The following is a 57,671-nucleotide window of genomic DNA, read 5'->3' as shown; positions in this document are numbered from 1 at the left end:
AACCTGCAGTTGCTCTTTCTCAACCAACCACCGATCCTGGGTGCCACCCATGACCCAGTTTCACCGCGCCATGACACGCCCATGTGTGTGAGCAACGAAAAAGGCCGGCTGGTTAGCCGGCCTTTCTGTTTTTGCTGCCGATCGCAGTTTCCCTGCGGCTTATGCTGCGGCGGAGGCGCCGTGTTCGGCGGCTATCGAGGTGACCTCGGGCTTGGCTTTCAGCAGAGGGAGTGCCACGGCCAGTACATCTTCAATGCGGCTGGCGTAGTGGATCGAAACTCCGGCAATCATCTCGGGCGTCAGGTCTTCTTCGACGTCCTGGCGGTTGTCGGCTGGCAAGATGATGGTTTCCACCCCTGCTCGGCGTGCGGCTAGAAACTTCTCCTTGATGCCGCCTACGGGGAGCACGTTTCCGCTGAGGGTGATCTCGCCGGTCATCGCGGTAAGCGGACGGACCGGAATATCAGTCAGCAGCGATGCAAGCACCGTCGCCATGGTGACGCCGGCTGAAGGACCATCCTTGGGGATCGCGCCTGCGGGCACGTGAATGTGCAGGTCGAGGTCCTTGTTAAAGTCCTCTGGCAGACCGAGCAATGCCGAGTTCGAACGCACCCAGGTTAACGCGGCCTGCATCGACTCCTGCATCACCTCGCCGATCTGGCCGGTCATGGTGAAGCCGCCTTTGCCCTTCATCTTGTTGGCCTCGATGAAGAGAATGTCACCGCCGGCCGGTGTCCACGCAAGACCCACGGCCACACCCGGACGCTTGACGCGCTCAGCGACTTCGGTTTCGACCCGGACCTGGATGCCACCAAGAAACTCCTTCAGCACATCCTTGTCGACCACAAGCTTTTCCAGCTTCCCTTCGACGACGCGGCGCGCTTCCTTACGGCACACCGTGCCGATGACTTGCTCGAGTTTGCGCACCCCAGCTTCGCGCGTGTAGTGGCGCACGATATGGCGGACAGCTGACTCGGGGAATTCGATCTGTTCCTCTGTGATTCCATTTCCCTTGATCTGACGCGGAACAAGGTAACGCGCGGCGATGTGCACTTTCTCCTCTTCGCTGTAGCCTTGGAGCGGAATGATCTCCATGCGGTCGATCAGCGGCGGAGGCACGGTGTCGAGCATGTTCGCCGTGCAGATGAACAGCACCTTCGACAAATCGAAAGGCACGTCGAGGTAGTTATCGCGGAACGTGTTGTTCTGCTCCGGATCGAGCGTCTCGAGCAGCGCCGACGCGGGGTCTCCGCGGAAATCGCGTCCGAGCTTGTCGACCTCGTCGAGCATGATCACCGGATCGTTGGTTTCGGCGCGGCGGATGCTCTGAATGATCTGCCCCGGCAAAGCTCCAATGTAAGTGCGGCGGTGCCCGCGAATTTCGGCTTCGTCATGCATGCCGCCCAGGGAAACACGCTGGAACTTGCGTCCTAGCGCACGTGCGATGGAGCGGCCGAGCGAAGTTTTGCCCACGCCCGGAGGTCCGACGAAGCAGAGGATCGGCCCCTTCATATCGGGCTTGAGTTCGAGCACCGACAGGTAATCGAGAATGCGATCCTTCACCTTTTTCAGCTCGTAGTGATCCTCATCGAGGATCTCGCGAGCCTTGTTGATGTCGATCTTGGAGCCGGAACTCTTTGCCCATGGCAAAATTGCAAGCCACTCGATGTAGTTGCGTGTGAGCGAGTAGTCGGCGGCCATGGGAGACATGCGGCCGAGGCGCGAGAGTTCCTTCATCGCCTCTTTTTTCACGTCCTCCGGCATGCCGGCTTCTTCAATCTTCTTGCGCAGGTCTTCGACTTCGCGCTGGCCCTCGTCCTGTTCGCCGAGCTCCTTCTGGATGGCCTTCATTTGCTCGCGCAGATAGTAGTCGCGCTGCGACTGCTGGACCTGGTCCTGCACTTCGCTCTGAATCTTGGTGCGTAGCTGCTGAACTTCCAGTTCCTTGGCAAGGTGCTTCGTAAGCAGATCGAGCCGAGCGGGAACGCTGGCGGTTTCAAGCAGCGCCTGTTTGTCGTCGGTTGTGAGGAACGGCAGCGAGGAGGCGACAAAGTCGACCAGGCGACTGGAGTCCTCGATATTTCCGGCAATGGTGCGAAGTTCGTCAGAGAGCGTGGCCGATTCGGAGACGATCTGCTGGAACTGGCCAACGACATTGCGGACCAGAGCCTCAACTGAAGACGTGTTTTCTGCCTCGATGTCTTCAACGGTCTCGACCTCAGCAATCATGAACGGCTCGGTCTGGACGTAGCGAATCAGGCGCACGCGCTCAACGCCTTCGGTAAAGACGAAGCGGCTCTGGTTGGGCATGCGCACAACCTTGTGCACGGTGGCTAAAGTGCCTACTTCGTGCAGGTCGGTCGGCTTGGGCGCGTCGAGGCGCGGATCGAGCTGGGCGGCGACCACAATGGAGCGCTCTTCCCCCAGGGACTCGATCAACTGGATGGAGCTCTCGCGGCCAACCGTTAGCGGCAGAACAGCATGCGGGAACAAGACGGTATCGCGAACAGGCAGAATCGGTATGCGTTTGGGCCCAGAAACTGACCTTTTCTGGGGATTTTCCGGCGGCAAAATGGAAGGCTGACTTGGCATTGAGTGTCCTCTTATCAACTTTCCTTATTAGACAACACAGAGCATTAAAAGTTTCAAGAAAGACCAACTCCTGAACTGCTTCGGATGCCCTGCCGGTTGATGAGGTTTACGTTGTTCTCCCCGCTCGAGTTCCGGAGTACCTGGAAGTGCAGTCCAACTGCTTCATCGGCGGGAATGGAGAAAGGCTGAATGCAAACGGGCGGGATATCGCGAAGAAAAAAGAGCTTGAGGAAGAGGAGGGATGAGCGGGGGTTGGCAGGAAGAGCGAGTTCGGCCATCGTGGGCTATCCCTCAGGGGCTTAATCCCAGCGTCAAGTCAGCGGCTGAGGGGACGGCAGAAGCCGTTCCCTGGAAACTCGGAATGTCCGCTCAGGCCGTGTGGCGCGGCGTGTTTTCAGAGACCAGCGCAGTATATGCGCATTCGCGTTCGGCGCGACTGGATTATTTGGCTCCGGTGATTCCATCTTCCTTTTTAATGGCGGTTTCGATGCGCTCCCACAGGTGATCTTCCGGTTCCTGATCGGGAAACAACTGCTTGGCAGCTTCCGCTATGGTCCGGAGCTGCTCGTATAACTCGCGGCAGATATCGCAATCCTTGATGTGGGGGTGGTTCTCGACGTCCGCCCCGGAACCGACGAGGTCCGATAATTGATTGCGGAATTCCTGACAGCCCATGTTCCTGGGATCGGTGGTCATCGGCGGTCTCCCTTCCGGAGCGAGAGACGCAGCGCATCACGCAACTTGAGCCGGGCCTTGTGGAGTTGCGATTTGCTGTTTCCAACGGAACAATCAAGCATGGCCGCTATCTCATTATGCTCAAAGCCCTCCACATCGTGAAGCACAAAGATGAGGCGGTAACCGGCTGGTAAAGCGGCGACCGCGCGTTCGAGGGCGAGGCGGTCGATGGAACCGGTGAGCGAAAGGTCGGGCGCGCCGAAGCTGCGACCGGGACCGTCGTCGTACGAGGGCTCCATGGCTTCATCGAGAGACATGAGGGGCAGTCCCTTTTTGCGCAGGTGCATCAGCACGACATTGATCGAGAGACGATGCAGCCAGGTGGAGAAAGCGGAGTCGCCGCGAAAGGTTCCGATCTTGCGGTGAAGCTGGAGGAAAGCTTCCTGGGTAAGGTCTTCAGCTTCGGCAACATTGCCGACCATGCGAAGGCAGAGAGAATAAATGCGTCTCTTGTGGAGCGAGTAGAGGTGGGCAAAAGCGTGGTGATCGCCGGCCTGCGCCCGGGCAAGGATTTCTGCGTCGGGAGAGAGTTGCGGAGCGGGGAGAATCGTGTCGGGTGCAGGGTCGCCAACCTGAACCGCACTTTCCTTTTCCATAGTGGAATCGGACGCGGGAGCTTCCGGCGTCTGCTTTTGAGACCTGGAACGTGGCATGCGCTTCCTTTTTTGAGGAGGGATATCGATAGCGGCAAGAATCGTCTGATGCTGCGCCAAGCTTCTTTCCTCGTTAGTATAAGGTGCAGCAGTGAAAAAGCTTGAGCTGCGGCAAGAAGGAACCCGAAAGGCTCTCAAGTTATTGGGTTAGATGCAACCAAACGACCCAGTGTGGGTCTATAAGGCTAAATTCTGGGAGATATAGTGCGTAAGGCATTGCCGGCATGGCAGCTCGGCTCGGAACTCAAGCGGAAAATGCTGCCGGCTTGTCTTTTTCTTTTCATGGCGGTGACAAGTAATTGCTGGCCACAAGCGGTCCGTTCGGGTTCCGCGGGGATTCCAGCGGAGCGATCGAAGGACAAAACTGTTGACTCGCATGGTTCAGCCGGTTTAGTGGCCAACGACGGCGAACCGGACCCAATTGCAAAGTGGCAGGGATTGCGCGTCCGCGAGATTGCCTTTGAAGGAGTTTCCGCAGATCGATTGCAGCCGCTGGCCGGACATTTGCCGCAGGCAGTAGGAGCTCCGCTCAACCGCGAAAACGTCGCCGGCAGCCTGCGTGCGCTGTTTCAGACGGGCCTGTTCAGCACGATTGAGGCGGACGCGACGAGGCTGGACGATGGCGTGAGGATTGTCTTCCGGGGCGCCGCGCGGGAGTTCATTGGAACAGTCAACGTGGATGGCGCCAAGGGCGCAACGATCAATGCGCAATTGCAGGCGGCCAGCCGGCTCAACGCCGGAACGCGGTTTACGCAGGCGCGCCTGGACGCGGCTATGGGCCGGATGCGCCAGGCGCTGTCGGACAACGGCTTCAACGAGCCGATGATCACGTATACGCTGACCCGGCATGGGAGCGAACAGCTGGTCGATATCGCGTTCGCGGTGACCTCGGGAGTACAGGCGCGTGTGGGAGGGGTTAAAGTTTCAGGCGACTCCGGTCTCTCCGAGACGCAGTTCCGTCATGACGCACGTCTCGATCAGGGGAGAAAGATCGACCACGATACGAGCAGCCGCGCACTGAACGGCATACTGAAGCACTACCAGAAGGAAAACCGGCTCGAGGCGGACGTCAAGCTGGAGGCGGAAGTGTACATCCCGGCAACGACGCGATCGGATTTCACGTTTTCATCCAACCGCGGTCCGGTGGTCAAGGTGAGCGTGGAAGGAGCCAAAATCGGCGGCGACCGGCTGAAGCGGCTGGTTCCGGTTTTCGAGGAGGGTACGGTCGATGAGGACCTTTTGAACGAAGGCAACCGGCGGCTGCGCGACTACTTCCAGCGGCTGGGCTATTTTGACGTGAAAGTGGATCATACCGAGCAGAATCCGGCAGGCGGGACCGTAACCATCACGTATAAGGTGTCGCTGAGCGCGCGCAGACGCGTGAGCAAAGTTTCGGTGGAGGGCAATCACTATTTCGACGCTTCAACGCTGGAAGCGTTGTTGACTGTGCATGCAGCCGATCATCTGGATCGGCACGGCGCCTACAGCCAGGCGTTGGTTACGGCCGACGTGAGCGCGGTGCAGGCGGTTTACCAGAGCAACGGTTTCTCCAAGGTGAAGGTCACGCCGGAAATCGTGAGCGGTGGCGCGGAGATCACCGCTGTCGCGCAGGGATCGGTGCGCAACCCTACTGAGCCGCTTTCGGTCATCTACCACATCGATGAAGGGCAGCAGCAGCGTGTAGGTGAGCTGAATCTGGATGGGGTGGAGAAATCGGATCAGAACAAGCTGCGCGCGCTGATGAATACCGCACCGGGCCAGTTGTTTTCGCCGCAGAATCTTGCCGGTGACCGGGATGCGCTCTTGACCGACTACCTGAGCCGCGGATTCGACCAGGCGCAGGTCGAGGTCGAACAGCAGACCGAGGTCAAGGATCCGACCAAGGTGGACGTAACCTTCCAGATCCACGAGGGTCAGCAGATTTTCGTGCGCAAAGTTCTGATAGCGGGCCTGCACTATACGCGTCCCGACACCGTGGCCAAGGCGATTACGCTGCATCCGGGCGATCCGCTGAATCAGACAGCGCTGGCACAGACGCAGCGGAATCTTTACGAGTTCGCGTTGTTCAATGAAGTGAATACGGCAATCGAGAATCCGGCGGGCTCAGAGCCGTATAAGACGGTGCTGATTCAGACAACCGAGGCGCGGCGCTGGACCCTGACCTACGGTCTTGGATTCGAGGCGCAGACCGGGACGCCGCAAAATAATTGCCGCGGCATCGCAACGACTGGACAACCCTGCAGCCCGAACGGAAAGACGGGGATCAGCCCGCGCGTGCTGGGTGCTGTCACGCGCAATAATCTCTTCGGTCGGGAACAATCCGCGTCGATTCAAGGCACGTATGGATTGCTCGAACAGAACATCAACCTGCTTTTTCAGAATCCGCATTTTTTCGGCAACCGCGATCTCGGCTTCACGTTTTCGGGCGGCTATGCGAGCAGCCAGAACGTGACGACATACGTTGCGTCGAAGCTGGAGACGGGAGTGCGCTGGACCGAGCACTTCAGCCAACCGGGATCGTGGTTTTCGAAAGCGAATACGTTTGTGTATGAATTCGACTTCAGGCGCGTGAAGGTTGCGCCAGAGAGTCTCCAGGTGGGTCCGAGCGAGATCTCGGCACTATCGACGGCGGTGCGCGTGGCCGGACCGAGCCTCACGTGGATTCGCGACACGCGCGATTCGGCCCTCGATTCTCGCCGCGGAACCTACACGAGCTTTCAGGACTTTCTTTCCAATCAAACATTCGGCGCGCAGGCAGAGTTTAACCGGCTCGATGTCTCGAATTCGAGCTACTACGGATTTGACAAGGGCCGGCTTGTGCTGGCGCGCAATACCAGGTACGGACAGGAGCGGGCGTACGGATCGCCTTCCGATGCGCTGATTCCGCTGCCGGAGCGCCTGTATGCCGGCGGTCCCACGTCGCATCGCGGATTTCCCATTAACGCTGCCGGGCCGCGCGATCCGGAAACCGGATTTCCGATTGGCGGCGCCGGCGCACTGGTGAACAGCACTGAACTGCGGCTGCCGCCGCCGGTGCTTCCCTTCTTCGGCGATACGGTAAGCTTTGTGATTTTTCACGACATGGGCAATGTGTTCACGAATGCGGGAGATGCATGGGAAAGTGCGCTCCGAATTCAGCAGCCGAATCGCGATGCATGCAAGGTGACCACGCCTCCGGACAATAGCACCAATCCGCCGACGCCCCCAAGCCCAACGGGACCGACCACTTCGACGGGGCGGCGGGGGCAATGCAGCTTTGACTATTTTTCGCATGCGGCGGGATTGGGCATGCGCTACCATACGCCGGTCGGACCGATCCGGCTTGACTTCAGCTACAACCTGAATCCGCCCATCTATCCCATCAACGTGAATTACTCGCAGTCGGATATTTACCTCAATCAGCATGTGGGCGAGGCCGCGCACTTCAACTTCTTCTTCAGCCTGGGGCAGACCTTCTGATGACCACACAGCGACCAGGTCGAATGAGAATTGCCCGCGCAGCGCTTCGCTGGCTTTGCATCGCCGCTCTTGCGGGTGGGCTGTCTTCCGCGGATGCGCAGCCGAAGGAGGGGACTGCGGATGCCGCAAAGCCCCTCCGCATTGATCGCGTGGTTGCGGTGGTGAATCGGCAGCCGATTCTCGAGAGCGATATCGAAGACGAGATGCAACTATCGGTACTCGATCCGAGCACGAACTCGAAAGAACAGACGACGCAGAAGGCGGCGCTGGAGCGGCTCATCAGCCGAGCGCTGATCCAGCAGCAAATTCAACAGGAAGACCTGGAGGCTACTGAGCCGAAATCGGAGGAGGTCGCGGCGCGGATCGAGGAGATTCGCAAAGAGGTGCCAACGTGCGTTCGCGCAGATTGCAAGTCGGATGCCGGCTGGAATGCTTTCCTGGCGCACCATGAGCTGACGCCGGCGCAGGTTGAGATTTACATGCGTCACCGGATGGAAATTCTGAATTTTATCGAACTGCGATTCCAGCAGGGTATTCGTATTACGCCCGAAGAGATTGAGACGTACTATGCGGGGACGCTTCTGCCGCAATATCCAGCTGGAGAGAAGCCTCCGCCACTGCAGCAGGTGTCGTCGCGGATCGAGGAGATTCTGCTGCAGCAGCGCGTGAACGTGTTGTTCGATAACTGGCTTTCGAATTTGAGGAAACAGGGGCAGGTTGAAGTACTGGACCCCGCGCTTGAATCGGCGGATGCGGCAAGCGAAACGGGAGCGCCGAAGGAATGAACGAGACCGGCCAGGTTCGTCCGTCACCGCCTGATTCTCCCGAGGAGAGCACTGAGCTGCAGCTTGCCTGGCATAAGCGTTATCTGCGCCACGTGCTCCGGGTGGGGTCGGTCCTTGCGCTTCTGCTTGTCGTGGGTCTGGTGGGCTTGTTCCTCTGGGCCAACTCTTCGTCGTTTGAAAACATTATGCGCAAGAGGCTGATTGCGCGGATTGATGCGGCGACAGGCGGGCGCGCAGAGATTGCCTCGTTCCACTGGAATCTGCTGAAACTCCAAGGCGAGGCCGACGGATTTGTTCTGCATGGGCGCGAAGGGCCGAGTGAAGCCCCGTACGCTCAGATGGATGCGCTGAAAGTCGATATTGACGTGCTTGGGTTGTTCAGCCCGCGGGTTCTGCTGCGGGATCTCGAACTGGAGCGGCCGCAGATTCACCTGATCGTTTACGCTGACGGGACCACTAATCAGCCGCAACCGCTCCAGAAGACGGAGACGCACCCGCTGGATACATTGTTTGATCTTGAGGCCAGCCATGTCGCGGTGAATCACGGCGCATTCGACTACGACAACCGCGCGGATGCAAGCGACTTTCAGGATCGGCATATACCGGTGGACTTCGAGGCGAATGATGTTTCGCTTCTGCTGAAATACGTGGCAGGCAACGGTACGAGTCACGACGGTTATCATCTCGATGCCGGCATTCGAGACATACGCCTGGTGCGCGGAACAACGGCCCACCCGGATGCGCCGCCGGTGGAAGGGTTTGCGCAGGCCGCGGTCGACTTCACGCGCGATGCCATATATCTGCGGTCGCTGCAGTTGACGGCACACAGCAAGGGATCCGCGGATCGGGTGCTGAATGTTACCGGCGAGCTTGATGATTTCACGCGTCCGCGCTGGAAGGCGTCGGCACAAGGCGAACTGGACCTGAAGCTGATGGAGCCGGCGCTTGGGTATCCGTTCACGCCGGAGGGAATCGCAAAGCTGAACCTGGTGGCGGCAGGCCAGAAGGGTGAGTTCCGGATTGATGGAACGATGCATGCCGACAACGCTTCGTATCTCGCACCGGGCGTGGTGGCGCGTGGCGTGGGACTCGACGCACATGTACACGCCGATGCGCTGCGATTGCAGATTACGAATGTGACGGCACGGTTGAGAACGGGGGGACAGCTCGAGGGCGAGGTGTTGCTCGATCACTGGATACTGCCGCTGGCAGGTACGCCGGTATTGCTGGCGGCCGAACCCCCGAAGCACGAGAAAAAGGGCCGGAGCCACGAAAATGCCACGGCGCCGGTGCCCCCGAAGGTCGACACCGACTTGCATACTAACGGGAAAGTGAACGCCTATTTCAGAGATGTCACCCTGGATACGGTACTCGACATTGTGAGCCAGCCGCCGTTCCAGCGGCTCGGGCTGGATGCGCGAATCACCGGCCAGACCACGGCGGTGTGGACCAACGGCGATGAGAATACTTTGGCGGTGACTGCAAATCTGAAGATGAATCCATCGGCGCACAGCGTCGCCGGAGAGGCGCCCGCGAGTGGTGTGATCGACGCAACATATACACAACGACACGGCTCTGTCGACCTGCGTAATCTGCAGGTGAATCTGCCAGCCAGCCAGGTGAGCGCGCACGGACAGCTTGGCGCGTTCCCGATGACCAGCCCGACGGGAATCGCGGTCGAACTTCACTCGCACAATCTGGATGACTTCGATACGATCTTCCGCGATCTCGGACTGACGCGGGACGGCAAGAGCGGAACTTCGGCGTTGCCGGTGGATCTTGATGGACAGGCGGATTTCAAGGGAACGTGGACAGGATCGCTGGTCGATCCGCACCTGGCAGGAGATCTTCAGGCAACGAATTTGTCGGTCGAACTGCCTGCCGGCAGCGGCACAACTCAACCACGGCTGCTGCACTGGGATTCGCTCGATGCAACGGGAAACTACTCGGCGTCACGGATCACGATTGAGCGCGGGCAGCTGCAGCACGGAGACGCGTCGATCAGCGTAGATGGCACGCTCACCGCGACGGAGGCACCATCGCCAAAGTCTCCAGGCAAGCCTTTGTTCGACGCACATTCGCTGCTGCGCGCAAACGTGCGTGCGAGCGCCGTCAATGCTGACGACCTGGCGCCGCTGTTGACAGAGAAGCTTCCGGTAACGGGACTGCTGAGCGCGCAGATGGCGGTGGACGGGCCGGTCGACACGCTGAATGGAAATGGCTGGGTGCAGCTCGACAATGGGACGCTGTACGGCGAGCCACTGATGCAGGCTCGCGCGCAAGGCACGATGGCCGGGCAGGTGGTGCAGCTCTCGTCGGTCACGATGAACAACGCGGCCGGCGCGGTCACGGCCTCGGGCAGCTACGATTTGCGCACGCGTCAGTTCCAGGTAGACGCGCGCGGAACTGGAATCGATATTACGAAGATCGACAGGTTGCGCAGCGGAACCACGCAGATGACGGGCAGTCTTGAATTTTCGCTCGCAGGCTCTGGAACCTTCGACGATCCGCAAATTAACGGAAAGGCGACGCTGGCCGACCTGGCGATAAGCGGCCAGCACTTTGGAGCGTTCAATGCCGTGGCGCACACGGCGAATCACGAGTTGACATGGGACATTTCTTCCCGCCTCCAAGCGGCCGAGCTCACGGCGCATGGACAGACCGCACTGCGCGGCGACAACGAGACGCAGGCGACCCTGAACTTTGCGAAGTTCAACATCGGCGCACTGCTGGAGATGGCGCACATCAACGGCTTGACGGGCGAGTCGGACCTCGAAGGCACGGTGACAGTGGAAGGCCCGCTGGCGCGGCCCGCGGAGATGCGCGGTGAGGCGCGCATTCAGCAGCTCGCCGTGACCATCGCAGGCGTGCACTTGAAAAGCGATGGCGGCCTGCACGCGACCATGGGCGACTCGAAGATCTCCCTCGACCCGCTGCACGTGACCGGCGAAGAGACAGACATGCGCGTGCAAGGCAGCCTGAACCTTACCGGAAAACGACAACTGGATGTAGCGGCGAACGGAACCATCAATCTCAAGCTGGCCGAGACGGTCGATCCGGACCTGACGGCGCGCGGCACAACGACCTTCCGCGTGGAGGCCCATGGGCCTTTGGACAATCCGGGTCTCTCGGGGCAAATTGATTTCCAGGATGCGTCGCTGGCCCTTGAGGACCTGCCCAACAGCCTGAGCCAGTTGCACGGGACCCTCGTGTTCAACCAGAACCGGCTGGAAGTGAAATCGCTGACGGCGATGAGCGGCGGCGGGCTGCTGAGCGTGTCAGGATATCTCGCCTACCAGCACGGCATCTACGCCGACATGGCGCTGAAGGGCAAGTCGATTCGCATCCGGTATCCGCAGGGTGTGAGTTCGGCGGCGGACATCAACCTGCAACTGCAGGGAACGCAGAGCAATCTGCTGCTGAGCGGCAACGTGATGATCACGCGTTTCAACGTAAGCCCGGAGATGGACTTCGTAGCGCTGGCGGCGCAAGCCGGCAAGTCGCAGCCGATCGCGCCACAGAATGCGCCTTCCAATCACATCCGGCTTGATGTGCGCATCCAGTCTTCGCCGCAGCTGAACTTCCAGAACGCCTATGCGAAGCTGGCGGGCGATGTGGATCTGCGGCTTCGCGGCACGATCGCCACGCCATCCTTGCTGGGGCGGATCTCGATTACCGAGGGCAGCGCGACCATTGCCGGCACGCGCTACGAACTGCAGCGCGGCGAAATTACTTTTACGAATCCTGTGCGCATCGAACCTCTGATTGATTTGAACGCTACTGCGCGCGTGGAGGATTACGACATCACGCTGGGTCTGCATGGGTCTGTCGATCAGATGGCGGTGAACTACCGCAGCGATCCGCCGCTACCGGAAGCTGACGTCGTGGCGCTGCTGGCGCTGGGACGCACGCAAGATCAGCAGCGGCTCTACACGCAACAGCAGGAGCAGATTGCAACCAACCCGGCGACGGATGCCCTGCTCGGCGGGGCGCTGAATGCGACGGTGAGCAGCCGGGTGCAGAAGCTGTTTGGCGCCGGATCGGTGAAGGTGGATCCGAACTACCTGGGCGCGCTGGGCAACTCCACCACGCGCATCACGGTGGAAGAACAACTCGGGAAGAACCTGACCCTGACCTACGCCACGGACGTGGATACAACGGCACAGCAGTTGCTGCAGGCCGAGATCGCGATCAACCGGCACGTGTCTCTGCTGGTAGCACGGGATGAGTCAGGAGTGTTCTCCATGGTGGTTAAGGCAACGCGTCGCTTCAAATAGGACCTTCAGCTTGAGCGCGAAAGTCAGCCGATCAGTCCGGTACTCCTGCTCAATTCCTTTTCGGCAATTCTATTTGAGACTCCCGCAATTCCCTTTTGTAAGCCTGTCCTGCTTGGATTTCGTGAAATTGTGTTCCAAAAGAATGGCCGTGTAACTTTCCTTCCGCATCTGTGTCTAAAGCAAGCAACACGGATCTCGGCTCCAGCAACGCCGGAAGCGAGAACCACAAGCAACCGCAAAGTTGCGATAAGGAGCACGAACATGAAAACGACAAAATCCATTTTCTCCGCCGCTGTAATAGCGGCTGCGTTGGCGCTAGGTGTCTTTGGAACCACCCAGGCCACATATGCATCGCCCCGCGCTGGAATCGGGGTCGGGCAGGATGGTGCCGGCGATGCCCAGGCAAAGCTGAACAAGTCGCAGTTCAAGGATGTAAGGGTCGCGGTCGACAACGGAATCGCCACGTTGTCCGGCACCGTAAGCCTTTACGAATACAAGAAAGACGCAGCCAATCGCGTCCGCAAGGTGAAGGGCGTGACTGCAGTGCGCAACAACATTGAAGTCAGTGGCCCCAATGCGAACGACAGTGATCTGAAGGCGAAGTTGCTGGAGAAGCTGACCTACGATCGCGTGGGTTACGGCAACGCCTTCAACGCCATCTCCCTCGACGTCCAGAATGGCGTCGTAACGCTGGCGGGTCACGCGCGTACCGACGTCGATAAAGATTCGGCTGTAGCGCTGGTATCGATGTATCCGGGCGTGAAAGATGTGGTGGATGAGGTAGAGGTCGATCCCACATCGATCATGGACGACCAGACGCGGCTGGCCGTGGCGCGCGCCATCTACGCCTATCCCTCGCTCAACAAATACGCCATCGACCCGGCCAAGCCGATTCGCATTTCGGTGCAGAGCGGGCATGTCGAGTTATATGGAGTGGTGGATTCGAAGGCTGACAAGGACACGGCATACATCCGGGCGAACGGCGTGGCGGGCGTCTTCAGCGTCAAGAACTATCTGCAGGTGGCCGGCCAGCCGAGCGAAAGCGAAAAGCCTCAATAAAAGAGCAAACGGATGAACCCCGGCACAAAGGCAAAGGAGGCGAGCCCCGTTGCTGCAGCGTGGCGATCGAAAGCTGGACTGCAAGGGGCTCGCCTTCGTCCAACGCCGGCCGGAAGTTCCCATTTTCACTGGACGGGGATTGGGCCCGCGTGCGACATTTACAGAACTGTAATCAAACAGTACGTTTCATTCCTTACACTTGACTCGCTATGTTGAACGACGGCCCGCTGACCATCGATCGCAGAGAAGGGAAGAATCCCGGGACACGGGTATTCTGTCTCTCTGGACCACTCACGCTGCGCAACCTGTTCGAACTCCAAACCGAACTTCGAGGTTCGGAGCCACCGCCAGTCACCGTGATCGACCTGACAGATGTACCCTACATGGATTCGGCCGGGATGGGACTGGTGATGAACCACTACGTCCGGTGCCAGACGAGGGGCGTAAAGTGCATCGTGGCCGGAGCCAATAGCCGCGTCATGGATCTATTCAAAGTGACGAAGGTCGACACGGTGCTCCCGCTGGTGAGTACGGTGGAAGAGGCGGATGCGTAGACAAGGGCTCCTTCCCTAATGATGCGCCCGGGCCTCCGCTAAGGCACAACTCTCGACACCACTTACAGAACATCAAGCTCGCAATGCGCTCCATTACACTGAATGATGGAGATGCAAGCGATGGGGCTGGCCGCGAAAACACGGACAACGCTGGAGATGATCAAGTGGGAACACTCGATCTTCGCATTGCCGTTTGCGCTCACAGCCGTGCTGCTGGCGAGCCACGGAGCGCCGGGTTGGCGCACGCTGGCATGGATCCTGGTGGCGATGGTGACGGCGCGTTCGTGCGCAATGGCTTTCAATCGCTGGGCTGACGCGGACCTCGATGCGGCCAATCCCAGAACGCGCACCAGGGCCATCCCCGCGGGACTGTTGTCGCGGGAATTTGTGGCAGGGTTCACGGTATTGATGGGGCTTGGATTTGTGATCGCCTCGGCTGAATTGAACCGGCTTACGCTGTATCTGGCGCCGCTTGTGCTCGCCGTCCTGCTCGGCTACAGCTATATGAAGCGGGTAACGCGGTGGTCGCACCTTGTGCTTGGCCTGGCGCTCGGGTTGGCGCCTTCGGCTGCCTGGATTGCGGTACGCGGCAGCCTTGATCCGCGCATCGTGGTGCTGACGGCAGCGGTGATGCTATGGGTGGGCGGCTTCGATGTGCTGTATGCCTGCCAGGATTTCGAGCACGACCGGCAAGCAGGCCTGCACAGTATTCCGCAGGCGATGGGCGTTCCGGCTGCTTTCCGCGTGGCGCGCGTTATGCACCTGGTCATGCTGGGACTGTTGATCTGGTTCGGATATCTCTTCAACTTTGGCATTGCGGGCTGGCTGGGCGTCGCGGCGGCGGGACTGTTGCTGGCCTATGAGCACTCCATTGTTTCGCCAAAGGATATGCGGCGGCTGAATTCCGCGTTTTTCACCATGAACGGCGTCATCGCCATGGTCTTCCTGCTCTTTGTGGCCGCCGATATCTGGCTGCGGAGGTAGAGTCGCAATCGTGCGTGAAAAGTCCAAAAAAGCAGCGATGGAGCTGTGGTATGGTGCGAGGAAGCCGTCTGCGGAGTCTCCGTTTGCGGCAAGCACACAAGAAAGAGAAGTTGAAGCCGGAATGAAAATTGCCATCCAGGGAGAACCTGGCTCGTTCAGTCACGAAGCGACGCTGGCGATGCTGCCGAATGCGATGATCGTGCCCTGCACCGTCTCGGCTGACGTGTTCAATGCGCTGACGGAGGGATCGGTTGACGGCGCGGTCATTCCGATTGAGAACAGCCTGGCCGGATCGGTGCTGGAGCACTTTGACCTTCTGCTGCAACATGAGGTGACGGTGGTGCGCGAGTCGCAACTGCGCATCCGGCACAACCTGATCGGGATTTCGTCAACACTGGATGACATTGACCGCGTGTTTTCACACCCGGTAGCGCTGGCGCAGTGCCGGCGGTTTCTTGCGGCTCATCCCCGGATGGAGTCGTTTGCCTTTTACGATACGGCGGGAAGCGTGAAGCAGCTCGTGGAGTTGCGCGACCGGCACGCGGCGGCAATCGCGAGCGAAGCCGCTGCCAAATACTACGGCGCCCAGATTTTGCAGACGAACATCGAGGACAATCCCGAGAACTTTACGCGCTTCTTTCTGGTGCGCCGCGCGAAAGAAGCATGGTTCGATGCCGATGCCAACAAGACCAGCCTTGCGTTTTCGGTGGAGAACCGGCCGGGGTCGCTGGTTGCGGCACTGAACGAGCTTTCGGCCACCGGAACAAATCTGACCAAGATCGAATCGCGGCCGGTTCAAGGAAAGCCTTGGGAGTATGTTTTCTACGTCGACTGCCAGTTGCGCTCATCGGAGGAAGGTTCGCGGGCGATTGCGGCGCTGAAACCCCATTGCGCGATGGTGAAGGAACTCGGACGTTATCGGGAGGCGGGGAAAATACAGGGAATAGGGAATAGGGATTAGCGGACAAGTACGGCTCGCTCAACTCCATTTGCGCTTGGGATCGCAGAGTTCTATCGATGAAAAAAGGGGATGGCGGTGGCCATCCCTTCTTTCTTGCCTGAAATATCTTAGTGCCGCAGAGGCCGGGCTCCGGGCTCGTTATTCCCTGCTCCCTATTCCCTGCCTTTAGAAGTGGTAGGCCACGCCGACGGTTGGGTAGTAGATGTTGTACCACTTGTTGGTTGAGAACTGGGCGTCACCGAAAGTGGGCACCTTGGTGACGAAGCCGCGGAATTCAGCGCGGATATCGAAGCTGGGACTGATTTCATAGGCGACGCCGGCGCCATAGAGGCCACCGACCGATACCTGCTGCTTCACATCGAGATTGGTAGTGCCTGAATTGCGGATCGGCAGGAAAATGAATGCGCCCGGACCGGCCTCAACAAAAGGGTTGAACTTCTTGAAGGTGAAGCTGCGCACAAAAGCCGCTGAAATCTCCTGGGTTCGTGTGTTCACCTGATAATGATTCGGGTTCACGAAGTAGTTGATCTTATTCTGGTAAGTGATTCCATAATTAGCCTCAAGTGCGCTGTTAGGGGTAAGCATGAAGCGGTAACTGAGCAATGCGCCATATGCGGTGTTGGAGTGAACCTGCACATCCGTTGAAGAGGCGATAAAAGGCTCAACGAGAGCCGATCCACTGAGGCTGATATCCTGCCGGCTCTCCTGAGCGCGGCCCGCTGCTACGCACACGGCCAGCAGAAAGGTAATTAGGGCGATCTTCTTCATTCGGTCTTGAACCTCGCGACTGCTCAACCGTCCGGCTGGCAACCAGGTTGTTGATGTAGGGCACGCCGGATTCCCCCACGCACCGCTCTCAGCATTGTAAATGGCCAGAACGGGTTGCAGGCGGAAGCGGCTGACTCGGAATGATCTAAGTCAATAGACGCAGCGGCCACCGAATGGGAATCGTTGAGAGGCAGGGATTAGGGATTAGGACTCTTGGCTCACCGGAAAGGTGCTCCCTGATTTGCTTCTCGTACTGTTTTTCAAATGCTGTTCTCTCGCCCCCGGCTCGCTGCTTTTGTAGGTGTCTCTAACCCTGATCCGTGTTCCCTGATCCCTGCTTTTGTCATCCCGCTCGTTCGACATGATAGTAGTAGGGTGGGCCGTGCTTTTGAGCCATATCGCGCACGGTCCGCAGAAAGGCTCGGCCAGCATAGGAAAGTGTGGCCTGGCGCCGGTGTACCAACCGCAGCACTCGTTTAAACTCAAGCTCGTCGACAATGACACGCACCAGTTCGCCGGCATCGAGTTCGTGGGCGATCGTGAGGTGCGGCACAAGGGCCACGCCGTTCCCCATGGCGACAAAGCACTTGATGGCCTCGATGGTGGGCAGATCGATGCCCATGTTGAGCGGCGTGCGGTACCGTTGGAAGGCCTCGATGACCTTGCGGCGGAGCGGCGATGTCACGTTGTGGGCGATGAAGTTTTCTTTCCCCAGGTCATTGATAGAGACGCGGGCCGCCTTGGCGAGGCGATGCCTGGGGCTGACGATAAACGCCAGGCTGTCGTTGTAGACGGCAATGGTTCGGAATTTTTCCGGATCGAGCCGAAACGACGTGACGCCGATTTCAAACGTGCGCAGGCTCAGCTCCTCGGCGATACGGCTGGCCAGCATGCGGTGCACTGAGATGCCGACTTCTGGAAACTGGCGGCGAAACTCGTCGATCGCTGGCAGCAGATACATGCAGGTGTACTCGTTGGCGGCCAGTTGCAAGCGTCCGCGCTCGAGACTCTTCAACTCGTCGAGCGCGCTGGAGGCTTCGCGACGGAGTGCGAGCAGCCGCTGAGCATAGTCGCGCAGCAATTCCCCAGAAGCAGTGAGGGACCCGTCGCGGGCGGCGCGATCGAAGAGCGTTTCACCCAGCGAGGCCTCGAGCTTGCGGATGACCTGGCTGATCGCCGGCTGGGTGCGGTGCATGCGGACGGCAGCACGTGAGAAGCTGCGCTCCTCGGCAACGGCGAGAAAGGTTTCGAGTTGAGAGAGTTCCATGGCGCCTCCGACGCGGAGTTGTCAGTGAACAGTGAACAGTGAACAGTAGACAGGGTGAACTAAACAGATTGAAACCTTTCGCCGCCCCTCAGCGCGGGCGCTAACTACGATTGACATGCATCGAGCATGCGGATCAGGTAATCCAACCTCCTCAGTACACCAGCCCACTGTTCACTGTCCACTGTCCACTGCTTCACTGTTTCACTGATCCACTGATCCACTGATTCACTTGTTCACCGCTTCATAAGCAATTGTAATAGGTTCCCCAAAAAGAATAACTTTGCCTTATACCGCCAGGATGCGAGAAAATAAAAGAGTTAGGAAATGTCTTCCCCGGCAGGCGTGAACACGATGAACAAAACAAATCACGTGGCATTCTTCGACACCACTCTGCGCGACGGCGAACAGTCGCCCGGTTGCAGCATGACCACGCAGGAAAAACTCACCATGGCGCACGCCCTTGAAGACCTGGGCGTCGACATCATCGAGGCCGGCTTTGCGATGGCTTCGGAGGGCGACTTCGCTGCGATTGCGACCATCACCCAGGCGGTGCGCAAGCCGCGCATCACTTCCCTCGCTCGCGCTAAAAAAGAAGATATCGAGATGGCGGCCCGCGCTCTGCAATTTGCGGACCGGTCGCGCATCCACGTCTTTCTCGCCTCCAGCGATCTGCATCTTGAGTACAAGCTGAAGATGAGCCGTCAACAGGCGCTGGACCAGGCCGCGGAGTCGGTGCGCCTGGCGAGAACGTTTGTCGAAGACGTTGAGTTTTCGCCTGAAGATGCGACCCGCTCGGATCGCGACTTCCTGGTCGAGATCGTGCGCATAGCCATCGAGGCAGGCGCGACCACGATCAATATGCCGGACACAGTGGGCTATTCGACGCCGGACGAATACGGCCAGATGTTTCGCGAAGTGCGCGAGCGCATTCCCGCCGTAGACGCCCAGAACATCATTCTTTCGTCGCATTGCCATGACGACCTGGGCCTGGCTGCGGCAAATTCGCTGGCGGCGATCAGTGCCGGCGCGCGGCAGGTGGAGTGCACCATCAACGGCATCGGCGAGCGCGCCGGCAACGCGTCCCTCGAAGAGATTGCGGCCGCTCTGCATGTGCGCGGCGAGCTCTACGGCGTTACGACCAACATCAAGCTGGAACAGCTTTATCCGACCAGCGAGGTGCTCGGCCAGATCATCACCTTCAAGCCTTCGCCGAACAAAGCGATTGTGGGTGCGAATGCATTTGCGCATGAGTCGGGTATTCATCAGCACGGAATGCTCGCGAATCCATTGTGCTACGAGATCATGACGCCTTCGCTCGTGGGTGTGTCGAAAACGAACCTGGTGCTGGGCAAGCACAGCGGACGCGCGGCGTTGCGTCATCGGCTGGAACATCTTGGCTACACGATTTCGCGCGAAGAGTTGCAGCAGGTGTACTACCGCTTTGTTGCACTGGCCGATCGCAAAAAGAATATCTACGACCAGGATTTGATTGGGATTCTTCCTGATCCGATTCGCGACCGGAAGCATGAGCCGGTCACCGAGCTGGATTGATCTGACAACTGAATACTGACTACTGGATTGCGGATGAAGCTGAAGATACTTGTCACCGCCGGCGACGGCATCGGGCCTGAAGTCACCAACGAAGCAGTCGCAGTGCTGCGGGAAGTCGCGGAGCTGGGCGGCCACACGATCAATATTGATGAAAAACGCATTGGCGGCGTGGCAATTGTGAAGGACGGATCGCCGCTTCCCAAGGACACGCTGGATGCGGCGTTGGCGAGCGGTGCGGTTCTGCTGGGCGCGGTGGGCGGCAACGAGTTCAATTCCCTGCCCCCTGACAAGCGTCCCGAGGCCGGGCTGCTGCAACTGCGCGCCGCGCTTGGCGGATTCGCCAATCTGCGGCCCGCATTCGCATTCAAGGAGCTCGCCGTCAACAGCCCGCTGCGGCCCGAGATCATCGACGGCGCCGATATTCTCTTCGTTCGCGAATTGCTAGGCGGCCTCTATTTCGGCCAGCCCCGCGAGTGGAACAAGACGACCGGCGAAGCCTGGAACACCATGCGCTACACCCGCGAAGAAGTAGCTCGCGTGGCGCGCATCGCATTTGAACTCGCAATGAAGCGGCGCAAGAAGCTGACCAGCGTGGACAAGGCCAATGTGCTGGAAGTGTCTCAACTTTGGCGCGCCACCGTGAACGAAGTTGCCGTGGAGTTCCCCGGCGTGACAGTCGAACACCAGTACGTCGATGCGATGTCGATGCACCTGATGAATCAGCCGCGCAATTACGACGTTGTGCTTACGGAGAACCTCTTCGGCGACATTCTCAGCGACGAGTCCGCAGTGATTACCGGATCCCTCGGCATGCTGCCCTCGGCGACCATCGGCGGCAAGGTGAATTTGTATGAGCCGGTGCACGGATCGGCGCCGGATATCGCAGGCAAGGGGTTGGCGAATCCGCTCGGCGCAATCCTCACCGGGGCGCTGATTCTGCGGCACTCCGGCGGCCTCGAAGCCGAAGCCGCGGCCATCGAATCGTCCGTCCGGAAAGTGCTGGAGCAAGGTTTCCGCACGCCCGATCTGGCGCGCGCAAATCCGCAAGGCTTCCCCGTCCTCTCCACAAAAGAGATGGGCGCGAAAGTAAGGGAGACGGTAAAAACACAGCTCGTGAACGCATAGCATTGGGTGCCCCATCCTTGACGCGTTTTTTGCGGCAAGGGTGGGAAAGCACAAACCGCGTTTTTTGAGTTACAGGGAGTTCCATGAGTTCTGAACCCAAAACATTATTCGAGAAGGTCTGGGAACAGCACGTGGTGGCAGAGCCGAAGGGCGAGCCCACATTGCTTTACATCGATCTGCAACTGCTGCACGAAGTGACTTCTCCGCAAGCGTTTGAAGGACTGCGCCTGGCGGGGCGCAAGGTGCGCCGTCCTGATCGCTGCATCGCCACAGTGGATCATAATGTGCCGACTACAGTGGAAGGCCGCCTGCACATCCTGGATCAGATCGCCGCCACGCAGATCGACGCACTGCGCAAGAATTGTGCGGATTTTGGCGTTGAGCTCTACGACGTCGATTCGCGCGAACAAGGTATCGTTCACGTGATCGGCCCGGAGCTGGGCATCACCAAACCCGGCATGACGATTGTCTGCGGTGACTCCCACACTTCCACGCATGGGGCGTTTGGCGCACTCGCCTTCGGCATCGGCACCAGCGAGGTGGAGCATGTGCTGGCCACGCAGACGCTGCCGCAGTCGAAGCCAAAGACGTTTCGCATCGCCGTTGAAGGCAAGCTTCCGCAGGGCGTGACCGCGAAGGACATCATCCTCGCCATCATCGGCAAGATTGGCACCGATGGGGCCACCGGCTGCGTCGTTGAATACGCGGGTTCAGCGATTCGCGCGCTCTCGATGGAAGGCCGCATGACCATCTGCAACATGAGTATCGAGGCCGGTGCGCGCGCAGGCATGATCGCCCCCGACAAAACCACGTTTGCGTACCTCGAAGGCCGCAGATTCAGTCCGAAGGGCGAAGCCTGGAAGACAGCTGTTGCCGAGTGGAGCAAGCTCCCAAGCGATCCAGCTGCAAAGTTCGATCGCGAACTGGTGATCGATGCAGCGACGCTGGTTCCCTACGTGAGTTGGGGAACGAGCCCCGGCATGGTTGCGCCGATTACGGCTTCGGTTCCGGATCCTGCGGCGACCAAAGACGAGCAGGAGCGGAAGGGGCTGGAGCGGGCGCTCGAATACATGGCGCTGAAGCCGGGGACTCCGCTGGCGGAAGTTTCGATCGATCGCGTGTTCATCGGGTCATGCACCAATTCGCGCATCGAGGATTTGCGCGCGGCGGCGAAGATTGCAGCGGGACACAAGGTTGCAAGTCACGTGAGCGCAATGGTGGTGCCCGGTTCGCAGCAGGTAAAAGCGCAGGCCGAGGCAGAGGGTCTTGACCGGATCTTCAAAGAGGCAGGATTCGACTGGCGCGAGCCGGGATGCTCAATGTGCCTCGGCATGAACCCCGACATTCTTGCACCGGGCGAGCGCTGCGCATCCACGAGCAATCGCAACTTCGAAGGGCGCCAGGGACGCGGCGGACGCACGCATCTTGTGTCGCCGGAGATGGCGGCGGCAGCGGCAATCGCGGGACACTTTGTTGATATTCGCAACTGGCCAAAATCTGAAGTTGCCCTCGAGGAGGTAAACGCCTGATGGAACCGTTCAAGACCCTGACAGCGCTGGCGGCCCCTCTCGATCGGACCAATGTCGATACGGACCAGATCATTCCCAAGCAATTTTTGAAGCGCATCGAGCGCACCGGCTACGGCGATTTTCTTTTCTTCGATTGGCGGCGGACGGCGTCGGGCGATCCCGATCCTGGTTTTTCGCTGAACGATCCGCGCTACAAGGGCGCGCAGATTCTCATCGCCGGAAAGAATTTCGCCTGCGGATCGAGCCGCGAACACGCCGCGTGGGCGCTGAGCGACTACGGCTTTCGCGTAGTGATCGCGCCGACGTTCGCCGACATTTTCTTTTCCAACGCAGGCAAGAATGGAATCGTGCTGGCGCGGCTGACTGAGAAAGAAGTAGCGACACTCCTCCAGAACGCAAAAGACATTCCGAACTACAAACTTACCGTTTCGCTCGAAGATCAGACGGTGACAGACGATCGCGGGTTCAAGGCAACGTTCGAAGTTGATCCGTTCCGCAAGTTCTGCCTGATCGAGGGCCTCGACGACATCGGCCTGACCCTGCGGCACGCAGCGGAATTGGACAAGTACGAAACAGAACACGACCACGCCGGATGGCTAAAGGCGAAATAGTGCGGAGCCAGCGAAGTAAGCGGTGCCGGAAAGAGATCGAAGCAGCTTTTAACTCCGCTAGCTCCGCTAACAACGGTAACTCCGCTTTTAAGCGACTCACTAAAGGATAAGATGACAGCAGAAGGCAAGCGACAGAGTATCCCGTTGACCGAGGGCCCGAGCCGCGCGGCGGCGCGTTCTTATTTGCGTGGGTCTGGATTTGCAAAAGACGACCTGCACAAGCCGATTATCGGGATTGCAAATACATGGACCGAGATCGGCACCTGCAATGTGCATCTGCACGAAGTGGCCGAGGCGCTGAAGGAAGGCATTCGCGAAGCCGGCGGCACGCCGATGGAGTTCAACACCATCACGATCTCCGATGGCATCACCATGGGCACGCAGGGGATGAAGGCGTCGCTGGTGTCCCGCGAGGTCATCGCCGACTCCATCGAGTTGGTCGCGCGGGGCAATCTCTTCGACGGCCTCGTCGGCATCGGCGGATGCGACAAGAACATGCCGGGAATCATCATGGCCCTCTGCCGGCTCGATATCCCGGGCATGATGCTCTACGGCGGCTCGATCGCCCCTGGAAAACTGAATGGTATCGACATCACAATTCAGAATGTCTTCGAAGGCATAGGGGCCTATGCAGCGGGCAAGATTGACGCTGCCGGACTTGAAGCACTGGAGGCGAATGCCTGTCCCGGCGCGGGCGCGTGCGGCGGCCAGTTCACGGCGAACACCATGGCCATGAGCGGCGAGATGCTGGGCATTTCGCCGATGCAGCTTTCCGGAGTTCCTGCCACCGATAAGGACAAACACGCCGCGACCCGTGAGGCCGGGCGCATGCTGATGGATGCGGTGCGCGCGAATCGCCGGCCTTCGCAGATCATTACGAAGAAATCAATTGTGAACACAATTGCCAGCGTAGCCGCAAGCGGCGGATCGACCAACGCCGTGCTCCACCTGTTGGCACTTGCGCACGAGATGGGCATCGAGCTTTCGATTGACGATTTTGATGAGATTTCAAAAAAGACGCCGTTCATCTGCGATCTCGTTCCCGCCGGCAAATACATGGCCTCACACTTCCAGGCTGCCGGAGGTTCGCGACTGCTGGCGAAGCGACTCATTGACGCAGGCCACGCCGATGGATCGACGCTGACAATCAGCGGACGCACGCTTGCAGAAGAAGCTTTGCTGGCCGAGGAAACTCCAGGGCAAGTGGTTATCAAAACATTCGAGCAGCCGATCAAACCGACTGGCGGTCTGGTGATCCTGAAAGGCAACCTGGCGCCCGAAGGATGCGTGATGAAGATTGCCGCCGCCGATCGCTATGAGCATCGAGGACCGGCGCGTGTATTCGATTCCGAGGAAGACTGCTTCGCCGCAGTGCAGGGCGACAAGATCAAGCCCGGCGATGTGCTGGTAATTCGCTACGAAGGTCCAAAGGGCGGCCCGGGCATGCGCGAGATGCTGCAGGTGACAGCAGCAGTGAGCGGACATCCAGAACTCAGCCACACCGTCGCATTGCTTACCGATGGACGATTCAGCGGCGCAACGCGGGGATTCACAGCAGGACACGTGGCGCCGGAAGCTTTTGTCGGCGGTCCGATTGCCGCCGTCCGCGAAGGCGACATCATTGCCTTCGACATCAAGAAGCGCACGCTGGATGTGGAGATCAGCGCGGAAGAAATGGCTGCGCGGCTCAAGAACTTCAAACCGCCCGCGCTGCGTTGGCCTGCCGGAGTGTTTCGCAAGTATGTAGATCGAGTAACGAGCGCATCCCTTGGGGCAACAACTTAGAGACAGGGCCGTGTTCAGTGAACAGTGATCAGATAAAGCTGGAAAGTATCAAGGAGACAAACATGGGAAGCAAGGCAAAAACGCCATCCGCTGAGAGCCACCTCACCACGCCGACGCGCCTTACCGGCGCTGAGATCGTATGGGCAACGCTGGTGGGTGAGGGTGTATCCACGGTATTCGGATACCCGGGCGGAGCGATTCTTCCGGTATACGACGCGCTGCGCAAGTTTCCCATCCATCATGTTCTCGTCCGTCATGAGCAGGGCGCCGCGCACATGGCCGACGGCTATTCACGCGCTTCCGGCAAGGTCGGCGTGGCCATGGCAACCAGCGGTCCGGGAGCGACGAATCTCGTAACCGGCATTGCGACGGCGATGCTCGACTCCATTCCCATGGTGTGCATCACCGGCAACGTCTCCAGCAAAGTTCTGGGCACCGATGCCTTTCAGGAAGTGGACATCACGGGCATCACGCTGCCGGTAACGAAGCACAACTTTCTCGTGAACAAGGCCGAGGACGTTGCCCACGCGATTCGATATGCATTCCAGATTGCGCAGAGCGGGCGGCCGGGGCCGGTGCTGGTCGACATTACCAAGGATGCGCAGCAAGGCACGGCGATCTTCGACTTTGAGGCCGCAAAGCCTCGGCCGTATCGCCCGCACCCCATGTTGCGCGTGGAAGAGAACGGGCTGAAGCATGCGGCGGAACTGATCAAGAATGCAAAACGTCCGGTGATTCTCGCCGGCCACGGTGTCTCCGAATCGGGCGCGATGGAGCAGGTGCAGACTCTGGCGGAGCGCGCGCAGATTCCGGTAGCTCTCACCCTGCTGGGGCTGGGCAACTTCCCTGCCTCGCACCCACTGAACCTGGGCATGATGGGCATGCACGGCGAGTCCTGGGTGAATACGGCAATTCAGGAAGCCGATCTTCTGATCGCATGCGGCATGCGCTTTGACGATCGTGTGACGGGCACGCTGAGCACCTATGCGCAGAAGGCAAAGAAAATTCACATCGAAGTCGATCCCGCCGAGGTGAACAAGAACGTCAAGGTCGATGTCGCCCTCGTGGGCGATCTGCGCTCAGTGCTTGAAGATTTGCTGCCGCGCATCGCGGGACGCGATGGCTCCGCATGGCTCAAGACTATTGAATCGAGCAAGGGTGCAGTCTCGGTTCGCGATATCAAGAACCTGCCGGACTCGGGACACCTCTACGCGGCGCACGTGATGCACGACCTGTGGCGCATCACAGGCGGCGACGCGATTGTGGCGACGGATGTGGGCCAGCACCAGATGTGGGAAGCTCAGTATTTCCACCATGAGAAGCCGCGCTCGCTGGTGACATCGGGCGGTCTGGGGACAATGGGATTTGCTCTACCGGCTGCGATTGGCGCGAAGATGGCTTGCCCGGACAAGGAAGTGTGGGTGATCGCGGGCGACGGCGGATTCCAGATGACGGCGGCAGAGCTGTCGACCATCGTGCAGGAGAAGATCAAGATCAACATCGCCATCATCAACAATGGATATCTCGGCATGGTCCGGCAGTGGCAGGAGTTTTTCTACGAGAGCAACTACGAAGCTACGCCGCTGGTGAGTCCGGATTTTGTGAAGCTCGCCGATGCGCACGGTATTGCCGGACGAGCAGTGAAGACCCGAACCGAACTCGCTGAGGCAGTGAATGAAGCGCGTAGCGCCCCTGGCGCGTTCCTGCTGAATTTCCTGGTCGAGAAAGAAGATTCGGTGTATCCCATGATTCCCGCAGGCAGCGCGCTGCATGAGATGATTCGCCGACCCGGCAAAAATCCGCTAGTCGAGTCCGCGGACGACGAGTAGCACCACAGTGAACAGTGAGCAGTGGACAGTGGACAGAAAAAAAGCACCCTGGCCGTCGGAAGCAAATTGGAATTAGTGATGCACCACCGCTCGTGGTTCTAACAGAACACTGATCACTGTTCCCTGTTCACTGCCCACTCTCCGCTTGAAAGGTTTTTATGTTGCACACATTTGTCGCATATGTTGAAGATTTGCCGGGCGTGTTGACGCGCGTGGCTTCCCTGTTCCGCCGGTTGAACATCAACATCAGTTCGCTCACCGTAGGCCGTAGCGAGCGTCCAGGACTGTCGCGTCTGACGCTGGTCTGCGAGGCATCGGAAGAGGCTGGCCATCGCATCCGCGCCAGCTTGTTCAAGCTTGAAAATGTTGTCGATGTCGACGATATTGCCAAGGCGCCCAATGTCACGCGCGAACTCGCGTTGATCAAGGTGGCGGCCTCGCCGCGCAATCGTGCGCAGATCTTCGACCTGGTAGAGGTGTTCCGTGCGCGCATTGTCGACCTGACCTCGGAATCGCTGATGATCGAGATGACTGGCGTGGAAAGCAAGATCGAAGGCCTCATCGAAGTGTTGCGCGAAGACGATGGGCGCATCCTTGAGATCTGCCGCAGCGGAAAGATGACGATGCGGCGCGGCCATCATACCTCGAGCGTTCTCAAGGCTATGGGCAAGGTATCCGATGAAGATACCCTGCCTGAGGACGAGCCGGAAGGCGCCGCAGAGGAGAGCGCAGATATTGAACCTGCATAAGCGGCCATCTTTAGGCCTTGGAACGTAAGGTTGCCTTGGTATTCTCACCCTGGAAGGATCAAGATCATGGACCCAGACAGCAAAGCCTGCCCGGTTTGCGGAGAAACCATCAAGGCCGCAGCCATCAAGTGCCGTTTTTGCAATACTGACCTTGCCAACTACGCTACAGCGAAAGAAGTGGAGGCAGAGCGCGACCTGTTTGTCGGTCACCCGGCATTGATTTATACCGTTGGACAGCTACTGCCATTTCTTATTGTTGCCGCTTCAACCGCGGCAGCAGGATACGGCATTGAGAAGCAATTTCCCGAACAATCCAACGAGTACTTCCTTTACCTGGGCCTGTTCTTTGTTGCGGCGTGCATTCTGATTTGCGTGATCTATTTCATCAAGAGCCGGCGAGTGTTCTACAGGATCACTACCCAGCGCATCAAGTTCGAGCGCGGTTTGCTCTCCAAGGTGCAGGAGTCGCTCGAACTGTTTCGCATCGATCACTTTGAGCTGCGCAAGCCCATCGGCAGCCGGCTTCTCGGCCAGGCCTCTTTGCACCTGTTCTCTTCCGACGCCGAGCTTGAGAACTTTTCAATTTACGGCGTGCCTCATCTGGAGGTTCTTGCCGACGAGTTGCGCGAGTGCCAGTTACGCGAGCGCACCCGCCGCGGCGCCACAACATTTGTGAAAGCATAGATGAGCTTGTTCCCCGCATGGGCTAAGAGCCGTCATTCTTTGCGGTTCAATTCGGCGCCACTGAAGTCGTGCCCTGATACACGAAAGTTCCGGCGGTTGGACTGAAGTCTCCGACTGCAAGTTTTGAAGAACACAACGAACGCAAAGGAAAATCAAGATCATCATGGCTACAACTTATTACGATCACGACGCTGACCTTTCCCTCATTCAAGCCAAGAAAGTAGCCATCATTGGTTACGGTTCGCAGGGGCATGCCCACGCTCTGAATCTCAAGGATTCCGGAGTCGAGGTGAAGGTGGGCCTCTCAGCCAATTCGAAATCCATTGCCAAAGCGCAGAAGGCAGGCCTTGAAGTCGGCACCGTGCCTGAAGTGACCAAGTGGGCTGATGTCGTCATGGTGCTGGTTCCGGATCAGACCGCAGCCAAGCTGTACGCCGAAGAGATAGCGCCGAACCTCAGCGCAGGCAAGATGCTGCTTTTCGCACACGGCTTCAACATTCATTTCAAGACGATTTCTCCGGCCGCAGGCATCGACGTAGGCATGGCCGCCCCCAAGGGTCCGGGACATCGCGTACGCGAAGTCTTTACCGAGGGTGGTGGCATTCCCGGACTCATCGCCATCCATCAGGATGCGACGGGCAAGGCGCATGCACTGAATCTCAGCTACCTCAAGGGCATTGGTTGCACACGCGCCGGGGTGCTGGAAACAACGTTCAAGGAAGAGACAGAGACCGATCTCTTCGGCGAGCAGGCAGTGCTGTGCGGCGGCGTGAGTGCGCTGATCAAGGCGGGATACGAAACGCTGGTCGAGGCGGGGTATCAGCCGGAGAGCGCCTATTTCGAAGTGCTCCACGAGTTGAAACTCATCGTCGATCTGATTTATCGTGGCGGCCTGGCTTACATGCGCTACTCGATCTCCGACACCGCCGAGTGGGGCGATTATGTCAGCGGCCCTCGTGTGATCAACGATGAGAGCAAGAAAGCGATGAAGGCGATCCTCACCGAAATTCAGAATGGCGAGTTTGCAAAACGGTTCCTTGCCGATCAGAACTCAGGGCGCAAGGAATTCATAGCCTTCCGCGAAGCCGAAGCCAAACACCCCGTCGAAATCGTCGGCAAGAAACTGCGCGCCAGCATGCCGTTCCTCGATCCGGTGACGGTGGAGGAAGTGGCCAAGACTCGGTAAAACAGCAAACAGCTTTCAGCTTGGCCCTGCTGGTGCGTGCCTCCACTTCGTGGAGGGCGCGTATCAGCGGGGCCTTCGTGTTTTTTGGTCAGTCCAGAAGCTGTTCCGCAATGAGTCTCACCCACGTTTGCAGATCGGATGATCGATCGCTGAGATCAACTTCGGAGAGTCTGACACCGAATAGCTCCCAGGCAGATCGCTCTTGGCAACGAATCACCATTTGTCGAAGACCAGAAAATTCCGCTATCGAGGAATCCCACCTGAGTTCATCGGCACGTTTCACCGTCCACTCTGCAAGAGAAATCAGATCTTGATCCTCTGTCTGCGGACGAAGATGCAGTGCAAACCAAAAGAGCGCCACGCCGTACTCACGTACCGACTCGTCTTTCAACTTCTCTCGGCCTTCCGGATCCGACTTCAGAATCAGCCAGGCAAGATGTCGCACAGCTTCTCGACTAACATCGACCGGCAGCGCCTCCAGACTGAACATCAACTGGATCGTCGTTGAATCCGTGGAGCCATCATTGTATTTGTAGTTCCACGGTTCTTGTTCAACTCGAAGGATCGCCGCGCACGAGAAAGCCCGCATCCAGTGGCCGAACTCACCCATTTCTCCCGGTTTCCACTCCGGATCCTCAGGTTGCGACCACCGGATGAGTTCCAGCACCTCCATCGGCACCCATCCCGGATTACCCGGCAGGGTCCCGGTGCCACGCAGGTGGCGAAGAGCGGCGAGGTGTTCATCGGCTCGATCGCCATAGTCTGCCTTCGAGATGCACTCCAACATTTCGTCGGTGATGTGCCTGGAGATTGCTCGCAGCAGCACATCGCCATCCGGCTCGAATCGGTCTAGAAGCTCGACGATCATCGCGAGATCAACTGAAGTCTACCTGCTGCAAACGGGAAACACCGAAACACCAGGCGAAGGCGCCGCCTAGCGTGATGACGGCGGCAACTGCGAAGGCGGATGCAAAGTGGCCGGTCCAGTCTACGAGGAAGCCAGTGAGCGCGGGGCCGGTGACTCCGGCCATGTTGGCGATGCCGTTTTGCAGGCCTACCCACTTCCCTGCTGCGCGCGGGCCGGCGAGCGTCTGCGCAAAAGCAAACGTGCCGGCGTTGGCAGCGCCGGAACCGACGGCGCAGGCGATGAGACAGGGGAGATAACCCTGCTGGCCGGCGAGCGCACAGCCCACGAGCGATGCAGCGGCGAGTGAGAATCCAAGAGCCATGGCCGACTTGCGCGCCAACGTCGGACTGGCGCCCCGACGAATGCACAAGTCCGTTATCGTGCCGGTGCCGATGGAGGACAGCGAGTCGACCACCCACAGCGCACCGGCTGCAACGGACATCGCGGACATGGAGAGATGTCGTTCGTGAACGAGATAGTACGGCAACCAACTCATCAGAAAGTAGACAAGATAATTCGCGCAGAAGTGGCCTGAAGCTGCTCCCCAGAAATCCCGTTTACGCAGTATGGCCGAGAACGCAGGGGCGGCCGCATCAAGATGAGCCGTGATGTGCGCTTCCGGCGCCTTCCAGCGCGACCATGCCGGTAGCCACAAAAGACTCACAACGCCAATGGCGACGAAGGCTGGGCGCCAGCCGTAGGCTGCCATCAAAAGGCCTCCGCCAAACGTGCCGATTGCCGAACCCCAGCGCATCGCGGCGTTCATGAGGCCGTTGGCGAATCCGCGTGCATGCTCTGGCAGATGTTGCGCCATGATTTTTGAGCTTGCCGGAAACATGACCGATTCTCCGACGCCGAGCAACAGGCGGAGAGTGAGCAGCGTGGCGAATCCCATGGCTGCGCCGGTAAGCACCGTGGCCAGCGACCAGGCCAGGAATCCAAGCGCCATCAGGCGATTTGCGCCGAAGCGATCGACGAAGAGGCCCATGGCGAATTGCAGGGCGGTGTAAGTCCAGAAGAAAGCGGAGAGCAGAATGCCAAGCTGCGACGCCGTCATGCCCCACTCAATTTTGAGCAGCGGCGCCGCAAGAGCGAGGTTGCCGCGATCGACGTAATTGATGAGCACAGCCAAAACCAGAAGAATAAGCGTTGGCGCGAATGCGCGTAGCGCCACCTTGTCGCCGGTGTTCGCGGTGCTGGACGAGAAAGTCACAGGTCAGCAGTGTACCGTTTACGGCCAGTCAGTGATCTCCAGACAATGGACAGAAATCCTGGTGGCAAGGATCGCCGTCAATTGCGTAAGCTGGAAGCCGCGCTATACAAAGGAGGTCTAAGGTGATCAAGCTGCGAACATGGATGTTGTTGCTGGTTCTTCTGGGCGCGTCTCGGTCCTTCGCGCAGGATCCGCTGGACGGTCTCTGGCAGGGTTACGACGGCGAGTGGCGTCACGTCTCCAGCCAACTCATCGCGCTGGCCGAAGCCACTCCGGCCGACAAATTCGCCTGGCGGCCGGCTCCCGGCGTTCGATCCACCAGCGAAGTCTACATGCACATCGCGATCGCGAATTTCGAACTGCTCCCCGTCGCCGGGCCGCACCTTCCGCCAGATTTGAAAGCAGACTCGGAAAAAACCGTTAACACTAAGCCGGCAGTCATTGCCTGGCTCAAGCGCTCGCTGGAGGCAGTAAAGCAAGCGCACCTCGCAGCCGATCCCAAAGATATGAGCCGCAAACTCAAAGTGAATGGCCGCGATGCCACGGTCGACGGTATGTACCTCCGCATCATCGTCCACGGCAATGAACACATGGGGCAGCTGGTTGCGTATGCGCGCATGACGGGCGTGGTGCCGCCCTGGTCGAAGTAATCTGTTGCCACCGTCACCAGGCAACCCGCTCTAGCGTTTCGGCACCACCAGCGAAAGCAGCGGAAGCCCTGCACAAAGCACGTACGCGATGCCGAGCGTCCAGTTCAGCCACTTCTTGCCCGAATGGTTTACCCAGTAGCACAGCAGCGCCGACAGCAGCAGTGCCTGCGTCACAATCTCCAGATAGCCGCGCAACTGGCTCGCCACCGGCACAGTCGTGTAGATGAATCCTTCCAGCGATCCTGCGGGCGCGGCAAACGTTCCCAGGATCCCGATCCCGATGAGCATCCAAGCCATGGCCAGCCAGCCATTCTTTCGTCCGAACAACCGCTCGCGAAAAAGATAGAAGACCGAAGCAAACAGCACGCCGCGAAATACCTGCAGCGGCACTCCAAGAATCAGCCACAGGCTGGTGATTGGCCGCATGCCCGAATTTGGATTGTTGATGAGGTCCGCGTAATGCAGAAAGTGATAGGCGAGTGCGCCCATGATCATGTAGGTGATGGAATGGCATACGATTGTCTTGGCCGCAAGCGGCACAAAACGAGGTCGCGAATCTTGCATAACGTCCTCTTGAGAGGTTTTGAGATGCGAGGATTCTATTCTGGTAAGGGCAGCGCGGCAACTCCGGCGAAGCGACTATGTCCCTTCAGCTTCGCAGCGCCTTGATCACTTTGGCCGTCGTGACCACCTGGCCCACGTGGCGCTGGGTGTGGTCGGCGACGTGGACCAGCGCTCCGCCGATCGACGTCGGCAACTGCTTGCGGCCCACGCCGCGGAACGTATTGAAGTCCGCGGTAGCCAGCACGCGGACGCGGTCTGCCGCATTGCTGAAGGAGGTTTCCACCTCGGACAGGAGTTCCGCCAGCGTCTCGCATCCAGTCTGCTCTGACTTCAACAGTGCCAGTTGATCCGAGGAAATTTGACCGCCCTCGGCATACGTCAACAACCGGTCGGTCGATCGCGCGATATGTTTCAAGTGAAACGATAGTGCCGGCAATCCCAGCGGCTGCACATGTACTTCGAGATCGTTGAGGCCTCCCGTCCATTTCGTGATGTCGTCGAGCGCGAGGTCGAAGGCGTGGAGGACGGCCCGTCCAACGGCCGGAACGTCGGCATGTGTGCCTCGCAGCCAAGGCTCAATGTAAGGAACAGAAGCAGGAGTGCTCATAGGGAAGTCTCCAGGTTGCAGCGGACGACAAACTCAAGGTCTTCGTAATTCCTAAGTTGATCTACCGGTATAAATGTATGCCCGGAAACTGCGGGATCTTTCACCATCACCCCGCCACCATATAGCCGGACAAAGCAGCTATGTTCAGGATCGCTCAGATCGGCGGCTGCAAATTCAATCTCCGCATCATGCCCATGGAACCGGACACGATCGCCCGAGCAGATCTCTTGTCCCGACAAGTATCGCAACGGCTCCGACATCTCGCCCCCAGACAGCAGGCCTCAGACCGCGCTCTTCACCCTGACCACGGTGATTTTTTCAAACCCCTCTTCGAACGCGGGTGCCTTCAGCTTCTCGGCCATCTTGCGCATGATGTCTTCGCTGACTGAGCGATCGCGCTGCCTGTTGCGGTCGAGACAAACTTCAAGTGGAACATCAAAAAACACCGCCTGTGTCTCATATCCAAAGCTCTTGGCCATCTTGATCCACTGGCGGCGCTCGTGCGTCGACAGGTTAGTTGCGTCGACGTAGTTCCACGGCATTTTGGCGATCAGCCTGGCTCTCAACAGCGAGCGCAGCGTGGAAAACACGAGCCCCTGATAGCGCTGCTCCTCCACATCGTCGAAGAGGATGTTGCGCAGCAGGTCGCTCGAGAGGGGAGTGACGCCGCGGCGGCGAAACCATGTGGTCTTGCCCGAACCCGGCAACCCGATGGCCAGCACCACATAGCCTTTGGGCGCCTGCGGCGAGCGGCTTGCAGCCTGCGCCTCTGCTGACGGCACCGAGGGCGACTCCGGCTGGGTCTCCATTTCGAGGCGGCCTGATCCGGCAGGCTCATTCCACTCCTGCGGAGCGGCGCGTTTCGGCTGGCTTGGCGGCCGAGGGGCGCGAGGCTCGGCGGCTGTTCGCGGAGCGCGAGCCTCAGAAGCCGCAACCGCGGACCGCGAAGCACGCGTCTCCTGAGCTGCAGCCGCGGGGCGCGCGGGTCGTGACTCACCGGGCAAAGTTTCGTCCGGATAGAGCGGCACCAGCGGGCGGGGCTGATTCTGTGGGAGTTCCTGGCCAATTTTGCCTGTGGATTCTGAATTATTTACGCTGCGTCGGGAACGTCTTCTCATTCCGCTTTCTACACCTACACTACCGGGATACCACACCGACCGGAGCCACTGCAAATACAGCAAAACACGTATCATGCGCGAGGTCACTTGGAACACAACATCCCGGTGTGCACTTTCACGCAGTCGCAGGCATGGGTTGGTGCGCGAGTGGCGTCCGTCACATACGGTCCCACATCCGAACCCGCAAACTAGCGTAGAGCGCATTTTGGTACGAGAACGCGGTTTACGGAGCGTTCATTTGGGAATTAATCACTTAACTCCCTTAGACTTGCTAAGTCTTGTAGACAGCCTGTTTTTGTTCTTTGTAGTCATCGAACTCGGCTAATTTATACACATTGAATCCGTGCTGATTCAGATGGTGAATTTGGATTTCACCGCCGATGAAGACTTGTTCATTCTTAGGTAAAAGTGCCTGAATGGTTCTCTGTTCTTCCATCATTCCTTTTATGTCGTCTGGAAATCTGTAGTTCTCAGGGACCGTGCATTTAGGCTTCACACCGGTTCTGTATTCGAGACGCTCGGATTGAAACCCGTTTTCCGACCTATATGCGTAGGCGTGAATAACGCCTGCAGTCTCGGAGAACCCAAAATGGTAGATAGTCACGGTCGAGAGATTACTTGGCTCGGTGATCTGCTGCTGGTAGAGACTCCAAGCGGCTGCAAGATAATTAGTCGCTTCGCGATCCACCGCATCAACATCGCGCATAGGGCTACCGTTTATGGCAACAATCCACCTATCCAAGAATCCGGCCCTTCCAGTGCCAGCAAGAAGCATATTGAGATGAGGCAATATGAGGACTTTGCTTGTGAAGTAAACAGGCTTGCCTTCGTGTGACGTGGCAAGCGTATCTGTTGCTACAAAAACTTGGTCGTGGGCAATGTGGTAGATGAGTGAAGACATTCTTTTATACTATTCCAAGTTGCCTTAAAATAAAGACATAAAAGTATAAATAATACTTGACTCCCTCAAGGGAATTAACTACTATTACTTCATGAGCCAGAGCACGATAAGCACCTTCGAACTCTTCCAGTTGATTCCAGATGCGGAAACAGCGCGGGTTTACTTGGAAGCACGGCTTTGGCCCAAGGGTGCAACCTGCCCTACTTGCTCGGGCCAGGATCGCATTACGACCCGCAAGGGTGGCTTCTATCGCTGCAACAAATGCAAACTGGACTTCACAATCCGCACTGGCACAATCTTTGAGCGTTCGCATGTTCCCCTACACAAGTGGGTGTATGCGATGTACCTCATGGTGACGGATCGTAAGGGCATCAGTTCTATGCAACTCGCCAAAGAGATAGGCATCACTCAGAAGTCGGCATGGTTCGTGCTCCAGCGTCTCCGTGAGGCTTGCGGTGGTCCTTCTGGTAGCGGTGGCAAACTGGCTGGTTTTGTGGAAGTAGATGAGTGCTTCGTCGGCGGCAAAGAAGGCAACAAGCACGAGCACAAGAAACTGAATGTTGGCCGTGGAAGTTTCGGCAAGACTGCCGTAATCGGTCTACGTCAGCGCGGTGGACGTACCGTTGCAATGACCATCCAAACCAATGACCAAGAAACCTTGCACAACGCCATCTATGACAACGTAGAGATTGGCTCTACCGTGATGACAGACGAACACAACGGTTACAGGGGTCTGGACGGTGGCTTCTACAAGCACGAGGTAGTCAACCACAAAGGTGGCGAGTACAGCCGTGGCAACACATCCACGAACAGCATAGAGAGCGTATGGGCGCTCCTGAAGCGCGGAATCTACGGCACCTATCACCAAGTGAGCGCCAAGCACCTTACCCGTTACGTGGACGAAGTTTCTTTCCGCCTGAACGAAGGCGACGTGAAAAATCACACCCTAACGCGGCTGGATAGTTTCATTGACGCCACAGATGGTAAGCGCCTCACGTATGCGAGGTTGATCGCATGAAGAAGACAGAAATACCCGAGATTCTGAATCAGATTGTGGACAAAGTTCTGGCCTATCGGCCCAAACCAAAGTCCAAGGCAGCACGCAAGCGAAAACGCTTGAAGACCAAAATTGAAAAGGAAAAGAAGCCCGCCCCTTAAAGGCGGGTTCTTATTGGTGTACGCCTATGGAAAATCCGTTTGCTGCGTTCGGATGTGGAATGGGCGGAAAATGTCCTGAAACACCCATCTATTCAATGAGTAAATTCGAGGTGGATTGTCCTGATTTGGTTCCCGGCGAGAAGCACAGCACTGTAACACACATATTTTTTTGTCATAAGCATATAGAAGAGGCAAAGCGAGCACTGGACAGGCTCTAGCTAGATTTTAGAAGCGTCAACCCACCTTACTTTTGTATCCCGGTCTTGTTGCCTCATGCTGCTTCTATGCTCGTCACAGCACAGCCTAGACTGGATAGTTGCGGAAGCGGGGCCTTCGATAAAAGTCTGCTCTCTGATCTCTCTAAACAGCCACATAGCTTTCTTTGTGCAGCCGGGAACAGAGCATTTTGCTGGTTCGAGTTTTGCCATTCTGAATTATCTCTCCTGTGATCCCAATCATATTCCGTCCCTTTTCCACAGGGTAAAATTGTGGTTAGGGAGTGAAGTATGTAAGTCCCGTTCATTTGGTTCTCGTTGACAACAGTGTTAGCCTGATGAGTTTGGTGGACTTGCCTGATGCGCGTCGTCGCGGCGCCGAAACCCCATCACACACACAATTTTGAGATCTACCCATAACGAAGGAGAATACGCATGGCAGTGAAGGTTGGCATCAACGGCTTTGGCCGAATTGGCCGCAACGTTTTGCGCGCCGCCCTCGGCAATCCCGAGATCGATTTTGTTGCCGTTAACGACTTGACCAGCCCGGCAACTCTCGCCCATCTGCTCAAGTACGACTCGATTCTTGGCAATCTTAAGAATGAAATTTCCGCCGGTGACGACTTCATTTCCGTCGACGGCAAAAAGATCAAGGTCTGGGCCGAGCGAGACCCCGCCAAGCTGCCTTGGGCAGACGTAGGCGCGCAGATCGTCATCGAGTCCACCGGCCACTTCACTGACGGGGCCAAGGCCAAGGCGCATCTCGGTACGACCGTAAAGAAGGTCATCATCTCTGCTCCCGCCACCAACGAAGACATCACTCTCGTCCTCGGCGTCAACGAAAACAAGTACGACGCGGCTAAGCACAACATCATCTCCAACGCCAGCTGCACCACCAACTGCCTGGCGCCGGTCGTCAAGGTTCTGCTGGCCCACTGCGGCATCGTCAGCGGCATCATGACCACCATTCACAGCTACACCAATGACCAGGTCATTCTCGATTTCCCGCACAAGGACCTCCGTCGTGCCCGCGCGGCTGCCATCAACATGATTCCTAGCTCCACCGGTGCTGCCAAGGCCCTCAAGCTGGTTATCCCCGAGACCGACGGCAAGCTCGACGGTTTCTCCCTGCGCGTTCCAACACCCAATGTCTCCATCGTCGATCTCACCTTCATCAGCGAGAAGCCGACCGACGTCAAGTCAATCAATGCCGCTCTCAAGGCCGCCAGCGAAGGCGAGCTCAAGGGCATCCTCGGCTACGACGAGAACCTGCTGGTCAGCTCCGATTTCAAAGGCAACCCGCTCTCATCCATCGTCGACGGTCCTCTCACCAAGGTCATCGGCCAGAGCGTCAAGGTGCTGAGCTGGTACGACAACGAGTGGGGCTACTCCAACCGCGTAGTCGACCTCGTCGGCTTCCTGGCTAAGAAGGGTCTGTAAAGGCAGTGAGCAGTGGACAGTGATCAGACTCGGATCAGCTGTCCATTGCCACGCAATTACTGTTCACTGACCACTGTGCACTGTCCACTGTTTCCGCTCACTTACCACTGTTTTATGCGACAAAACATCACTGGCGGATCTCCCTTCGAGCCCATCATCGGCTTCTCCCGTGCCGTACGCGTCGGGAACACCATCCACGTCGCCGGAACCGGCCCCGTAGGCGCAGACAATGAAGACGCAGCCGGCCAGACCCGCCGCATCTTTGCTATCGCCGAAAAAGCTCTCGTCGAAGCCGGTGCATCCTTCCAAGACGTAGTCCGCACCCGCATGTATCTCACCCACGTTGAAGACTGGGAAGCAGTCGGGCGCGTGCACGGCGAATTCTTCGGCGACATTCGTCCCGCCGCCACCATGGTCGTGGTTGCTGCGCTGCTCAACCCAAACTGGCGCGTCGAAATCGAAATGGACGCCGTGATTCAGACGACTGTAACTGACAACTGAGGACTGAAAACCGACCACTGTCCACTGTTCACTGTTCACTGTCCACTGTTCACTGCTCACTGCTCACTGCTCACTGCTCACTGTCCGCTGTTCACTGTCCACTGTCCACTATCCACTGTTCACTTTTAAGGAATCCACCATGTCCAAGCTCTCGATCCGCGACATCGAACTCAAAAACAAACGCGTCTTCATCCGCGTCGACTTCAACGTGCCGCTCACGGAAGACGGCAAGGAAATCACCGACGACACTCGCATCGTCGCCACGCTGCCCACCATCGAGTACGCGCTGCGCCACCATGCCAAGGTCATCCTCGCCTCGCACCTCGGCCGCCCCAAGGGCAAGCCGAATCCGAAGTATTCGCTCCGTCCCGTCGTCGACCGCCTGCGCCAACTGATCGATAAGGACGTGTGCCGCGCGGAAAATGTAGGCTTCTCCCCGGATTGCGTCGGCGAAATCGCCAGCGAAATGGCGCGCCAGCTTGAATCCGGCCAGGTCCTGCTGCTTGAGAACCTCCGCTTCCACGCCGAAGAGGAAGCCAACGATCCCACCTTCTCGAAGGCTCTGGCCTCGCTGGCCGAAATCTACGTCAACGACGCATTCGGCAGCGCGCACCGGGCTCATGCCTCAACCGAAGGCATCACCCATTTCCTCAAGCCAGCCGTGGCCGGCCTCCTGATGGAAAAGGAAATCACCTATCTCGGCAAGGCGCTCGAGTCTCCAGAGAAGCCGTTCGTCGCCATCATCGGCGGATCAAAGATCTCCGGCAAAATCGACGTCATCGACAACCTGCTCGACAAGGTCGACACGCTCGTCATCGTCGGCGGCATGGCTTACACCTTCCAGCGTGCCCTCGGCGTCGCCACCGGTAAGTCGCTTGTTGAAGAAGACAAGATCGACCTTGCTAAATCAGCACTGGACAAATCCAAAAGTAAGGGAGTGGAACTCCTGCTGCCCGTCGACAACATCCTTGCCGACAGTTTCTCGCCCGATGCCAAAACCCAGCCGTGGGACACCTCCAAGGACTTTCCTGCCGACTGGCAAGGCCTCGACATCGGTCCCAAGTCCGTCATAGCTATTGAAAAGGTCGTCTCCGCCGCCCGCACCATCGTTTGGAACGGACCAGCCGGCGTCTTCGAGTTTCCACGCTTCGCTGTTGGCACCAACGCCATCGCCAAGGCGGTGGCAGCTAACAAAGCAGCCATCTCCATCATCGGCGGCGGCGATTCTGTCTCCGCCATCAACAAGGCCGGCTATGCCGACCAGGTCACGCACATCTCCACCGGCGGCGGCGCCAGCCTCGAGTTCCTCGAAGGCAAAAAGCTACCCGGCGTAGAAGCCCTCACCAACAAATAGCAACTGCCGCCCACTCGCCTCCGGCGCACGGTGCGTGGATGCGGGTTCAGCAAGAACTGGGTGCCCCATCCTAAACGCGTATTTCGCGTTTAGGGTGGGAATGCACGATGTACCGCAAGCACCATCTCTCTTTTCAGAGCACCGAGTCGCCCAACCTCGGAGAAAGCAGCGACCATCAAGCCTCTGAATAACTAACGCGCTCTATAGAAGTGCGAGCTTCATTGAGGATGCAGTCTCACTTCGTCGCTCCCGGAGTATTAAACTCAAATGGTTCCCAACCCGGGAGAAGCCATGCCCTACTACACGCGAGTCCTTTCTAAAGACGCAGAATTTCCTCCCTTCGAAGAGCTCGCCGATTTCATTCACAGCGGCCATCCAGACTTCAAGCTGACAGTCGAAGAAGGCACTCAAGAAGAATGGGAGTCTCTCCTACTCTCCGGCACCGACGAAGTTGAAGTCGCGCTACTCGAGCGAATCCCCATATACGATGAGGGCGACGTCGCCGAATTCATCGACGACACCCAGGACTGCAAGCCGGAAACCGGGGTCCAGTGGCTCCATGAATTTCTGGCCGATGTAAAAAACATCTATGAGCTCCAGCATCTGCAAGGCGCTGAAACTGAAGAAGGCGGCAACGCCCTTCACGCCCTGCGCTCGCATCTCTGGGAGCGCGGAGACGCCATTCTGCAAGCCGACAATGAGGGATTCACTAACGAAGAGGGCTTTCACATTGTCTGGCAGTTTTCTGACTCTGTGTCTGGGCCGTGGAACATGGGGATCCTGCAGGACGGCACCTGGCACCATTTCAAGATGGACCTCGGCGATCCCGACCACCGTGAAGCATTCCTGAACGGCGAAATGCCTGCCGATCTTACCGTGATCCGCCAATCCGGCCCCCAAGGCTGACGCGATTCTCAGTTTGCTGTCTCCCAAAAGACTGTCAACCCCACCCGGTCGCGTTTCTCCTCCAAATCGAACAAAGCAAAGGAAAGAAATATCCACCGGAATTGCAGGTAATTTCACGCGATTCCCTATCATGGAATGTGATGAGGCAGAACCTGCCCTTGGAAACGGCGGCCCTGCGTTCCGAGGGGAATGCGCCTCGCGAGTCGCACGAGCGAGGACCAGTGAGAGAACCGCCTCTAAGTCATTTGCTCAGAGATATTTGCTGATTAAGCTCAATACCAGGAATACCTTAGCGTCGCACCGCAGCCATAACCTTTTCAGAATCTCGCACTTCCTTCCAAAGTATGGGGGGGGGGAGGGGATACACGCAACCATTCAGTTGCATATCTAGACGCCTGCACCCAAACTCGGCCTCCTCTGTGTTCCAGGTCACCCGCCGCGTCAGTTTCTGTCCGATAAAATCATCTTGAGGACTCCATAACAATGTCTCGCAAGAAACTGATTGCTGCCAATTGGAAGATGTACAAGACGCCCGCTGAAGCGAAGGCGTTTGTCGATGCATTTCTACCGCTTGTTGCCGGACACACGCGCGACGAGATCGCCATTTTCCCTTCGCCCGTCCTGTTGCCCACGGTCACCGCCGCATGCAAAGCCTCCAATGTCGCAGTCGGCTGCCAGAATATGCATTTCGCTGAAGAAGGCGCCTACACCGGCGAAACCTCGGTCGGCCAGCTCATCGCGGTCGGTGGAACGCACACTCTGATCGGCCACTCCGAACGCCGCCAGTATTTCGCCGAGTCCGACGAAATCGTCAACAAGAAGCTGCACACTGCACTCAAGCACGGCATCGTTCCCATCGTTTGCGTAGGCGAAGTTCTCGCCGAGCGCGAAGCCGGCAAGACTGAACAGGTGCTCAAGACTCAAGTCACCGGAGCATTCGCCGGCATCACGCCCGAGGCCGCCGCGTCGATCGTCATCGCCTACGAGCCGGTATGGGCTATCGGCACCGGCAAAACCGCTACACCCGCCATGGCCGTCGAAGCTCACAAGATCATTCGCGCCGAAGTAGCCAGGCTGCTCGGGGCCGGTGTCGCTGCAAAAATGCGCATCCTTTACGGCGGCAGCGTTAAGTCAGAAAACGCCAACGCCCTCTGCTGTGAGGAAGAGATCGACGGCGCCCTCGTCGGAGGAGCCAGCCTGAAGCCCGACTCCTTTACCGCCATCGTGAAGTACTAATCAGGTTCCGTGTGCTTACCACCGGACTGGGTGCCCCAGGTCTCGCTTCTGAGACCTGGGAGACCACGACAGCGACTCCTGCGAACAAAGTTATGGCGGTACTCGTACGATTGCTAATGCCTGGAATGGCGAATGTTTCAAACACCGTAACGCCTGGACCCTCGGGTGCGCATTCCTGGTGTTCGGCGTGTGATTTACCTCGTGAATTGAAGGAGCGCAGTCCCATTGGCGTCTCAGCACCACATACAACTTGCCTGAAGAGAAGTGCCATCTGACCTCCGAGGAGGATGGTCATGGCAACGAAGAAGGCAACCCAAAAGAAATCCAGCTCAAAAAAATCATCGGGGCGCAAATACTCCTCTTCCGCCGGCAAGGATGTCGAAAGAGAGATGCGCGCGATGAAGCAGGGCAAGCTGAAATCCGGCCGCAGCGGCAAGAAGGTCACCAATCCGAAGCAGGCCATTGCCATCGGCCTTTCGGAGGCACGGAAAGAAGGAAAGAAGGTTCCTGCGAAGAGGTCGTAGGCGACGTAGGTTGTGGCATCACAGAGAACGATGCCTCGCCTGCTTCGCGCATTTTCCATTGCGATTCTCTTTTGCGGTTGTCATTCGATTACGAGGCTCTCGTTGCCGGTGACGTGACCAGGTTGAACTTGGTGGTGGCGGTCTTCCTGTCTCGTTCGATAGCGCCGAAGTCAGAGCTTTCCACGAAGCTCGCCTTCTTCGATCTTCGCCTCAATCGCCAAGGCACGGATTTCAGGGTCTTCCTCGTTTTCGCCGGTGCAGGGATCGAATGCATAGGCATGCCAGGGGCAAACTACCTTGCCGCCCTCGATTGATCCTTCGCCAAGAGGGCCGCCTTCGTGTGGACAGGTTCCATCGAGAACACAGATCTTTCCGTGCACGTTGGCCACACAAAGGGCGCGGCCGGCGACCGTGAACTCCTGCACTACGCCCGCCTGAGGCAGCTCGCCCTCAGAACAAATTCGCACAAATTCCGACATGATCAACTCTCCCGTCGCCTCGCCGTGACCGCGATGGCCCAATTAGCATAAACCTGTAGCGCCACTTGTGAGCAAGTGAAGATGAGCAAAGCCAAGTCGACTCGAAAAGACCGCACATCCGTGCCAGCGCGCTCCGCCAACTTGCGTCCTTACGGCAGCGGCGCTTCCGCACCACCCACCGTTTCTGCAAAATGGCTGCTGAGCGCCATCGCGATGGCCCTCGCCGGCGCTCTGTTCTGCGCGTGGGGCACGTTGTGCTTGCTCTTCTGGCAGGGAAACTGGCAGTTGCTGTACCATCCCACCTCCGCTGTTACGCGCACGCCCGCCAGCGTGAATCTGGCATTCGATTCCGTCGAGTTTGCCACCAACACAGCTGGCGAGCCGCAACTACGCGGCTGGTGGATTCCCGCGTCGTCCCATGCGCACTACACCGCAATCTATCTTCATGGCGCTGACGGCAACCTTGGCGACGCGGTTGATGCTCTTGCGCGACTGCACGCATCAGGGTTGAACATCTTTGCCTTTGACTATCGCGGATATGGGCAGAGCCGATTTGTGCACCCCAGCGAAGCGCGGTGGCGGGAAGACGCCGATTCTGCAATCGGCTACCTGACTGGAACCCGGCACATTCCGGTCAATGCCATCATCCTCGTTGGTAAGGACCTCGGCGCCAATCTCGCCGTTGAGACCGCCGCAACGCATCCCGATCTTGCCGGCGTCGTCCTCGAACAGCCGCTTGCATCTCCCACGCTGGTCATCTTCAGCGATGCACGCGCGCACCTTGTGCCGGCGCACTGGCTGGTGAGCGACCGCTGGCAAACCTCAGCGGCTGCCGGGAACATCCTGATTCCATCGTTGTGGTTTTACTGGACGGCCGAGCGCAGTGAAGAGTTGGAACAGGATAAGCCGGAAGTCTATGAGAAAGTGCCGGCCCGCAAGATGCTCGTCTGGCTCACCAACGCGCCGGATGAACAGGAGCAATTCCGCTCCGCGTTGTCGAGTTGGCTGGATCAGTTGCCGGCAGTCGCGCGATGACTCAGCGCGGCATGTCGCGGTGCACAGCCTTCACCTGATAGCCGGCTTTCGTCAGCCGCCTTGTCAGCTCCTCAGCCATCATCACGCTGCGGTGCTGCCCGCCGGTGCAGCCGAACGCAACCGTCAGGTAGCTCTTCCCTTCTTTCACGTAATGCGGCATCAGAAAGAGCATCAGATCAGTGACCTTTGTGAGGAATTCTCCCGTCTGCGAGAAACCCGTCACATAAGCGGCGACCTTCGGATCGAGGCCCGTCTTGTCGTGGAATTCCGGTACAAAGTGCGGATTGGGAAGGAAGCGCACGTCGAACACCAGGTCCGCATCCAAGGGCACTCCGTTCTTGAATCCGAAGCTGAGGCAGGAGACCAACATGGTCTGGTTCTGATCCCCGCGCCCAAATCGCTTCTGGATCTCCGCACGCAATTCATGCACATTGAATCGCGAAGTATCGATCAGGGTATCGGCGACGTTGCGAATGGAATCGAGCATCTGCCGCTCTTCTACAATGGAACGCGAAACGGTCTCAGAGCGCCGCAGGGGATGCGGTCTGCGCGTCTCGGAGTAGCGCCGCACCAGAACCGGGTCCTGCGCATCGAGAAAGACGACCCGGGTGGGCAGCACCCTTTTGACGCGCTTGATGATCTCGGGCAACCGATCGAATGCCTGTCCTTCACGCACGTCTACGACGATCGCGGCGCGATCAATGTCCTTGGATTTTTGCACCAGGCCGGCGAACTCGGGCATCAGTTCCAGCGGCAAATTATCCACCGCCTGATAACCAAGGTCCTCAAAGGTTTTGAGCGCGGAGGCCTTCCCCGCACCGGAGATCCCGGTCAGAATAACCAATTCCTTCTTTGAGGTTTTCGCTGCTCTTTTCCGTTCCGTCGAACGAAGCATGCCGGAGGTCGGATGAGGAGGAACCATGCGCCCATCGTACACCCTTTCGCGCGCACACCAATCCGTCGTCTACCGGTCTGTTACACGAAGGTTACACTCACCCTTCAGGGAACTTCGACGAGTTCCATCTGCCCATCACGGCGGCGATGCAACACAAATAAGTCGCCAACCCGGTCGCGAAAGATGAGCAAATCGCGGTCTCGGAATTCAGCGTCCTTCACGGCCTCCTCGATCGTCATCGGCTTCACCGCGATCGCCTCGCCGCTCTTCATGATGTGCGGTTCCACGATGGCGGTGCTGGCCGGAAACGAGTGCACGGCGATTGAGGTTTTCACCTTTGCGCGGGTCAGCTTGCCGTTTTCGGCCAGCCCCTCAGGCTGCGCGCCGCGCTTCGGATGGGTCACGGGCGGAGCGTTCAGCAGCTTGTCCAGCTTGGGCAGGCGCTTGCGCTCAAACTGGCGATCGCGATAGCGAAGCGCCTGATTTTCGGCATGCTGGATCGCAATGCGCAATGCGGCCTCAAGCGTATCGGCCTTGCCGGCCGCCTCAATGGTTTGAACGCGCGCCTTGATGGTCAACTCTGCAATCTGCAGATGACGCTGCGCGCGAAAGGTGATGCTGGCGCGTGCGGTTTTGCCCAGGATTCTGCCGACCCGTTCCAACCCTTCTTCGGCTTGAGAACGTACGGACTTGGGAACGCTAACTTGCCTTGCGGTGAACTCCACTTCCATGGTCAGCCTCCGCTCTTCCCTCTCCGGGCCAACGAGGCTTCCGAAGAGAATCGGATTGTATAGCATTTCGCCGCACCGCGAAAACGCGCGCAATCCGCCCGTTCAAGGATTCTACGATTCCGGGCTTCAGTCCGGCGAGGCCCCGGTTGACCCGTACCCACCCGACGGGCCGATTGTGAGTCTGGGCGGTCAGCCTGCTCGGTGAGGGCATCGCCCATTAGCACGCTGCAAACCCCTGACCGGAGCCTCCCTGTCGATTCAGCGCTGGACTGACAAACTTCGTTGACCAGGCAAAAAATGGCTTCGCGATTTACAGCACGAGCAGAATAGAATGTGCACGATGGCCCCCGTGACTACATCGCCAACTTTGAAGTACGCCGACATGGATGGTGAGCACTTTTTTACGCTCGCCGCCGAGTGCACAACCATCGGCCGCGCGCCCGACCAGGATCTCGTTCTCAAGGAGGCATATGTTTCGCGCCGTCATGCGGTGATCACCCGGCAAAATGGCCACTTTGAGCTCGCCGATCAGAATAGCTCGCACGGCACATTTCTGAACGGTCAGCGGGTGGAGCATTCTCGGCTCAAGTCTGGCGACACCCTTCAATTCGGATCCCTCAATGCAGCCACGTTTCGGTTTCTGCAGGCCACCGGCGTCGCTGACAGCGGTTCCAGCCTAGCGACCGATCTACTTTCGGCACTCTCTGTCTTTGCGCCCACCGACAAGAGCGTTCCTCAGCCCGCCCGGGAGATTGAGAAGCTCAACTTTTTGCTGAATGCGGCTCGCCAGCTCAATGCGGGCGGCGCCATCACGGACATCTTTCACGCATTGCTGCAGCTTTCGCTCCAGCTGACCGGAGTAGATCGAGGTTTTGTTTTCCTGCTCGAAGGAGAAGAGATGCGCCTGGCCCTCGGTCTGCGATCGGATGGAAACACGGTCGAAGAGGACCCCTCTGTTTCACGCCGGGCCATGCAAAAGGCAGTTGAAAGCGACTCCAAGTTTTTTCTCAGTGATACGCTGGCCGACGACAGCGCCTCGGGGTGGGCCAGTGTGGTGGCCAACTCCATTCGCAGCATTTACTGCATTCCACTGCGCAAGCACATTTCTCCCGCCGAGCCCAATCGCCTGATGGGCATGCTTTATCTCGACAGCCAAGTGGGAGCCGGCAGCCTCAGCGAGATCGATCACCAGGTGCTCGACACGCTCGCTAACGAGGCATCCACGCTTCTGCACAACGCGCTGCTCGCCAAGACCGAGCAGAAGGCTCGCCAGGCCGCGGATGAGCTGGCCGTTGCCGCGTCGATCCATTCAGGGCTGATGTCGATTACGATGCCGCGGCTCAACTTTGCCGAACTCCGCGCACGCAGCCTTCCCTGCCATGCGATCGGCGGCGATTTCTACGACGCCATCGTGCTCGACGACAGCATCTGCCTGGTAATTGCCGATGTGTCTGGAAAAGGCGTCCCGGCGTCGATTGTCGCTGCTACACTTCAGGGCATTATTCATGCGCTGATGCTCACGGGCCAGTCGCTGCCGGAAATTGCGGACCTCGTGAATCGCTTCCTGTGCACGCGGCAGGTGGGCAAGTATGCCACCATGATCGTGCTGAAATTGTTTCCAAACGGCTGCGTCGAGTATATGAACTGCGGTCACATTCCGCCGCTCCTGATCACCCCGACTGGAACCCGCTACCTGGAAGAAGGAAACCTGATCGTGGGGATCATCGCCGAAGCCACCTACGAATCGGCGCAGTTCACCCTGCAACCCGGCGACCGCATCCTGCTGACCACCGATGGCATCACGGAGATCGAAGACAAGCGAGGCCAGCAGATCGGGATTGAGGGCCTTGCGGGTCTTGCGTACCTGCCCAGTCTCGACGCATTGATCGAACATCTCACCCGCTACCAGGCTTCCAGCGAAGCCCAGGACGATTGGACACTTCTTGATATTCGCTATACCGGAAAGTAGCCCCGATCGGGGAAATCGGGGCAGGTTCTTGACTCAACCCGATACGGTGATGGTGTGGCCAGTTTGCTGGTTTCCGTCAGGATTGCAAACGCCGGTGAGCGGGCAGCCATAACTGACCTCCCCGTCGTTCGCAGGAATGTAATATTCGTCGTCACCGGGATAAGTGCCAGGTTCGACCTGTCCGGCGGGAAGAAAATTGGGAAACACACCATGCTGATCGTCATAACACCACTGGCACTGGTGGGTTACATGAATTTGAAGTTGATCCTGGTTCTTATTCATCTTGAGATTGCCGCCGTTATTTGGAATCGTGAGTTTTTTCGTGCTTCTCGGCATTTGGTTTTGCCTCCCTGATTTCTGTCGTTGCACAGCACTATCCTGCACCCACAGATTGCAGGCCCGGGATTTGATTTGGCTATTTGCCTGCCGGCTTGAATCGCGAATCTGCAATCAATCCCTGCAGGCCCGGTGCATTGCGAATGTCCTCGAGCGCGTATCCTTTGGCAATGGATCTCTCAACGTACTTCAACGCTTGCTCTCGGTCCCCTAAGTATTCGTAAGCCTCCCCAATATTTGAGAGAACATTTGGATCGTCCGGCGCCAGCGCGAGCGACGTCCTGATGCGGAGCAGCGCCTTATCACTCATCTTGTCGGCGGCGTACAGATCTGCCAGCATCGATTGAGCAACCGCATCCCGCGGCTTCAGTTGTACAACCTTCTCTGCAAGTTCTTCTGCCTTTCGCCTCGCGGCCGCCGCCTTGTCCGTCTGCTTAGCGCCTTCATAGGCAATCATCAGGTCGTTCCACGCCATGTAATCATTACCATTGATCTTCAGACCCTGCTCGATTGCCTCCGCGCCTTCGAGATAACGCCGCTCCTGTATGAATAGCATTCCGAGATTGGCATACGCCGGATACCCCGGACTGAGCGCAATTGATTTCTTTAAAGCCTGTTCAGCCAGTGGCATCGCCTTCGCGCCGCCTTCATCCACGTAAACGCTGCCAAGGTTCGAGTACACCTCAGCGTTATCGGGTGTAATTTGGATCGCCTGTTGATACGCCGCGATCGCCTGCGGGTATTTGCCCTGGCGATCATAGAAGGCTCCCAATTCGTTGAATCCAAACCACTCATCCGGCCTCAATGCCGAGGCGTCCTGGAATGTCTTTTCGGCATCCTCTATTCGACCCGATGTTTCATAGGAGCGCGCCAATCCATCCAGCGCCGCGGCATCTTTAGGATCCAGTTGCAGTGCATGTTGGAACTCCTGCAACGCTAGATCATGTTTACCCAGCGCATCGTGGATGCGCGCCAGCGTCACAAACGTCGCCGGCACACGATTGTCCAACTCCGATGCCTTCTGGCAATACGCCTGAGCTTCATCGAGCCAATGCGAATTCTGCTCCACCACGTACTTGAGCCGGTATACCTCTCCCAATTGCGAATAACCCAGCGCAAATCCTGGATCGGTCTGGATGGCCTTTTTCAAGGACGCTATCCCCAGATCCAGGTTGCCCGGCTTGTCGAAGCGCTGGGTGTAACCGAGCGCCGTAAGGTAATCCTCATACGCGGCAGGATTCAGCGATCCCCCCGTATTGTGCAGCATGTCCGCCGTTACCGAAATATTCATCAACTTCGCAAGACGCGAGACTGCTTCGTCTTCGAGCGTCGACAAATCGCCTGCAGGATCCTCTACCATCGCCGAACCCACCTGGCGCAGATTCTTCGTGTCAATCAGGTTCACCGTGAGCCGGATGTCGTTCCCATCCCTCTGCACCGACCCCTTCACCACGAGATTCGCTCCAAGTTCTTTCAGTGCATCCCCCGGATCGTTCACATTCCGGCGCCGCACTTCGCTATTCGGAACTACCCACAGCGACTGGTTCCCCACATCCAGGTTCGATAGACGCCCCGCCAGCGAATCCATCAATCCATCGGTCAACGCAGCATTCTCAGGATTGCTGCCGACATTGTCGAACGGCAAAACAGCAACGTGCTTTTCAGTGTGCGCGCCGGTCACCAGCGCAACCAACTTCTCGCGAAGTGGCGTGATGAATGCAAGGGCCATTCCCAAACCAAGCAACAGCACCAGCACGGCGAGCAGCCAGTTTGTAACAGGAGATCTCTTCCTTACGGGTGGTCCCCACGCCCCGCGCGAGGCCTCCTGAAGCAAACGCCGCGTTTGGGCGTTGGTGCGCCCACCACGTGCCGCGGAAGGCAGCTTCTGCGTCGCATCCGCAACCGCCTCGTCCGCCGGAATTTGCTTCTCTGCCGCATCCAGATCCGCCAGAAACTCCGCGCACGATGCGTATCGCCGCTCCGGATCCTTGGCCAGCGCGCGATACAGAATTGGCTGCAACGCGGGATGCACCCGGTCCAGACCCTTCGGAGCCTCGTTCAGAATCGCGTACAACATCCCGGTGATGCTTTCTGCGTGAAACGGCGTGTTGCCGGTAAGCATCTCCCCAAACGCCACACCCAGCGCCCAGATATCGGAGCGCTGGTCCACCGGCCTGTCCATCGCCTGCTCGGGGGACATGTAGCGGACTGTTCCCGTAACACCAGTGTGCGAAGCCGTCTGCTCGGTCATCGCGCGCGCTAGGCCAAAGTCCACAATCTTGACTAGCCCGGAAGAGGTCAACATCACGTTCGAGGGCTTCACGTCGCGATGCACAATGCCGTGGCGATGTGCTTCGCCGAGTCCCTGCGCCATTTGCCGCGCGATCCCGATGGACTCGTGTACCCTCAGCGATCCCTTCTGAATCGGCTGCGCCAGCGACGAGCCTTCGTAGAAGGCCATCACGATAAACGTGAAGCCGTCTTCGGTCTCCTCGATTCCATGGATGACGCCGACGTTGGGATGATCGAGCGACGACGCCGTGCGCGCCTCGCGCAGGAATCGCTCCTTTTCGCGCTCGCTAGCGTTCAGTTCCGGCGGCAGAAACTTCAGCGCAACCGTGCGGTCGAGGCGCTGATCGCGCGCACGATACACCACTCCCATGCCGCCCGATCCGGCAATCGAAAGCACCCGGTAATTGCCGGCAATGAGATCGCCTTCCGAGAAGCTTGTCTTCAACACAGGCACAGGCCGACCTCAACACGCCCATAAGCGCTCATGCGCAAATGCAAACAAGACTACCGGGATAGCAAGGGGGGAGCGCAACGATCGCGGTGATGTGAGAATACGACCCGAGGGAAGGCTATTGCAACGGTAACTAACATTTAGGCTTAGGCGTCGCGTTGCCTCCGCTGGTGCGTAGAGGGGATATTCATGTCTTCGCGGTATTTTGCCACCGTGCGCCGGGTCAACTGGATGCCCTGATCCTGCAGCTTGGCTGCAAGCTGGTCGTCGGTCATGGGGTGGCGGGGATCCTCATCGTCGATGAGCTTCCGAACCTTGCGTTTCAGCAGCAGCAGCGGGGTGTCGGCGCCTTCAGGCCCATTCGATCCTTCCGAGAAGAAGAAGCGCAGTTCGATCACGCCCTGCGGGGTATGGGCATACTTGTTGGCCACGGCCCGGCTCACCGTTGAGGGATGCACGCCTATCTCTTCGGCCACTTCCTTGATCATCATCGGCCGCAATGCTTCGATGCCCTGGTCGAGGAAATCCTGCTGCCGCCGGACAATCACTTCACAGGTTCGCAGAATCGTGCTCTTGCGTTGCGCAATGTTGCGCATCAACTGCATCGCTGAACGAAAGCGCTCCTTGACGTACTCCTTGACTTCCTTCTCCGTGCCTTCTGCCACCAGCATGCGCCGGTAACGCGCGCTCAAACGGAGGCTGGGCAGGTCCTCTTCGTTCATCGAGACCGCCCACTCGCCTCCGCTCTTGGTAAACACCACGTCCGGCTCGATGAGGCGCGTCTGTTCCCGGTTGTAAAGTCTTCCGGGCCGCGGTTCCAGGGTACGGATGAACTCTATGCCTGCATGGGCCTCTTCGGGCGTCACATGCAGGGACTTCGCCAAATCCTTCACATCGCGTTTCTGCAGCAGCTGAAGGTGGTCATGCACAATCTGCGAGGCCACTTCCATCGAACGGCGTCGCTCTTCCAGCTTCGCCTCGGCCTCAACTTTGAAGCCGCGATGAGGATCTTCCTCCCCATTTTCACCGTGATGCTCATAGACCTTGCTCAGTTCCGCTTGCTGGGCCGAAATCTGGGTCAGAAGACATTCGCGTAAATCCGACGAAGCAACCCCGGCCGGATCGAGGTGCTGCACCAGGTCGATGCCTCGCTTGACCAATTCGCTTAGCGCTTCCCGGGTCTTTCCCTCGTTTTCAGGAAACTGCGCAAACGCGTCAATCAAATCGTCGTGGCTGAAGGTAAGATATCCGTCTTCATCCAGGTTGCCGATGATAAAGTCGGCCGCGATAGCCAGTTCCGGCTCGAGCGTCAGTGCTCCCAGTTGCCACGCCAGGTGATCCGTCAGCGTGGTCGGCTGCGAAAGAAAGTTCTCGAACGAGGGCTTCTCGCTGTCTTCATACTCCGGCTGGGTGCGGTATCCCGGATCCAGATAGTCCTGAAAATATGAACCGAAATCGATCTCGTTGAAGGGGTCCTTGGGCTCTGTCGCAGCCTCCGTCGTGCCTACATCCAATCGCTCCGGAGGCTGCAGATCGTGTTCCTGCTTGCTGGCCACCTCGTCCAGCATCGGAACGGTCTCGTCGATCTCTTCCAGGACGGGGTTTTCCACCATCTCGGCATCGATCATTTCCTTCAGTTCGAGCTTGTTGAGCGCGAGAACGCTCACCATCTGCATCAGGCCCGGGGTGAGGACCTGGCGTTGCGACACCTTCAGGTTCAATCTAGGTTGTAACAGCGCCATACAAGGGACTCGATTCCCAATAGGACTTGCTCTAAGTGTAGTCGGGTAGCAGGCGCGATGCACGCCCACCCCCAGTTCAGGCCCCGGATTTACGTCCAGGACTCGCGTTCCGCGGTCACGTCTCGGCTTGGCCGGCCCGCCTCTGGAAATTTGCTTAGGCAGCCGAGCGTTTTTCAAGACCACCGGGCCTGGATCTGCCGGCATCCGCTGGTTGTCGTCACCCGGAAATCTTGTTAATTCAGCGAGAAACCCTCACCGAGGTAGATGCGGCGAACCTCGACGTCGTTTCCCAGTTCGTGCGGCGTACCGGCGCGGAAGATCCGCCCTTCGGCAATGATATAGGCGCGATCGGTTACGCTCAACGTCTCCCGCACGTTGTGGTCGGTAATCAGGATGCCGATCCCAGCCGCCTTAAGGTCGAAGATGATCTTCTGCAGTTCCAGCACGGCAATGGGATCAATGCCGCTAAAGGGCTCGTCGAGCAAGATGAAATTCGGTTGAATGCACAGCGACCGGGCGATCTCAACCCGCCGCCGCTCGCCGCCCGACAGCGCGTATCCGCGCGTTCCGCGAATATGCCCGAGGTTCAGCTGAGCAATCAGGCGTTCGGCCCGCGACTTCCGTTCCCGCGTATCGAGCGCCTGCGCCTCGAGCACGGCGAGGATGTTTTCCTCCACCGTAAGCTTGCGAAAAACCGACGGCTCCTGGGGAAGGTAGCTGATGCCGTAGTTGCGGGCACGCAGGTACATCGGCAGCCGGGTAATATCTTTATCGTCCACCATGATGCGACCCGTTTCAGGGGCCACCAGTCCGACGATCATGTAGAAACTCGTCGTTTTGCCGGCGCCGTTCGGCCCCAACAGCCCCACGACCTCGCCGCGCGAGATCCTCAGGTTCACTCCGCGCACCACCTGGCGGCCCTTGTAGCTCTTTCCGATTCCCTCAGCGATCAGTGTTTCCATCTAGCTCTCGGGCGTTGTCATAAACGCCCCAACTACCTCGGCGCCGTCGTTACCGTCGTCGTCTTGCGTCCATCGCCTTCGATACTGACGCTATCATCGCGACTATTGAAAATCAAAGCCTGCCCGGTCACCGTCCCGTGCGTTGGATCTGTCAATTTCGGCGGCGCAGCGGCGGTTCCGGTCAGTACATAGTTGCCGGTGTCGCCTGTATAGACGAGTTGTTCGCCTGTGCCGCTGCGGCCCGCGGACGAAATCTCCACGTGGCCGGTCGAGGTCATGTGGTCGACCTGCGCAGCCGCGCCATCCTTGCCTGCGTGGTTTCCGGGCGGCAGCAGAGTCAGTTCCAGTTCATTCGAAAACGTGGTCGTATCCGCAGTGCTCGACACCACCCTCCCGGTAACGCCGGCGCGCATGACGGCTTTGCGCTCCGCGCTCGAATATTTAAGATCGCCCCCGCGGACGCTTATCACCGATGGTTCTTTTTGCTTTTGCGAACTCTCAGCGCCCGGAACCGCGGCTGCCGCGCTCACCATGACCACCTGAACCGGGATCTTCGCGCTGGTCGTTTGCGCCACCAGGGTCTGTTTGGTCCGATCGAGAACAATCATCGGGGCAGTCACAGAATTGCCCTGCTGCCATAGGCGCACTTTGCCCTTGAAAGTCGCAGTGCCGGTTGAATGCCGCAGTTCCGCGTTCTCCGCGATCACGTGCGTCGGGCCCTGCGCGCCGAAGTTCGCATTCACGCTTCCCGCACCGCCCTTGTCCCGCCTGGTCCCGAGAGCTTCGCCGTTCCACGTTGCCTTGACGTTGCCCTGCGCGAAGGCATCGCCGGATTCCTGCGACACATTCAGTTTTTCCGCTGTCAGTTCCAGCCCTCCGTCTCTCACGCCCGGGCCTTGCGTCAGGTGCAGCCACTGGCCGGCATTGTCATAATCAGCGTGTCCGGCAGTCGCGCGCAAAATTGCTTGCGCAACGCCTGCTTTCGCCGGTGCCTGCTCGGTCAACACCACATTTCCGTCCACGGTGGCCGTCCTGATCTGCATCTCCTCACCCGTCGCACTGGGACCCCTCTCTTTTGCATTTCCTGCTGCGGCCAGGTGAGCCTCTAGAGCGTCGCCGTTCATCGTCTCCTGGGTTCCGCTCGTCGTCGTCTCCGCGATTGCCGTGTGGCCACGACCAATCAGTTTTGTCAGCGCTCCGTTGGCGCCGAACTCTCCGGTAATATCATCCGCACTCAGTTTTTCGGGAGTCGCGGGCGAGTTTTCGCGCTGGCTCGTCGACGCTACCGAGACACCTCCGATTCCGTGGATCGTCGCCGGCTCTACCTTGCCCTTGCGTGCATTTCTGAATGCCAGATCTGCGACTGGCGACATCCAGACCCGGTGAGTACGCAGAGGTCCGCGCGCAGACTCCGTCTCGTCATCGCTCTCGATCTGAACCCCGCGCTCGAGATGCACGCTGCGCAGCACTCCCTGCGATGCGAAAGCCAGATCCATCGTCGGCGACGTTCCGTGAATCTTGCGGCCTTTGGTGTCGGAATCGATCGTGACTCCGCCTTCCAGGTGCCCGCGCAGCGGCTGGTTGTGTTCGTCAAAATCGAGCGTTCCAGTTGGCGCCACCAGCTTCCCGCCCGCCGCTGTCACCAGCTGAAATCCCCTGCTCGCGAGAAGACGCTCGGCCGAACCATCGTCTCTGAAGTAGACTTTGGCCTCCGCGGCGCTGGAAACATCGTTGCGATAGCGCACCAGCGCGGCCACAAGATCGCACACCTGGTCGTCTCGTTCAAAGACCGCATGCTGCGCAGACAGACTCACGGGATCTTGGCCGCGCTGCACCTGCAACTGCACCGCGTGATCGAGCACGAGCAGCCCATCGTGCGAGTCGTAATTCGCGCCCATGGCGCTGCCGCTGCCTGCCGTCAGCGTGAACTCTACCTTCTCAACGGTGGAAGCCTGCCCGCTATTGCGGTCAAAGATCAGTCCGCTGGTCTTCACCTGTATTTCGCCGCTGGCAGCGGTATGTGCCGCCGAAGCCAGCGAACTATTCTTCTGTTTGGGGGTCATCGCCTGGTTTGTGGTGGCCTTGGGGGCGATCGCAGGAGCCACGGTCGGCTTCATCAGAGTAATCTCCACCGGGCCTACGGCCTTTGCAATTCCACTGTCCGGGTCATATTCGAACTCATCGCCCGCAATGCGGTCCACGCGGCTGCCATCTTCGGCGTAGAGCTCGATATTCACTTCGTGCAGTTGCAGAAATACTTTGCCGCCCCGTTTCAACTGAATCTGCTTTGAGGCGCGAATCTTGTAGAGCATGTGTCCGCGCACCTCGTGCGTGACCACTAAACCGTTCGCCTCTTCTTGAATATTCAGTCCAAGTTTATGCGGCAGGTCCTTGCGAATAAAGCGGTTTCGAAACCGCGCGGTTCCCAGAAACACGCCCAGTGCGATCACCAGCAGCACTCCAGCCACCAGCACCAACGTACGCAGTCGTTCGATTGTGAAGCGCACCGTTCCCCTCAGTTCGCCATTCCCAGCCGGGCAGCGAGTCTTTGCGCCAGGCTTTCTCCCAACTCGCTCCACAGCAAACGTGCTGTCGCACCTGAGTCCTTCTCTGCCGCCGTCGTCAGTTCCACCAGCTGGCGCACATTCTCTTCCACGTGACGCGCAGCCGTGGAATCGAGCTCGATCTCCTCGTCGAGAAACGCCGCATCACTGCCGAAGTTGATGCGGATGTGCCCATCCTGTTCGTACGCGCCCTCATCAAAGAGCGGCCCGTAACCGGTGACGCTCACCAGGCGCAGCTCCCGCGCCCAGCGGATCTCTGTCGCCGCACTGTCATCCTGAGTGGAACCAAGAGGAGCCGGAAGCCTGCCTTGCGCTTGTTGAAAGGGACCTGCGGCAGCTATCTGTGGAATCTCAGGCTCCCACAAACTCCATCCAATCTGAAATTCGTAGGCATAGTCTTCGTGCAGCAGTTCCAGAGCATCTGCCACGGCTTGCCGCGGCTCAAGCCCGCGTTCACCGTGTCCAAATACCTTCTGAAACACGGGCGACTCGCTCCAACCTACTGGCCACACGGTCGCGGAATAGACGCGAGCCTCGCCGCCGTGTTTGGGAAATGCTCCAAGCACAGCCGTCAGCTTGTCTGCCAGCCCAGCCAAGCGCAGATTCGGGTACCAAAAACTCAAATACAGAGTGTCCGCCATCTCTATTAATTGTAGACGCGCCCCATCCACGGTCGATGCTTCCCAAATCTACCGATTACCTCTTGCGACCGCCGCATAGCAGCGCACATCCTATAAGAGCGAAGGAGTTTTCATTCATGTCCACAGCTTCTCAAGCCGTCTCCGCTGCTGCCGCCGGAACCATCGCACTCGGCAATCTCACCGTCAACCGCCTCGGCTATGGCGCTATGCGCATCACCGGCAAGGGCATTTGGGGACCGCCCGCCGACCATGCCGCCGCGATCGCGACGCTGCGCCGCGCCGTTGAACTTGGAGTCAACTTCATCGACACGGCCGACTCCTACGGCCCCAATGTTTCCGAAGAATTGATCGCCGAAGCCCTCTCACCCTATCCAGCCGGATTGGTCATCGCCACCAAGGGCGGATGGGAGCGCGTCGGCCCCGGCCAGTGGATCCACAATGCCAGCCCGAAGCATCTTCAACAGGCGGTGGAAGGTAGCCTCAAGCGTCTCCGGCTCGACCGGATCGCCGTCTACCAACTCCACATCCCCGACCCTGCCGTCTCCTTCGATGCATCGATGGAGACTCTCGCCAGCCTGCGCGAAGCAGGAAAGATTCAAAACGTCGCTCTCTCCAATGTGACGCTTGAACACCTCGAGCGCGCCCGCAAGATTGTTCCCATCGACTCCGTGCAGAACCGCTACAGCTTCGCCGACCGCGAATGGGATTTCCTGCTTGACCACTGTGAAAAGAACGGCATCGCCTTCATCCCGTGGGCACCACTGGGGCAAAACCGGCAGGCAAACGACGTCCTGGACAAAGCCGCCAATGCACTGCAGGCATCGCCGTTGCAGGTCGCGCTCGCCTGGCTGCTCAAGCGCTCGCGGGTCACTCTGCCCATCCCCGGCACGTCGTCGGTGGCGCACGTCGAAGAGAACATCGCGGCCGCAGGTTTGAAACTGCCGGACAAGACCTTCAACGAACTCTCCGCCGTGCAGTCGCCTCACGCAGTGCTGCGCTAATGCAGAAAAGGCCGGCCGTGCGATTCCACCGCGACCGGCTTCAACCTCACCTGCTATTCTGCGCTGCATGAAGCACGCGCCCCTCTCGATCAGTCTCGCGCTTCTTATCGTGCTCAGCGCGTGCAAGTCCGCTCCC

49 protein-coding genes are annotated in these 57,671 nt (G+C 58.5%); 28 read left to right on the top strand and 21 right to left on the bottom strand.

Translation table 11 applies throughout. From position 1 onward, the window contains the following. Positions 1 to 159: 159 nt before the first annotated feature. The 4 genes from lon to VK574_RS15440 all read right to left on the bottom strand — a co-directional run bounded on the left by lon (position 160) and on the right by VK574_RS15440 (position 3,980). Positions 160 to 2,592 carry an endopeptidase La gene (gene lon, locus VK574_RS15455; RefSeq protein WP_472800756.1) on the bottom strand — a complete coding sequence of 811 codons (2,433 nt, stop codon included), beginning with the start codon at positions 2,590 to 2,592 and terminating at the stop codon, positions 160 to 162. Positions 2,593 to 2,645: 53 nt separating this feature from the next. Beyond that, a complete protein-coding gene (locus VK574_RS15450; RefSeq protein WP_472800755.1) occupies positions 2,646 to 2,870 on the bottom strand; it encodes a hypothetical protein in 225 nt (74 codons plus the stop codon). A 163-nt stretch (positions 2,871 to 3,033) separates the two neighbouring features. Beyond that, positions 3,034 to 3,288: a hypothetical protein gene (locus VK574_RS15445; protein ID WP_472800754.1), complete on the bottom strand. Its 255-nt coding sequence runs from the start codon at positions 3,286 to 3,288 to the stop codon at positions 3,034 to 3,036. Continuing rightward, entirely contained in the window at positions 3,285 to 3,980 is a 696-nt protein-coding gene (locus tag VK574_RS15440; RefSeq protein ID WP_472800753.1) for an RNA polymerase sigma factor, read from the bottom strand. Before VK574_RS15440 ends, VK574_RS15445 begins: the two co-directional genes overlap by 4 nt. A 204-nt stretch (positions 3,981 to 4,184) precedes the next feature. Between VK574_RS15440 and VK574_RS15435 the strand changes: the two genes are divergently transcribed. The 7 genes from VK574_RS15435 to pheA all read left to right on the top strand — a co-directional run bounded on the left by VK574_RS15435 (position 4,185) and on the right by pheA (position 16,059). Next, positions 4,185 to 7,439, top strand: coding sequence for a BamA/OMP85 family outer membrane protein (locus VK574_RS15435; protein WP_472800752.1), 3,255 nt, complete (start codon positions 4,185 to 4,187; stop codon positions 7,437 to 7,439). Positions 7,440 to 7,462: 23 nt separating this feature from the next. Further along, the gene (locus tag VK574_RS15430) at positions 7,463 to 8,224 is read left to right on the top strand and encodes a SurA N-terminal domain-containing protein (protein WP_472800751.1); all 762 of its coding nucleotides are present in this window, start codon (positions 7,463 to 7,465) and stop codon (positions 8,222 to 8,224) included. Then, positions 8,221 to 12,501, top strand: coding sequence for a translocation/assembly module TamB domain-containing protein (locus VK574_RS15425; RefSeq protein ID WP_472800750.1), 4,281 nt, complete (start codon positions 8,221 to 8,223; stop codon positions 12,499 to 12,501). The genes VK574_RS15430 and VK574_RS15425 overlap by 4 nt, the downstream gene beginning before the upstream one ends. 261 nt (positions 12,502 to 12,762) lie before the next feature. Beyond that, positions 12,763 to 13,560, top strand: a complete 798-nt coding sequence (locus VK574_RS15420; protein ID WP_472800749.1) for a BON domain-containing protein — start codon at positions 12,763 to 12,765, stop codon at positions 13,558 to 13,560. A gap of 209 nt (positions 13,561 to 13,769) precedes the next feature. Then, positions 13,770 to 14,114, top strand: coding sequence for an STAS domain-containing protein (locus VK574_RS15415; RefSeq protein WP_472800748.1), 345 nt, complete (start codon positions 13,770 to 13,772; stop codon positions 14,112 to 14,114). 120 nt (positions 14,115 to 14,234) lie between these two features. Further along, complete coding sequence (locus VK574_RS15410) at positions 14,235 to 15,098, top strand: UbiA-like polyprenyltransferase (RefSeq protein ID WP_472800747.1); 864 nt, start codon at positions 14,235 to 14,237, stop codon at positions 15,096 to 15,098. A gap of 121 nt (positions 15,099 to 15,219) precedes the next feature. Beyond that, entirely contained in the window at positions 15,220 to 16,059 is an 840-nt protein-coding gene (gene pheA / locus VK574_RS15405) for a prephenate dehydratase (RefSeq protein ID WP_472800746.1), read from the top strand. A 165-nt stretch (positions 16,060 to 16,224) separates the two neighbouring features. Here pheA and VK574_RS15400 read toward each other — a convergent pair whose 3' ends face one another. Continuing rightward, positions 16,225 to 16,827: an outer membrane beta-barrel protein gene (locus VK574_RS15400; RefSeq protein WP_472800745.1), complete on the bottom strand. Its 603-nt coding sequence runs from the start codon at positions 16,825 to 16,827 to the stop codon at positions 16,225 to 16,227. 343 nt (positions 16,828 to 17,170) lie between these two features. Next, complete coding sequence (locus VK574_RS15395) at positions 17,171 to 18,094, bottom strand: LysR family transcriptional regulator (RefSeq protein ID WP_472800744.1); 924 nt, start codon at positions 18,092 to 18,094, stop codon at positions 17,171 to 17,173. A 324-nt stretch (positions 18,095 to 18,418) separates the two neighbouring features. On the opposite strand from VK574_RS15395, the gene VK574_RS15390 reads away from it, so the two are divergent. The 9 genes from VK574_RS15390 to ilvC all read left to right on the top strand — a co-directional run bounded on the left by VK574_RS15390 (position 18,419) and on the right by ilvC (position 29,143). Further along, a complete protein-coding gene (locus VK574_RS15390; protein WP_472800743.1) occupies positions 18,419 to 19,645 on the top strand; it encodes a 2-isopropylmalate synthase in 1,227 nt (408 codons plus the stop codon). A gap of 33 nt (positions 19,646 to 19,678) precedes the next feature. Continuing rightward, the gene (gene leuB / locus VK574_RS15385; protein ID WP_472800742.1) at positions 19,679 to 20,770 is read left to right on the top strand and encodes a 3-isopropylmalate dehydrogenase; all 1,092 of its coding nucleotides are present in this window, start codon (positions 19,679 to 19,681) and stop codon (positions 20,768 to 20,770) included. Positions 20,771 to 20,853: 83 nt separating this feature from the next. Then, positions 20,854 to 22,299, top strand: coding sequence for a 3-isopropylmalate dehydratase large subunit (gene leuC, locus VK574_RS15380; protein WP_472800741.1), 1,446 nt, complete (start codon positions 20,854 to 20,856; stop codon positions 22,297 to 22,299). After that, positions 22,299 to 22,910, top strand: a complete 612-nt coding sequence (leuD, locus tag VK574_RS15375) for a 3-isopropylmalate dehydratase small subunit (protein ID WP_472800740.1) — start codon at positions 22,299 to 22,301, stop codon at positions 22,908 to 22,910. The genes leuC and leuD overlap by 1 nt, the downstream gene beginning before the upstream one ends. Before the next feature lie 111 nt (positions 22,911 to 23,021). Next, entirely contained in the window at positions 23,022 to 24,695 is a 1,674-nt protein-coding gene (gene ilvD, locus VK574_RS15370; protein ID WP_472800739.1) for a dihydroxy-acid dehydratase, read from the top strand. Between the two features lie 62 nt (positions 24,696 to 24,757). Further along, complete coding sequence (gene ilvB / locus VK574_RS15365; protein WP_472800738.1) at positions 24,758 to 26,524, top strand: biosynthetic-type acetolactate synthase large subunit; 1,767 nt, start codon at positions 24,758 to 24,760, stop codon at positions 26,522 to 26,524. 158 nt (positions 26,525 to 26,682) lie between these two features. After that, positions 26,683 to 27,273, top strand: a complete 591-nt coding sequence (ilvN, locus tag VK574_RS15360; RefSeq protein WP_472800737.1) for an acetolactate synthase small subunit — start codon at positions 26,683 to 26,685, stop codon at positions 27,271 to 27,273. Positions 27,274 to 27,339: 66 nt separating this feature from the next. After that, positions 27,340 to 27,957, top strand: a complete 618-nt coding sequence (locus VK574_RS15355) for a PH domain-containing protein (protein ID WP_472800736.1) — start codon at positions 27,340 to 27,342, stop codon at positions 27,955 to 27,957. Between the two features lie 163 nt (positions 27,958 to 28,120). Then, positions 28,121 to 29,143, top strand: coding sequence for a ketol-acid reductoisomerase (ilvC, locus tag VK574_RS15350; protein WP_472800735.1), 1,023 nt, complete (start codon positions 28,121 to 28,123; stop codon positions 29,141 to 29,143). Between the two features lie 88 nt (positions 29,144 to 29,231). On the opposite strand, the gene VK574_RS15345 is transcribed toward ilvC, so the two are convergent. Together VK574_RS15345 and VK574_RS15340 are read right to left on the bottom strand one after the other, a co-directional pair. Then, the gene (locus VK574_RS15345; RefSeq protein ID WP_472800734.1) at positions 29,232 to 29,816 is read right to left on the bottom strand and encodes a hypothetical protein; all 585 of its coding nucleotides are present in this window, start codon (positions 29,814 to 29,816) and stop codon (positions 29,232 to 29,234) included. 202 nt (positions 29,817 to 30,018) lie between these two features. Then, positions 30,019 to 31,263 carry an MFS transporter gene (locus VK574_RS15340; RefSeq protein ID WP_472800733.1) on the bottom strand — a complete coding sequence of 415 codons (1,245 nt, stop codon included), beginning with the start codon at positions 31,261 to 31,263 and terminating at the stop codon, positions 30,019 to 30,021. Between the two features lie 122 nt (positions 31,264 to 31,385). On the opposite strand from VK574_RS15340, the gene VK574_RS15335 reads away from it, so the two are divergent. Beyond that, a complete protein-coding gene (locus VK574_RS15335; RefSeq protein ID WP_472800732.1) occupies positions 31,386 to 31,913 on the top strand; it encodes a DinB family protein in 528 nt (175 codons plus the stop codon). Between the two features lie 30 nt (positions 31,914 to 31,943). Here the strand turns inward: VK574_RS15335 and VK574_RS15330 are convergent, their stop codons facing one another. From VK574_RS15330 to VK574_RS15315, 4 genes are all read right to left on the bottom strand, one after another. After that, a complete protein-coding gene (locus VK574_RS15330; RefSeq protein WP_472800731.1) occupies positions 31,944 to 32,477 on the bottom strand; it encodes a hypothetical protein in 534 nt (177 codons plus the stop codon). An 85-nt stretch (positions 32,478 to 32,562) separates the two neighbouring features. Beyond that, a complete protein-coding gene (locus VK574_RS15325) occupies positions 32,563 to 33,084 on the bottom strand; it encodes a DinB family protein (RefSeq protein ID WP_472800730.1) in 522 nt (173 codons plus the stop codon). Positions 33,085 to 33,365: 281 nt separating this feature from the next. Then, positions 33,366 to 34,202, bottom strand: coding sequence for an AAA family ATPase (locus VK574_RS15320; RefSeq protein ID WP_472800729.1), 837 nt, complete (start codon positions 34,200 to 34,202; stop codon positions 33,366 to 33,368). A 271-nt stretch (positions 34,203 to 34,473) separates the two neighbouring features. After that, on the bottom strand, positions 34,474 to 35,103 hold the full coding sequence (locus VK574_RS15315) for a hypothetical protein (protein ID WP_472800728.1): 630 nt from the start codon (positions 35,101 to 35,103) through the stop codon (positions 34,474 to 34,476). Between the two features lie 91 nt (positions 35,104 to 35,194). On the opposite strand from VK574_RS15315, the gene VK574_RS15310 reads away from it, so the two are divergent. From VK574_RS15310 to VK574_RS15275, 8 genes are all read left to right on the top strand, one after another. Continuing rightward, entirely contained in the window at positions 35,195 to 36,121 is a 927-nt protein-coding gene (locus VK574_RS15310; protein WP_472800727.1) for an IS1595 family transposase, read from the top strand. After that, positions 36,118 to 36,261 (top strand): hypothetical protein, encoded by a 144-nt coding sequence (locus tag VK574_RS15305; RefSeq protein ID WP_472800726.1) that lies wholly within the window; start codon positions 36,118 to 36,120, stop codon positions 36,259 to 36,261. The genes VK574_RS15310 and VK574_RS15305 overlap by 4 nt, the downstream gene beginning before the upstream one ends. A gap of 650 nt (positions 36,262 to 36,911) precedes the next feature. Further along, positions 36,912 to 37,916, top strand: coding sequence for a type I glyceraldehyde-3-phosphate dehydrogenase (gene gap, locus VK574_RS15300; RefSeq protein WP_472800725.1), 1,005 nt, complete (start codon positions 36,912 to 36,914; stop codon positions 37,914 to 37,916). Between the two features lie 114 nt (positions 37,917 to 38,030). Continuing rightward, on the top strand, positions 38,031 to 38,417 hold the full coding sequence (locus tag VK574_RS15295) for a RidA family protein (RefSeq protein WP_472800724.1): 387 nt from the start codon (positions 38,031 to 38,033) through the stop codon (positions 38,415 to 38,417). Positions 38,418 to 38,556: 139 nt separating this feature from the next. Continuing rightward, a complete protein-coding gene (locus VK574_RS15290; RefSeq protein WP_472800723.1) occupies positions 38,557 to 39,771 on the top strand; it encodes a phosphoglycerate kinase in 1,215 nt (404 codons plus the stop codon). Positions 39,772 to 40,038: 267 nt separating this feature from the next. Further along, a complete protein-coding gene (locus VK574_RS15285) occupies positions 40,039 to 40,677 on the top strand; it encodes a hypothetical protein (RefSeq protein ID WP_472800722.1) in 639 nt (212 codons plus the stop codon). A 483-nt stretch (positions 40,678 to 41,160) separates the two neighbouring features. Beyond that, positions 41,161 to 41,913, top strand: coding sequence for a triose-phosphate isomerase (gene tpiA / locus VK574_RS15280; RefSeq protein WP_472800721.1), 753 nt, complete (start codon positions 41,161 to 41,163; stop codon positions 41,911 to 41,913). Between the two features lie 293 nt (positions 41,914 to 42,206). Continuing rightward, positions 42,207 to 42,437, top strand: a complete 231-nt coding sequence (locus VK574_RS15275; RefSeq protein WP_472800720.1) for a DUF6496 domain-containing protein — start codon at positions 42,207 to 42,209, stop codon at positions 42,435 to 42,437. A gap of 170 nt (positions 42,438 to 42,607) precedes the next feature. On the opposite strand, the gene VK574_RS15270 is transcribed toward VK574_RS15275, so the two are convergent. After that, the gene (locus tag VK574_RS15270; RefSeq protein WP_472800719.1) at positions 42,608 to 42,916 is read right to left on the bottom strand and encodes a Rieske (2Fe-2S) protein; all 309 of its coding nucleotides are present in this window, start codon (positions 42,914 to 42,916) and stop codon (positions 42,608 to 42,610) included. Between the two features lie 81 nt (positions 42,917 to 42,997). On the opposite strand from VK574_RS15270, the gene VK574_RS15265 reads away from it, so the two are divergent. Then, entirely contained in the window at positions 42,998 to 43,951 is a 954-nt protein-coding gene (locus tag VK574_RS15265; RefSeq protein ID WP_472800718.1) for an alpha/beta hydrolase, read from the top strand. Position 43,952: 1 nt separating this feature from the next. On the opposite strand, the gene rapZ is transcribed toward VK574_RS15265, so the two are convergent. Beyond that, positions 43,953 to 44,873 carry an RNase adapter RapZ gene (gene rapZ, locus VK574_RS15260; RefSeq protein ID WP_472800717.1) on the bottom strand — a complete coding sequence of 307 codons (921 nt, stop codon included), beginning with the start codon at positions 44,871 to 44,873 and terminating at the stop codon, positions 43,953 to 43,955. Positions 44,874 to 44,950: 77 nt separating this feature from the next. Continuing rightward, a complete protein-coding gene (locus VK574_RS15255; RefSeq protein ID WP_472800716.1) occupies positions 44,951 to 45,643 on the bottom strand; it encodes an HPF/RaiA family ribosome-associated protein in 693 nt (230 codons plus the stop codon). A gap of 265 nt (positions 45,644 to 45,908) precedes the next feature. On the opposite strand from VK574_RS15255, the gene VK574_RS15250 reads away from it, so the two are divergent. Then, positions 45,909 to 47,546 (top strand): SpoIIE family protein phosphatase, encoded by a 1,638-nt coding sequence (locus tag VK574_RS15250; protein ID WP_472800715.1) that lies wholly within the window; start codon positions 45,909 to 45,911, stop codon positions 47,544 to 47,546. A 33-nt stretch (positions 47,547 to 47,579) separates the two neighbouring features. Here VK574_RS15250 and VK574_RS15245 read toward each other — a convergent pair whose 3' ends face one another. The 6 genes from VK574_RS15245 to VK574_RS15220 all read right to left on the bottom strand — a co-directional run bounded on the left by VK574_RS15245 (position 47,580) and on the right by VK574_RS15220 (position 56,534). Then, positions 47,580 to 47,882 carry a hypothetical protein gene (locus tag VK574_RS15245; protein ID WP_472800714.1) on the bottom strand — a complete coding sequence of 101 codons (303 nt, stop codon included), beginning with the start codon at positions 47,880 to 47,882 and terminating at the stop codon, positions 47,580 to 47,582. Between the two features lie 79 nt (positions 47,883 to 47,961). Next, positions 47,962 to 50,628, bottom strand: coding sequence for a protein kinase domain-containing protein (locus tag VK574_RS15240; protein WP_472800713.1), 2,667 nt, complete (start codon positions 50,626 to 50,628; stop codon positions 47,962 to 47,964). Positions 50,629 to 50,771: 143 nt separating this feature from the next. After that, positions 50,772 to 52,367 (bottom strand): RNA polymerase factor sigma-54, encoded by a 1,596-nt coding sequence (gene rpoN / locus VK574_RS15235; RefSeq protein ID WP_472800712.1) that lies wholly within the window; start codon positions 52,365 to 52,367, stop codon positions 50,772 to 50,774. A 233-nt stretch (positions 52,368 to 52,600) separates the two neighbouring features. Beyond that, positions 52,601 to 53,329, bottom strand: coding sequence for an LPS export ABC transporter ATP-binding protein (gene lptB, locus VK574_RS15230; protein ID WP_472800711.1), 729 nt, complete (start codon positions 53,327 to 53,329; stop codon positions 52,601 to 52,603). 32 nt (positions 53,330 to 53,361) lie between these two features. Beyond that, positions 53,362 to 55,836 (bottom strand): hypothetical protein, encoded by a 2,475-nt coding sequence (locus VK574_RS15225; protein ID WP_472800710.1) that lies wholly within the window; start codon positions 55,834 to 55,836, stop codon positions 53,362 to 53,364. Positions 55,837 to 55,844: 8 nt separating this feature from the next. Further along, positions 55,845 to 56,534: a hypothetical protein gene (locus tag VK574_RS15220; protein ID WP_472800709.1), complete on the bottom strand. Its 690-nt coding sequence runs from the start codon at positions 56,532 to 56,534 to the stop codon at positions 55,845 to 55,847. 116 nt (positions 56,535 to 56,650) lie between these two features. On the opposite strand from VK574_RS15220, the gene VK574_RS15215 reads away from it, so the two are divergent. Beyond that, complete coding sequence (locus VK574_RS15215) at positions 56,651 to 57,535, top strand: aldo/keto reductase (RefSeq protein WP_472800708.1); 885 nt, start codon at positions 56,651 to 56,653, stop codon at positions 57,533 to 57,535. Positions 57,536 to 57,671: the final 136 nt, after the last annotated feature.

The organism is Occallatibacter sp. (genome assembly GCF_035317045.1).
Classification (GTDB): domain Bacteria; phylum Acidobacteriota; class Terriglobia; order Terriglobales; family Acidobacteriaceae; genus Telmatobacter.
This window is presented reverse-complemented; position numbering and strand designations above follow the sequence as displayed.

What these genes read in the sequence shown, in the direction of transcription:
- VK574_RS15390 (WP_472800743.1), top strand. Translation starts at nt 18,419, where the DNA reads ATGTCTTCCCCGGCAGGCGTGAACACGATGAACAAAACAAATCACGTG.
- VK574_RS15450 (WP_472800755.1), bottom strand. Translation starts at nt 2,870, where the DNA reads ATGGCCGAACTCGCTCTTCCTGCCAACCCCCGCTCATCCCTCCTCTTC.
- VK574_RS15320 (WP_472800729.1), bottom strand. Translation starts at nt 34,202, where the DNA reads ATGAGAAGACGTTCCCGACGCAGCGTAAATAATTCAGAATCCACAGGC.
- ilvB (WP_472800738.1), top strand. Translation starts at nt 24,758, where the DNA reads ATGGGAAGCAAGGCAAAAACGCCATCCGCTGAGAGCCACCTCACCACG.
- gap (WP_472800725.1), top strand. Translation starts at nt 36,912, where the DNA reads ATGGCAGTGAAGGTTGGCATCAACGGCTTTGGCCGAATTGGCCGCAAC.
- VK574_RS15420 (WP_472800749.1), top strand. Translation starts at nt 12,763, where the DNA reads ATGAAAACGACAAAATCCATTTTCTCCGCCGCTGTAATAGCGGCTGCG.
- leuD (WP_472800740.1), top strand. Translation starts at nt 22,299, where the DNA reads ATGGAACCGTTCAAGACCCTGACAGCGCTGGCGGCCCCTCTCGATCGG.
- VK574_RS15285 (WP_472800722.1), top strand. Translation starts at nt 40,039, where the DNA reads ATGGTTCCCAACCCGGGAGAAGCCATGCCCTACTACACGCGAGTCCTT.
- VK574_RS15305 (WP_472800726.1), top strand. Translation starts at nt 36,118, where the DNA reads ATGAAGAAGACAGAAATACCCGAGATTCTGAATCAGATTGTGGACAAA.
- VK574_RS15215 (WP_472800708.1), top strand. Translation starts at nt 56,651, where the DNA reads ATGTCCACAGCTTCTCAAGCCGTCTCCGCTGCTGCCGCCGGAACCATC.
- VK574_RS15315 (WP_472800728.1), bottom strand. Translation starts at nt 35,103, where the DNA reads ATGTCTTCACTCATCTACCACATTGCCCACGACCAAGTTTTTGTAGCA.
- VK574_RS15325 (WP_472800730.1), bottom strand. Translation starts at nt 33,084, where the DNA reads ATGAGCACTCCTGCTTCTGTTCCTTACATTGAGCCTTGGCTGCGAGGC.
- VK574_RS15415 (WP_472800748.1), top strand. Translation starts at nt 13,770, where the DNA reads ATGTTGAACGACGGCCCGCTGACCATCGATCGCAGAGAAGGGAAGAAT.
- VK574_RS15355 (WP_472800736.1), top strand. Translation starts at nt 27,340, where the DNA reads ATGGACCCAGACAGCAAAGCCTGCCCGGTTTGCGGAGAAACCATCAAG.
- VK574_RS15250 (WP_472800715.1), top strand. Translation starts at nt 45,909, where the DNA reads ATGTGCACGATGGCCCCCGTGACTACATCGCCAACTTTGAAGTACGCC.
- VK574_RS15255 (WP_472800716.1), bottom strand. Translation starts at nt 45,643, where the DNA reads ATGCTATACAATCCGATTCTCTTCGGAAGCCTCGTTGGCCCGGAGAGG.
- VK574_RS15265 (WP_472800718.1), top strand. Translation starts at nt 42,998, where the DNA reads ATGAGCAAAGCCAAGTCGACTCGAAAAGACCGCACATCCGTGCCAGCG.
- VK574_RS15395 (WP_472800744.1), bottom strand. Translation starts at nt 18,094, where the DNA reads ATGGAACTCTCTCAACTCGAAACCTTTCTCGCCGTTGCCGAGGAGCGC.
- ilvN (WP_472800737.1), top strand. Translation starts at nt 26,683, where the DNA reads ATGTTGCACACATTTGTCGCATATGTTGAAGATTTGCCGGGCGTGTTG.
- VK574_RS15425 (WP_472800750.1), top strand. Translation starts at nt 8,221, where the DNA reads ATGAACGAGACCGGCCAGGTTCGTCCGTCACCGCCTGATTCTCCCGAG.
- leuC (WP_472800741.1), top strand. Translation starts at nt 20,854, where the DNA reads ATGAGTTCTGAACCCAAAACATTATTCGAGAAGGTCTGGGAACAGCAC.
- VK574_RS15310 (WP_472800727.1), top strand. Translation starts at nt 35,195, where the DNA reads ATGAGCCAGAGCACGATAAGCACCTTCGAACTCTTCCAGTTGATTCCA.
- VK574_RS15275 (WP_472800720.1), top strand. Translation starts at nt 42,207, where the DNA reads ATGGCAACGAAGAAGGCAACCCAAAAGAAATCCAGCTCAAAAAAATCA.
- ilvC (WP_472800735.1), top strand. Translation starts at nt 28,121, where the DNA reads ATGGCTACAACTTATTACGATCACGACGCTGACCTTTCCCTCATTCAA.
- VK574_RS15245 (WP_472800714.1), bottom strand. Translation starts at nt 47,882, where the DNA reads ATGCCGAGAAGCACGAAAAAACTCACGATTCCAAATAACGGCGGCAAT.
- lptB (WP_472800711.1), bottom strand. Translation starts at nt 53,329, where the DNA reads ATGGAAACACTGATCGCTGAGGGAATCGGAAAGAGCTACAAGGGCCGC.
- VK574_RS15410 (WP_472800747.1), top strand. Translation starts at nt 14,235, where the DNA reads ATGGGGCTGGCCGCGAAAACACGGACAACGCTGGAGATGATCAAGTGG.
- VK574_RS15270 (WP_472800719.1), bottom strand. Translation starts at nt 42,916, where the DNA reads ATGTCGGAATTTGTGCGAATTTGTTCTGAGGGCGAGCTGCCTCAGGCG.
- VK574_RS15440 (WP_472800753.1), bottom strand. Translation starts at nt 3,980, where the DNA reads ATGCCACGTTCCAGGTCTCAAAAGCAGACGCCGGAAGCTCCCGCGTCC.
- VK574_RS15445 (WP_472800754.1), bottom strand. Translation starts at nt 3,288, where the DNA reads ATGACCACCGATCCCAGGAACATGGGCTGTCAGGAATTCCGCAATCAA.
- rpoN (WP_472800712.1), bottom strand. Translation starts at nt 52,367, where the DNA reads ATGGCGCTGTTACAACCTAGATTGAACCTGAAGGTGTCGCAACGCCAG.
- VK574_RS15330 (WP_472800731.1), bottom strand. Translation starts at nt 32,477, where the DNA reads ATGCAAGATTCGCGACCTCGTTTTGTGCCGCTTGCGGCCAAGACAATC.
- VK574_RS15345 (WP_472800734.1), bottom strand. Translation starts at nt 29,816, where the DNA reads ATGGAGGTGCTGGAACTCATCCGGTGGTCGCAACCTGAGGATCCGGAG.
- VK574_RS15220 (WP_472800709.1), bottom strand. Translation starts at nt 56,534, where the DNA reads ATGGCGGACACTCTGTATTTGAGTTTTTGGTACCCGAATCTGCGCTTG.
- pheA (WP_472800746.1), top strand. Translation starts at nt 15,220, where the DNA reads ATGAAAATTGCCATCCAGGGAGAACCTGGCTCGTTCAGTCACGAAGCG.
- rapZ (WP_472800717.1), bottom strand. Translation starts at nt 44,873, where the DNA reads ATGGTTCCTCCTCATCCGACCTCCGGCATGCTTCGTTCGACGGAACGG.
- tpiA (WP_472800721.1), top strand. Translation starts at nt 41,161, where the DNA reads ATGTCTCGCAAGAAACTGATTGCTGCCAATTGGAAGATGTACAAGACG.
- leuB (WP_472800742.1), top strand. Translation starts at nt 19,679, where the DNA reads ATGAAGCTGAAGATACTTGTCACCGCCGGCGACGGCATCGGGCCTGAA.
- VK574_RS15290 (WP_472800723.1), top strand. Translation starts at nt 38,557, where the DNA reads ATGTCCAAGCTCTCGATCCGCGACATCGAACTCAAAAACAAACGCGTC.
- VK574_RS15295 (WP_472800724.1), top strand. Translation starts at nt 38,031, where the DNA reads ATGCGACAAAACATCACTGGCGGATCTCCCTTCGAGCCCATCATCGGC.
- VK574_RS15400 (WP_472800745.1), bottom strand. Translation starts at nt 16,827, where the DNA reads ATGAAGAAGATCGCCCTAATTACCTTTCTGCTGGCCGTGTGCGTAGCA.
- lon (WP_472800756.1), bottom strand. Translation starts at nt 2,592, where the DNA reads ATGCCAAGTCAGCCTTCCATTTTGCCGCCGGAAAATCCCCAGAAAAGG.
- VK574_RS15430 (WP_472800751.1), top strand. Translation starts at nt 7,463, where the DNA reads ATGAGAATTGCCCGCGCAGCGCTTCGCTGGCTTTGCATCGCCGCTCTT.
- ilvD (WP_472800739.1), top strand. Translation starts at nt 23,022, where the DNA reads ATGACAGCAGAAGGCAAGCGACAGAGTATCCCGTTGACCGAGGGCCCG.